Raw genomic sequence first — 56,663 nt, forward strand, 5'->3', positions numbered from 1 at the left:
CGGATTACCGAATTCAGTCAAACTCCGAATGCCAATGACTTATCCTTAGGAGTCAGACTGCGAGTGATAAGATCCGTAGTCAAAAGGGAAACAGCCCAGACCGCCAGCTAAGGTCCCAAAGTGTGTATTAAGTGGAAAAGGATGTGGAGTTGCTTAGACAACTAGGATGTTGGCTTAGAAGCAGCCACCATTTAAAGAGTGCGTAATAGCTCACTAGTCGAGTGACTCTGCGCCGAAAATGTACCGGGGCTAAATACACCACCGAAGCTGCGGATTGATACCAATGGTATCAGTGGTAGGGGAGCGTTCTAAGGACAGTGAAGTCAGACCGGAAGGACTGGTGGAGTGCTTAGAAGTGAGAATGCCGGTATGAGTAGCGAAAGACGGGTGAGAATCCCGTCCACCGAATGCCTAAGGTTTCCTGAGGAAGGCTCGTCCGCTCAGGGTTAGTCAGGACCTAAGCCGAGGCCGACAGGCGTAGGCGATGGACAACAGGTTGATATTCCTGTACCACCTCTTTATCGTTTGAGCAATGGAGGGACGCAGAAGGATAGAAGAAGCGTGCGATTGGTTGTGCACGTCCAAGCAGTTAGGCTGATAAGTAGGCAAATCCGCTTATCGTAAAGGCTGAGCTGTGATGGGGAAGCTCCTTATGGAGCGAAGTCTTTGATTCCCCGCTGCCAAGAAAAGCTTCTAGCGAGATAAAAGGTGCCTGTACCGCAAACCGACACAGGTAGGCGAGGAGAGAATCCTAAGGTGTGCGAGAGAACTCTGGTTAAGGAACTCGGCAAAATGACCCCGTAACTTCGGGAGAAGGGGTGCTTTCTTAACGGAAAGCCGCAGTGAATAGGCCCAAGCGACTGTTTAGCAAAAACACAGCTCTCTGCGAAGCCGTAAGGCGAAGTATAGGGGGTGACACCTGCCCGGTGCTGGAAGGTTAAGGAGAGGGGTTAGCGTAAGCGAAGCTCTGAACTGAAGCCCCAGTAAACGGCGGCCGTAACTATAACGGTCCTAAGGTAGCGAAATTCCTTGTCGGGTAAGTTCCGACCCGCACGAAAGGTGTAACGATTTGGGCACTGTCTCAACCAGAGACTCGGTGAAATTATAGTACCTGTGAAGATGCAGGTTACCCGCGACAGGACGGAAAGACCCCGTGGAGCTTTACTGTAGCCTGATATTGAATTTTGGTACAGTTTGTACAGGATAGGCGGGAGCCATTGAAACCGGAGCGCTAGCTTCGGTGGAGGCGCTGGTGGGATACCGCCCTGACTGTATTGAAATTCTAACCTACGGGTCTTATCGACCCGGGAGACAGTGTCAGGTGGGCAGTTTGACTGGGGCGGTCGCCTCCTAAAGTGTAACGGAGGCGCCCAAAGGTTCCCTCAGAATGGTTGGAAATCATTCGTAGAGTGCAAAGGCATAAGGGAGCTTGACTGCGAGACCTACAAGTCGAGCAGGGACGAAAGTCGGGCTTAGTGATCCGGTGGTTCCGCATGGAAGGGCCATCGCTCAACGGATAAAAGCTACCCCGGGGATAACAGGCTTATCTCCCCCAAGAGTCCACATCGACGGGGAGGTTTGGCACCTCGATGTCGGCTCATCGCATCCTGGGGCTGTAGTCGGTCCCAAGGGTTGGGCTGTTCGCCCATTAAAGCGGTACGCGAGCTGGGTTCAGAACGTCGTGAGACAGTTCGGTCCCTATCCGTCGTGGGCGTAGGAAATTTGAGAGGAGCTGTCCTTAGTACGAGAGGACCGGGATGGACGCACCGCTGGTGTACCAGTTGTTCTGCCAAGGGCATAGCTGGGTAGCTATGTGCGGAAGGGATAAGTGCTGAAAGCATCTAAGCATGAAGCCCCCCTCAAGATGAGATTTCCCATAGCGTAAGCTAGTAAGATCCCTGAAAGATGATCAGGTTGATAGGTTCGAGGTGGAAGCATGGTGACATGTGGAGCTGACGAATACTAATAGATCGAGGACTTAACCATATAATATGTAGCAAATGTTATCTAGTTTTGAAGGAATATGCCTTCATAGTTTGGTGATGATGGCAGAGAGGTCACACCCGTTCCCATACCGAACACGGAAGTTAAGCTCTCTAGCGCCGATGGTAGTTGGGACCTTGTCCCTGTGAGAGTAGGACGTCGCCAAGCAACTAAACACGAGTCAAATGACTCGTGTTTTTTCGTGTTTTCTTTTATAATCCATAGTAATTAAAAAAATATGCTTAAATAATTACTATTTTGATTAAATGCAGGGGAATGTGGCTAGGATAGTGAATAAGCAAAAGAGTTGCAAATTTTATTAATACGTATATAATTAAAGTCAAAGATAGTCAAAGTCAATAAAGGTGGCGGATAAATGAGAAATATATCTGATATCATTGAGCAATATCTAAAGCAAGTTATTGACTTAAGTAATAATAATGTGATTGAAATCAAAAGAAATGAGATTGCGGATCGATTCGAGTGCGTACCATCTCAAATCAATTATGTAATCAATACCCGTTTTACATTAGAAAGAGGATTTGTAGTAGAAAGTAAACGTGGTGGAGGAGGTTACATTCGCATTATAAAAGTCAAACTGCATGATGATATAGACATTATTGATCAAATGCTTCATATGATTGATCATAGCGTTGCACAAGGGAATGCAGAGAGTATGATTATACGTTTATTAGAAGAGGGAATCATAACAGGCCGTGAAGCAAAATTAATGTTAAGTGTACTAGATCGTTCTGTATTATCAATGGATATTCCTTCTCGAGATGAACTTAGGGCTCGAATATTATGCGCAATGTTAAGAACACTGAAATATAAATAAATACAGCTTTTGTAAAAGAATGATAATTAAGATAGGGCAGTTAAATATTGTAGAAGTTTTGAAAAAGAGCATGTACTTTTATCTGAGTGGATTAAGGAAAGAGGACAATCTAGTAATGTATGAAAAGTATCATGAGGTAGATCGTTCCTGTTGTAAAGGTGGGGATATTGATGACTTGTCAAAACTGTAATATAAGACCAGCAACTTTACATTATACAAAAGTAATCAACGAGAAGAAGGCGGAAGTTCATCTTTGTGAGCAATGTGCGGAGCAAAGTGGCTATACGTCTTTCTTTCAATCATCACAGTCTAACTTTTCATTTCATGATGTATTTGCTGGTTTATTACACGGTGAATCAACAATGTTTGGAGAAGGAAAAAACGGGTTTTCAAATACAAATACAGTAAGATGTCCAGATTGTAAGATGACATATGAACATTTTACAAAAGTGGGACGCTTTGGTTGTGCTTCTTGTTACGATACATTTAAAGGACACTTAAACCCATTGTTAAAGCGACTTCATGGTGGACATACAGAACATTGTGGAAAAATTCCGGAACGAATGGAAGGAAATATCCACTTAAAGAAAGAATTAGATGAACTAAAACTTATTCTGAAACAATATGTACAGAATGAGGAGTTTGAGAAAGCTGCTGAGGTAAGAGATGAGATTCGAGGGCTTGAAACTCAGCTTAGTGAGCATAGAGAGGGGGAGTAGTTCTATGTCACTGGACAAAATTATGAATGAAGCGATTAGTCCATGGATGAAGGGGGATGGCCCTGATTCTGATATTGTTTTAAGTAGTCGAATTCGTTTGGCTCGTAATTTTAAGCAATATCAATTTTCTACTATGCAAAACGAAGAGGAAGCTCAAAAGGTTCAAGAATTATTTAAAAAGAAATTTATAAATAAAGCGGTAGAGCCCTTTGGGAAGTTTGGACTATTAAAAATGAATGAACTAACTCCTCTTCAAAGGCGAGTTTTAGTCGAAAAGCATTTAATTAGTCCAAATCTAGCAGGGACCGAATATGGAGCATGTCTGTTATCAGAAAGCGAACACATTAGTGTGATGCTTAATGAGGAAGACCACATTAGGATTCAGTGCCTATTTCCAGGACTACAGTTATCAAAGGCGCTTCAAAGCGCCAATCAAATAGATAATTGGATTGAGAAAGAGGTTGAATATGCTTTTGATGAATCACTTGGATATATTACGAGTTGTCCTACTAACGTTGGTACAGGATTAAGAGCTTCTGTAATGATTCATTTACCAGGGCTGGTTTTAACAAAAAGAATTAGCCGTATTATACAAGTAATTCAAAAATTAGGTTTAGTAGTAAGAGGAATATACGGTGAAGGTAGCGAAGCGTTAGGTAATATATTTCAAGTATCAAATCAAATGACGTTAGGGAAATCCGAAGAAGATATTATTGCAGATTTAAAGAGTGTCATGCAGCAAATTATACAACAAGAAAAATTGGCCAGAGAATTAATTGTACAAAATTCGAGCATTGAGCTTGAAGATAAGGTTTATCGTTCTTACGGTATACTAGCAAACAGTCGTTTAATTCAATCTGCAGAAGCGGCAACTTGCTTATCGGATGTACGACTCGGTATTGATCTAGGATATATAAAAGGTATATCGAGAAATATTTTGACTGAGCTAATGGTTCTTACGCAACCTGGTATTTTACAACAATATGCAGGAGGACCTTTAGGACCAGAAGAAAGAGATTATCGAAGAGCAACCTTAATCCGTGAGCGATTACGTATTGAAAAAAACTAAGCGCAAGTAGGAGGCGATTTCTATGATGTTTGGAAGATTTACAGAAAGAGCACAGAAAGTATTAGCTTTATCTCAAGAGGAAGCAATTCGCATTGGGCATAATAACATTGGAACAGAACATATTTTACTTGGGCTTGTACGCGAAGGTGAAGGAATTGCAGCAAAAGCGTTAATTGCTCTTGGATTGAGCCCGGAGAAAGTGCAAAAAGAGGTAGAAGCGTTAATTGGACGTGGAACAGAAGCTTCTCAAACTGTACATTATACACCTCGTGCTAAAAAAGTTATTGAATTGTCTATGGATGAAGCGCGTAAGCTAGGACATTCTTATGTTGGAACAGAACATATTTTACTTGGCTTAATCCGTGAAGGTGAAGGTGTAGCGGCACGTGTATTAAATAATTTAGGTGTAAGCCTCAACAAAGCAAGACAACAAGTGTTACAACTTCTTGGAAGTAACGAAGCAAGTTCAGGTCACCAAGGTGGTTCATCGACAAATGCAAATACACCGACACTAGACAGTTTAGCGCGCGACTTAACAGTTGTTGCACGTGAGAATCGTTTGGATCCTGTTATTGGACGTAGTAAAGAAATTCAACGTGTAATTGAAGTGTTAAGCCGTAGAACAAAAAACAATCCAGTGTTAATTGGAGAGCCTGGTGTAGGTAAAACAGCAATTGCTGAAGGGTTAGCACAGCAAATCGTAAATAATGAAGTTCCTGAAACGTTAAGAGATAAGCGTGTTATGACACTAGATATGGGAACAGTGGTAGCTGGGACGAAATATCGTGGTGAGTTTGAAGATCGTTTAAAGAAAGTAATGGATGAAATACGTCAAGCAGGGAATATTATTCTATTTATTGATGAACTTCATACATTAATCGGTGCAGGTGGAGCAGAAGGTGCAATCGATGCATCGAATATTTTAAAACCATCTTTAGCACGCGGAGAATTACAATGTATTGGTGCGACAACTTTAGATGAGTATCGTAAATATATTGAAAAGGATGCAGCTTTAGAGAGACGTTTCCAGCCAATTCATGTTGATGAGCCGAGTCTAGAAGAATCAACTCAAATCTTGAAAGGATTACGCGATCGTTATGAGGCGCATCACCGTGTGTCTATTACAGATGATGCAATTGATGCAGCTGTAAAACTTTCAGATCGTTATATTACGGATCGTTTCTTACCAGATAAAGCAATTGATTTAATTGATGAAGCTGCTTCAAAAGTTCGCTTGCGTTCTTATACAACACCACCAAACTTAAAAGAGCTTGAAGTGAAGCTTGAGGAAATTCGAAAAGAAAAAGATGCGGCTGTACAAAGTCAAGAGTTTGAAAAGGCTGCTTCCTTACGTGATATGGAACAACGCTTACGTGAGAAATTGGAAGATACAAAACGTCAGTGGAAAGAACAACAAGGAAAAGAAAATTCAGAGGTTACGGTAGAAGATATTGCAAATGTCGTTTCTACATGGACACGTATCCCTGTTTCTAAACTTGCACAAACAGAGACTGATAAATTATTAAACTTAGAATCCATTCTTCATGATCGTGTCATCGGTCAGGATGAAGCTGTAGTGGCTGTAGCGAAAGCTGTTCGTCGTGCAAGAGCAGGATTGAAAGATCCGAAACGTCCAATTGGTTCATTTATTTTCTTAGGGCCAACAGGTGTAGGTAAAACAGAATTAGCAAGAGCATTGGCAGAATCTATGTTCGGTGATGAGGATGCAATGATTCGCATTGATATGTCTGAGTATATGGAGAAACATTCAACTTCTCGCTTAGTTGGTTCTCCTCCAGGATATGTTGGGTATGAAGAAGGCGGACAATTAACAGAGAAGGTTCGTCGTAAGCCTTATTCAGTTGTCCTATTAGATGAAGTAGAGAAGGCACATCCTGATGTATTTAATATTCTACTACAGGTATTGGAAGATGGTCGTTTAACTGATTCTAAAGGACGTACAGTTGATTTCCGTAATACGATTGTTATTATGACGTCTAACGTTGGTGCTGAGGCGTTAAAACGTAACAAACATCTTGGATTTAACGTACAAGATGAAAGCCGTGATTATTCGGATATGAAAGGTAAAGTAATGGATGAGCTGAAAAAGGCATTTCGTCCAGAATTCTTAAACCGTATTGATGAAATTATCGTATTCCATATGCTTGAGAAAAAACATATTCAAGAAATTGTGACTCTTATGGTAAATCAGTTAGTGAATCGCTTAAAAGAACAAGAAATTGAATTGCACTTAACAGAAGGAGCGATTGCAGCTATTGCTGATAAAGGGTTTGATCGTGAATATGGTGCTCGTCCACTACGTAGAGCAATTCAGAAGCATGTAGAAGATAGACTATCGGAAGAACTTTTAAAAGGTGCTATTGAGAAAGGTCAAAAAGTTATCTTTGATGTAGAAGGGGAAACATTTGTCATTCATAGTGCTGAAAAGGTAAAATAAGTATAGACAAACTAAGAGGGCTACGAGATAGCCCTCTTTCTTGTACGAGAAGGTCAAATGTTTATAGATGAAAGCGAAGTGAAATATAAAAAGATATGGCTAAAAAGAAAACAAAATTCACATGTCAAGAGTGTGGTTATCAATCACCAAAATATATGGGTAAATGTCCAGGGTGTGGTCAATGGAATTCGCTTGTTGAAGAGATGGAACCCGTTGTATCATCCAGACGCCTAAATTATGCAAATGCAATTCAAACAGAAGTAACAAAACCAAGACGTCTTACAGAAGTAGAAACAAAGTCTGAGGCACGTATTGAAACAAAATTTCAAGAGTTTAACCGTGTACTAGGTGGCGGAATTGTAGATGGATCTTTAGTACTTATTGGTGGGGACCCTGGGATTGGAAAATCAACGTTATTATTACAGATTTCCTCGCAATTAGCAGATGCTTCATATGATGTATTGTATATATCAGGTGAGGAGTCAGCAAAGCAGATTAAACTTCGTGCAGATCGTTTACATGTAAATGGTAGTAATCTATTTGTTGTATCAGAGACAGATTTACAGCGTATTGCAGCACATATTGAAGAGATGAATCCTGCTTTTGTTGTTATTGATTCTATTCAAACGATACATTTACCTGAGGTAACATCAGCTCCTGGTAGTGTGGCGCAAGTACGTGAATGTACAGCAGAATTAATGAAACTTGCAAAAACAAAGGGAATCCCAATTTTCATCGTAGGACATGTGACAAAAGAAGGTGCAATTGCGGGACCGCGTATGCTAGAACATATGGTTGATGCAGTTCTTTACTTTGAAGGAGATCGACACCATACATATCGTATTTTACGAGCTGTAAAGAATCGTTTTGGTTCTACGAATGAAATGGGTATCTTTGAAATGAAAGAACTTGGCCTTGCAGAAGTCTTAAATCCTTCTGAAATTTTCCTTGAGGAAAGACCAGTTGGAGTTGCAGGTTCAACAGTAGTTGCCTCAATGGAAGGAACAAGACCAGTTTTAGTAGAAATACAGGCATTAATTTCCCCTACTAGTTTTGGAAATCCTCGAAGAATGGCGACAGGAATTGATCATAATCGTGTCTCGCTTATTATGGCGGTACTAGAGAAAAGAACAGGTTTACTATTACAAAATCAAGATGCGTATTTAAAAGTAGCTGGTGGTTTGAAATTAGACGAACCGGCAATTGATTTAGCTGTCGCCTTAAGTATAGCTTCAAGTTTTAGAGATAAATCTACGGCACCAACTGATGCGGTAATAGGAGAAGTTGGATTAACTGGAGAAATAAGAAGAGTATCAAGAATTGAACAACGTGTACAAGAAGCAGCTAAATTAGGATTTCAACGTGCTATCATTCCTAGAAAAAATTTAGGGGGATGGACAATTCCAGAGGGGATTGAGGTTGTAGGTGTTTCTAATTTGGGAGAAGCGCTTCGTTTGACATTAGGAGGCTAGGCTATGGAAGAAAATAAGCAACGTGTCAAAAGTATGATTAACATTTTACAGCTCGTGGCCCCAGGAACACCACTGCGCGAAGGGATAGATAATGTACTTCGCGCACAAACGGGGGGACTAATTGTTCTTGGGTATAATGAGCAGATTAAAAGCATTGTTGATGGTGGTTTTCATATTAATTGCGCATTCTCTCCTGCTAGTTTATATGAATTAGCAAAAATGGATGGAGCACTTATTTTAAATGAAACTGGAAGTAAAATTTTAATTGCAAACGCACAGTTAGTTCCAGATTCATCTATTGATTCTATTGAAACAGGTATGCGTCACCGAACAGCAGAGCGTGTAGCAAAGCAGACGGGCAGCCTTGTTGTGGCCATTTCACAAAGACGTAATGTAATTACGCTATATCAAGGGAACTTACGTTATACATTAAAAGATATAGGTGTCATTTTAACGAAGGCAAATCAAGCAATTCAAACGCTAGAAAAATATAAGGCTGTATGGAATGACGGCATTACGAATTTGGGTATTCTAGAATTTGAAGAGGTCGTTACAATGTCCGAGGTGGTTCACGTTTTACATAGTGTTGAAATGGTGCTGCGTATTAAAAATGAAATATTGAGCTATATTCATGAGTTAGGAACAGAAGGTAGGTTAATTCGTTTACAGCTTACAGAATTACTAGCTGATTTAGAGGCAGAGGCAGCATTGTTAATTAAAGATTATCACCAGGAGAAAACACAAGACCATCATCAAATCTTGAAAAAGTTACAAGATCTTGCAAATACACAACTTTTAGAGGATAGTGATTTAGTTAAATTGCTTGGCTATCCAGGACAAACAAGTTTAGAAGAAAGTGTGACACCTAGAGGGTACCGAATCACAAGCAAGATTTCTCGTGTTCCGCCACTTATTATCGAGAATTTAATTAATCGATTTAAAACATTGCAAGGTGTTTGCCGAGCAACTATTAATGAATTGGATGATGTGGAAGGAATTGGAGAAGTGAGAGCGAAGAAAATACGAGAAGGTCTAAAAAGAATTCAAGAGCATCTCTATATGAGTAGACACAATTAAGAATATTACATTGATTCTATAATATAACGACACTAGAACATTTTTGGTATATGATATGATATATTGGTAAATAAAACTATTTACAAAAAAACACGTCCGCTTTTGCATTCGGCGTTTTGATTAGCGAAACAATGGTTAATAATGAGTAGGAGGTGGTTGGATGTTAAAACGGATTGTACAGCTCTTCTTTTTAGTGATCGGGGGAGCGTTAGGGATTTACTTAATCCCCAAAATTATTAATGTATTAGATATCGGTGCGGTTCCTTTGTTGGAAGGATCGTATGTTCGTGCAATTATTGGTGCAATTATTTTATTTTTAACAACATTTTGGCTTGTAGATTATATTGTTCAACTTATTAAGCATATTGAAGAGGCTCTTGTAAAGGCGCCTGTAGCAGATGTTTTATTTGGTACATTAGGATTAATCTCTGGTCTTATTGTTGCATATTTAATTTTGATACCAATTCGTGAATTTACAATTCCAGTTATTAGTACGGTGTTGCAAGTGTTCTTCACCCTTTTACTTGGATATTTAGGATTCCAAGTAGGATTTAAAAAAAGGAATGAATTGCTAGGATTATTTACATTACCCCAACGCGGAGGTAAGAAGAAAAACAATAGTGAGAATGAAGAGGTAGAGGTCGAAGCAGAAAAATCTACGACTCATTGGAAAATTCTCGATACGAGTGTAATTATTGACGGACGTATTGCAGATATTTGCCAAACAAAGTTTTTAGAAGGAACAATTGTCATTCCGCAATTCGTATTAGAAGAGCTTCAGCATATTGCCGATTCTTCAGATGCTTTAAAGCGTAATCGTGGCCGCAGAGGGCTAGACATTTTAAATCGTATTCAAAAGGAGATGCCAATTCCGGTAGAAATTTATGAAGGCGATTTCGATGATATCCAAGAAGTAGATAGCAAGCTTGTAAAGTTGGCAAAAATCACTGGTGGAACTGTAGTAACAAACGATTTCAATTTAAACAAAGTTTCTGAATTACAAGGGGTTACGGTGTTAAACATTAATGATTTAGCTAATGCGATTAAACCAGTCGTACTCCCTGGTGAAGAATTAAGTGTTTATGTTGTGAAAGATGGTAAAGAACAAAATCAAGGTGTTGCATACTTAGATGATGGTACGATGATTGTAGTAGAAGATGGTAGAGAGTATGTGGGTTCACAACTTGACGTACTTGTTACTAGCGTATTACAAACATCGGCTGGTCGTATGATTTTCGCAAAACGTAAATTGCTAGAAAAAGCATTATAAGTAGAGGATTATTAATATGTATACATTAATTATTCCGGCAGCAGGCCAAGGAAAACGAATGGGTGCTGGTAAAAATAAGTTATTTTTACTTATAGATGAAGTACCAATTATTGTGCACACATTGCGTGCTTTTGAAAAAGATAAAGCGTGCAAAAGTATTATTATGGCAATTAACGAAGAAGAACGCCCGTATTTTGAAGAGTTAATGCAGAAGTACCAGATTGAAAAGCACGTACAATTCATTCAGGGTGGAGCCGAAAGACAAGATAGCGTCTATAACGCACTTCAGTATGCGAGTGGTGTCGAATATGTTCTTGTGCATGACGGGGCGCGCCCGTTCGTAACGAATAAAGTGATTCGCGATGTATTAACTGCAGCAGAAAAATATGGAGCTTCCATTTGTGCAGTGCCAGTAAAAGATACTGTTAAGAAAGTAGAGCAGGGTGTTGTTGTAGAAACGGTAGAGCGATCTCAACTTAACGCTGTACAAACACCACAAGGATTCTCTGTTTCTCTTTTGTTAGAAGCTCATAGAAGCGCAAAGCAAAGTTGTTTTCTTGGCACAGATGATGCAAGTCTCGTAGAACGTGTTGGGAAGCAAGTAGGTGTAGTAGAGGGGAGTTACTATAATATTAAAGTGACGACTCCGGAAGATCTATTAATTGCTGAAAGTTTCCTACGTGTTCAAAAGAAATAACATTGATGACGTGTTAATAAAGAAAAGCTCGGCAACAGCCGGGCTTTTCTTTATAAGGATAGCGATATAATATAGAGTCATAAAGCTCAGTAGTTTAGCTTAAGGAGGAAGTAAGGATGTTTCGAATTGGACAAGGTTTTGATGTACATGAATTTGCGGAAGGGCGCCCGTTGATTATCGGTGGAATTACAATTCCACACGAGAAAGGATTAATCGGCCATTCAGATGCAGATGTATTGTTACATACGATTGCTGATGCATGTTTAGGTGCGATTGCAGCAGGAGATATCGGAAAGCATTTTCCTGATACAGACCCAGCTTTTAAAGATGCAGATTCAGCTGTATTGTTACAAAAAGTTTGGGAATTTGTGCGTGAACAAGGTTACGAGTTAGGAAATTTAGATTGTACAATTATTGCTCAAAAACCAAAAATGGCACCACATATTGAGAGTATGCGTAAGCGCATTAGTGAACTGTTAGAAACGTCTATCGATAACATTAATGTAAAGGCAACAACAACAGAAAAATTAGGATTTACAGGTAGAGAAGAAGGGATTGCTTCTCAAGCGGTTGTTTTATTACAGAAAAAATAATGGTTTTTAATTCGTAAGATGGATAATCACATTTTTTTGGTGTACAATTATAGAATGTGTTGACATTAAGAATGGAAGGTGTACCAATTATGGAAAAGCAAGTGAGAGTGCGCTACGCGCCAAGTCCAACAGGACACTTACATATCGGAAATGCGCGTACGGCATTATTTAATTATTTATTTGCTCGTCATTTAGATGGCAAATTTATTATTCGTATTGAAGATACTGATGTAAAACGTAACGTGGCTGGTGGAGAAGAAAGCCAATTAAAATACTTGAAATGGCTCGGTATAGACTGGGATGAAGGTGTTGATGTTGGTGGTGAATTTGGACCATATCGCCAAACAGAGCGTTTAGATATTTATAAAAAATTATATGAAGATTTATTAGAGCGTGGTCTAGCTTATAAATGTTATATGACAGAAGAAGAGCTAGAAGCAGAGCGTGAAGGACAAATCGCTCGCGGTGAAACACCTCGTTACGCAGGTAACCACCGTGAATTAACTGAAGAACAAGTGAAAGAATTTGAAGCTGAGGGACGTATTCCAAGTATTCGTTTCCGTGTACCAGCTGATCGTGACTACACATTCAAAGATATTGTAAAAGATGAAGTTGCGTTCCATTCAAATGATTTCGGTGATTTTGTTATTGTGAAAAAGGATGGAATTCCAACTTATAACTTTGCAGTAGCAGTAGATGATCATCTAATGGAAATTACACATGTACTTCGTGGTGATGATCATATTTCAAATACACCGAAACAAATGATGATTTATGAAGCTTTCGGCTGGGATATTCCACAATTCGGTCATATGACTCTAATTGTTAATGAAAGTCGTAAAAAGTTAAGTAAGCGTGATGAATCTATTATTCAATTTATTGAGCAATATAAAGAGCTTGGGTATCTTCCAGAAGCAATCTTTAACTTTATTGCACTACTAGGTTGGTCTCCGGTAGGAGAAGAAGAAATCTTCTCTAAAGATGAGTTTATCAAAATGTTCGATGCAGCTCGTTTATCAAAATCACCTGCATTATTTGATTCTCAAAAACTAAAATGGATGAACAACCAGTATATGAAAAAGCAAGATTTAGATACGGTTGTAGAGTTAAGCTTACCGCATTTAGTGAAAGCTGGACGTGTGGGAGAAACTTTAAGCGAACAAGACCAAGCTTGGATTCGTGATGTAATTGCTTTATACCATGAACAAATGAGTTTTGGAGCTGAAATTGTAGAGCTTTCTGAAATGTTCTTTAAAGATCATGTTGATTATGAAGAAGAAGGACAAGAAGTATTAAATGGTGAACAAGTACCTGAAGTACTTCGTGCATTTGCTGGTCAAATAGAAGCTCTAGAAGCAATGGAGCCAGCAGCAATTAAGGCAGCGATTAAAGCAGTTCAAAAGGAAACAGGACATAAAGGTAAAAATTTATTTATGCCAATCCGTGTTGCAACTACAGGACAAACGCATGGTCCAGAGCTTCCGAATGCTATTGCACTTCTTGGAAAAGAAAAAGTTTTAAATCGTCTTCAAAAAGTAATTGGTTAACATTTTCTAGGTTTAGAAATATAATAAGTATACCTAAAACCTAATAAGGAAAAGCGACGAGAAGGAGAAGTAGAAAATCAGGCTTTTTACAGAGAGAACCACCTTTAGGCTGGGAGTGGTTTATAAGCGGATTTTTGAAATGCCCCTTCGAGTCTTCTGCTGAACAGCGAATTGCTTCGTGGGATGTCTTAGGCCGCAAAGTAAGCAGAAGCGGTTTACACCGTTATCATGGATGAGTTTGAGGCTTTTTTAAGCCTAAACAGAGTGGAACCGCGCTTAAAAGGCGTCTCTGTCAATATGACAGAGACGCCTTTTTTTTATACCGTGTAAATAGGTATGAATATAGAATTTATCTCCTTATATAAAGAATTAGGGGAGAAGTGATGAGTTAGGGGAGTTAGTTCGCTCGACAAAAAAGCAGCCCATAAAGGGGAGGGAACACCGATGTTTAAGAGGCTTCGGGAAGATATTGAAGTCGTTTTTGAACAGGATCCAGCGGCAAGAGGTTATTTCGAAGTCATTTTAACTTACTCTGGATTACATGCAGTTTGGGCCCATCGAATTGCACATGCTTTTTATAAAAGAAATTTTTTCTTTCTTGCACGTTTTGTTTCACAAGTGAGCCGCTTTTTTACTGGCATTGAGATCCATCCAGGAGCAACAATTGGTCGACGTTTTTTCATAGATCATGGAATGGGAGTTGTAATCGGAGAAACTTGTGAAATTGGTGATAATGTAACGATTTATCAAGGGGTTACATTAGGTGGTACAGGAAAAGAAAAAGGAAAGAGGCATCCAACAATTCAGGATAATGTATTAATTGCGACGGGTGCTAAAGTTCTTGGTTCTATTACTGTGGGAGAGAATTCTAAAATCGGAGCAGGGTCTGTCGTATTAAAAGAAGTTCCTGCACATTCTACAGTTGTAGGTATACCTGGCCGTGTCGTTATTCAAAATGGAGTAAAGATTGGTCAAGAATTAAATCACTCTGACCTTCCGGATCCGATTTTTGATAAATTAAAGGCTATGGAAGTAGAACTTGATAAATTGAAGAAACAATTGGAATTAAAGGTAGAAAGGAAGGATAAAAATGACTATTCACATTTATAATACGTTAACACGTCAAAAAGAAGAGTTTGTTCCATTAGAAGAAAATAAGGTAAAGATGTATGTATGCGGACCTACAGTTTATAACTACATTCATATTGGGAATGCAAGGCCTCCTATGGTATTCGATACAGTGCGTCGTTATTTAGAATACAAAGGATACGATGTGCAATATGTATCTAACTTTACGGATGTAGATGATAAATTAATTAAAGCGGCAAATGAATTAGGTGAAGATGTACCGACAATTGCTGATCGTTTTGTTGAAGCGTACTTTGAAGATGTAACAGCACTAGGTTGCAAACACGCAACAGTTCATCCTCGTGTAACAGAAAATATGGATATCATTATTGAATTTATTCAAGAACTTGTGAATAAAGGGTATGCATATGAATCAGAGGGTGATGTGTACTTTAAGACGAAGGAATTCGAAGGTTACGGTAAATTATCACATCAACCAATCGCAGATTTACGTCACGGTGCTCGTATTGAGGTAGGGGAAAAGAAACAAGACCCTCTTGATTTTGCTTTATGGAAAGCTGCGAAAGAAGGAGAAATCTTCTGGGAAAGCCCTTGGGGGCAAGGACGTCCAGGATGGCATATTGAATGCTCAGCAATGGCGCGTAAGTACTTAGGGGATACAATTGACATTCATGCTGGTGGTCAAGACTTGGCTTTCCCACATCATGAAAATGAAATTGCGCAGTCAGAGGCATTGACTGGAAAAACGTTTGCACGTTACTGGATGCATAATGGATATATTAATATTAACAATGAGAAGATGTCTAAATCGCTTGGTAACTTTATTTTAGTTCACGATATTATTAAGCAATACGACCCGCAGTTAATTAGATTCTTTATGTTATCAGTACACTATCGTCACCCGATTAACTTTAGTGAAGAGTTATTACAAAGTACGAATAATGGACTGGAAAGAATTAAAACAGCTTATGGAAACTTAAAGCATCGTATGGAGAGTAGTACGGATTTAACGGACCATAATGAGAAATGGTTAGCTGAAATAGAGAAATTCCAGACTGCATTTGAAGAGGCAATGAATGATGACTTTAACACTGCAAATGCAATTACCGAATTATACAACGTAGCAAATCATGCAAATCAATATTTACTTGAAGAGCATACATCTAAAGTTGTGATTGAAGCATACGTAAAACAACTGGAAACGTTATTTGATATTTTGGGATTAGAATTATCAAAAGAAGAATTACTGGATGAAGAAATTGAAGAGCTTATCCAAAAGCGCATTGAAGCTCGTAAAAATCGTGATTTTGCATTGTCTGATCAAATTCGTGACGATTTAAAAGAACGTAATATTATTTTAGAAGATACTGCTCAAGGTACAAGATGGAAAAGAGGATAAGGATGATCGATGCAAAGCAATTAAACAGCTTGGCGTTAGCGTATATGGGTGATGCGGTATATGAACAATATATCCGCTATCACCTCCTTCAAAAAGGAAAAGTTCGCCCTAATCAATTACACCGCTTAGGGACGAGCTTTGTTTCAGCAAAAGCACAGGCGAAAGTTGTTTATCATTTATTAGAGACGGCATTTTTGACAGAGGAAGAAGAGGCGGTATTAAGAAGAGGGCGTAATGCAAATTCAGGTACAGTTCCGAAAAATACGGATGTACAAACATATCGACATAGTACAGCCTTTGAAGCGCTAATTGGTTATCATCATTTATTAAATAATCGTGAAAGATTAGACGAAATTGTATATAAGGCAATTGCAGTTTTAGAAGAAAAGGAAGGGGGCACATCATCATGACTAGTGAATATATTATCGGACGTAACCCTGTAATTGAAGCGTTAAGATCAGGGAGAGATATTAATAAAATTTGGATCGCAGAAGGTGCTGCCAAAGGACAAGTACAAATTGTACTAGCGTTAGCGAAAGAAAATAAGATTATTTTACAACATGCACCAAAGAAAAAGTTAGATCAATTAGTTGAGGGTAATCATCAAGGTGTAATTGCTCAAGTAGCTGCATATCAGTATGCAGAGTTAGAAGATTTATTCAAAGTGGCAGAAAAACGTAATGAAGATCCATTCTTCTTGATTTTAGATGAGATTGAAGATCCGCATAACCTAGGTTCTATTATGCGTACTGCTGATGCAACAGGAGCTCATGGAATTATTATTCCGAAGAGAAGAGCTGTGGGACTTACAGCATCAGTTGCGAAAGCATCAACAGGAGCGATTGAATACATTCCTGTTGCGCGCGTAACAAACTTATCTCGTACAATTGATGAATTAAAAGAGCGTGGACTTTGGATTGCTGGTACAGATGCCAAAGGGAAAACGGATTACCGTAATTTAGATGGTACAATGCCGATTGGGTTAGTAATTGGTAGTGAAGGAAAAGGTATGAGTCGTATTATTGGTGAAAAGTGTGATTTCTTAATCACTTTACCGATGGTTGGTAAAGTTACATCCTTAAATGCTTCAGTAGCCGCAAGTTTGTTAATGTATGAGGTATATCGTAAACGTCACGAAATTGGTAAATAAAAAATGAACGATATTTTAATCGTTGACGGTTACAACATTATCGGAGCTTGGGGAGATTTGAAGAAACTGCGGGATGTAGATTTACAATCATCAAGAGATGCGCTTATTGATAAGATGGCGGATTATCAAGGTTATACAGGTATAAAAGTGATGATAGTCTTTGATGCCTATACAGTCCATGGTATTGAAAAAAAGATGAAACAATCTCGTGTAGAAGTAATATTCACACGAAAGAATCAAACTGCAGACGAAAAGATAGAGCAACTTGCGATAGAGCTTAGAAATATAAATACACAAATATATGTTGCGACTTCTGATTATACAGAACAATGGGTTATATTTGGGCAAGGTGCCCTTCGAAAATCTGCGCGTGAATTAGAGTTGGAAGTACAAGCGATGGAACAACAAGTAAGAAGGCGCACAAAAGACACGAAAGAACAGCAGCCCGCCATGCGAAAGATATTTAGTAAAGATATTACAGAAAAATTAGAAAAATTAAGAAGAGGAGAGCGTTGAAGCATTGACGCTCTTTATCTTTTTACTGTATAATATTGCTAAATAAATAGCGGTCGGAGGGATCAAGGTGGAAGCAGGCTTCGTAAGTATAGGCGACGTTACATTTCGTGATTTAGAGGATGAGGCAATCGTTGAGTTAGTTCGAAAAGGTAATACTGACGCTCTAGAATATTTAATTCACAAGTATAAGAACTTTGTTCGTGCGAAATCAAGATCTTACTTTTTAGTGGGTGCCGATCGAGAAGACATTGTTCAAGAAGGTATGATAGGGTTGTTTAAAGCAATTCGTGATTATAAAGAGGACAAGCTGTCTTCATTCAAAGCATTTGCTGAACTATGTATCACTCGACAAATTATTACCGCTATTAAAACGGCAACAAGACAAAAACATATTCCTTTAAATTCGTATGTGTCTTTAGATAAGCCGATTTACGATGAGGAATCTGATCGAACGTTATTGGATGTTATTTCTGAAGCGAAGGTGACTGATCCTGAAGAGATGATCATTAGCCAGGAAGAATATACAGACATAGAATCAAAAATATCTGAATTATTAAGCGATTTAGAAAGGAAAGTGCTTTCTTTATATTTAGATGGTCGTTCTTATCAAGAGATTTCAGAACAGTTAAACAGGCATGTGAAATCTATTGATAACGCTTTACAAAGAGTAAAGAGAAAATTGGAACGATATATGGAAATGAGAGAAAGTACAACTTTAAATTCATAAGAAGTAACAAGTGCTACAGGTGTAAAATAAATCACCTGTTTTCTTTTGTAGAGAGTACAAAATGCATGTCATTGACATTGTCTTTTATTGTATGATACATTTTTAGGGACATAATGTTACAAGGTTGGTGTAACTAATGAGGAAAAAAGTTGTACTCTCATGTGAAGAGTGTAAAAATCGAAACTACTCTACTATGAAAGATACGAGCTCAATAGAGCGACTTGAAATAAAAAAGTTTTGTAAAACATGCAATCAGCATACAGTTCACAAGGAAACAAAATAAATAATTGAAATAATACACTGGAGGTCCCGCAGATGCGTTTAACGAACTTTTTCGGCGATGTAGGTCGCGAAATGAAAAAAGTAAGTTGGCCTAAAAAAGATGAATTACTCCGCTCAACAGCGACTGTTGTTGCTACAGTTGTGTTCTTTGCGATTTTCTTCGCAGTAGTTGATATGGGCATTTCTTCTTTAATTCGGTTAATTCTTGGTTAATTCTTGAATAAGAAGCACTTATCCATGATATAATGTTATTTATAAGAACTGTGTAAAAGCCCGGTGAACGGGTTTTTTCATTTGCGCAAAAAAATGTACGTCAGGGAGGGAAGGACGCTCGTCCTAAATGAATGGAAAAAAGTTGGTATGTTGTCCATACTTATTCTGGATATGAAAATAAAGTAAAAGCAAACCTAGAGAAACGTGTAGAATCAATGGGTATGCAAGATAAAATTTTCCGTGTTGTTGTCCCGGAAGAAGTAGAAGTAGAAATGAAAAACGGAAAAGAAAAATTAATGAAAAGAAAAGTGTTCCCAGGTTATGTATTAGTAGAATTAATCATGACTGATGACTCTTGGTATGTTGTACGTAACACGCCGGGTGTAACTGGGTTCGTTGGTTCTTCTGGTTCTGGATCTAAACCATCACCTCTATTAGAAGAGGAAGTTGTTACCATTATGAAACATATGGGAATGGACAACGAAGTGGTTGATTTCGACTTTGAACTTCATGAGACAGTACGTGTAAATGAGGGGCCATTCGCAGATTATACAGGTGCTATTGAAGAAATTGATGTGGAGAAGAAAAAGGTTAGCGTGCTTGTGGACATGTTTGGTCGCGAGACTCCAGTTGAACTTGACTTCCATCAAATTGAAAAATTATAAAATGAAACTTGAAATGAATTGTAAAAAGTGATAATATCTTTTAAGTCAGTACGTCTTCGTTATCGGAGACGTTTTTTGAAAGATTTTATCCTTACAGATAAAATATGACGTGGGAGGGCAAATCACTGTCCAATTGACCACATCACGGACTTAAGGAGGTGTGTCTCGTGGCTAAAAAGGTAATTAAAATGGTAAAGCTTCAAATTCCTGCAGGTAAAGCTAACCCAGCTCCACCAGTTGGTCCAGCATTAGGACAAGCAGGTGTTAACATCATGGGCTTCTGTAAAGAGTTTAACGCTCGTACAGCAGATCAAGCTGGTCTTATCATCCCTGTTGAAATTACGGTATTTGAGGACCGTTCATTCACTTTCATTACTAAAACTCCTCCTGCTGCTGTTCTTCTTAAGAAAGTAGCTGGTATTGAGTCTGGTTCTGGTGAACCAAACCGTAATAAAGTGGCAACTGTTAAGCGTGATAAAGTACGCGAAATCGCTGAAACTAAAATGCCTGACCTAAACGCTGCTAGCGTAGAAGCTGCAATGCGTATGGTTGAAGGTACTGCACGCAGTATGGGCATCGTTATCGAAGACTAATTCGATTTGTTTTAAAAAAGGTTGCGGGTCTGGAATTCCAATTCGCAACCTTTATTATCGTAAATGATTATCGTTTTTAAATAAATGGATGGCGCTCATCCTCAGGTTATACCTGAAAACAGGCGTAAACGTGGGAGGTTATTCCGCTAAAACCACATTCGAGGAGGAAATAAAAATGGCTAAAAGAGGTAAAAAGTACGTAGAAGCTGCAAAGCTTGTTGATCGTGCAGCTGCTTACTCTGCAACAGAAGCAGTAGAATTAGTAAAGAAAACAAACACAGCTAAATTTGATGCAACTGTAGAAGCTGCATTCCGTTTAGGTGTTGACCCTAAGAAAGCTGACCAACAAATCCGTGGCGCAGTTGTTCTTCCACACGGTACTGGTAAAGTACAACGTGTATTAGTATTTGCTAAAGGTGAAAAAGCTAAAGAAGCTGAAGCTGCTGGAGCTGACTTCGTAGGCGATACTGATTACATCGGTAAAATCCAACAAGGTTGGTTCGATTTCGATGTAGTAGTAGCAACTCCTGACATGATGGGTGAAGTTGGTAAACTTGGTCGCGTATTAGGACCTAAAGGTTTAATGCCAAACCCTAAAACTGGAACAGTTACTTTCGATGTAACTAAAGCTGTTAACGAAATCAAAGCTGGTAAAGTTGAATACCGCGTTGATAAAGCTGGTAACATCCACGTTCCAATCGGTAAAGTATCTTTCGAAGATGCTAAATTAGTAGAAAACTTCAAAACAATTGCTGACACTTTACAAAAAGTTAAGCCAGCTGCTGCAAAAGGTACTTACATGAAGAACGTAACAGTTGCTTCTACAATGGGACCTGGCGTACGTGTAGACGTTTCTACATTAGCGTAAATTTTGGAAGTTGACTTCATAAAGAAGTTTTAATATAATCATTTATGTTGTGAATTTAATTAGTGTACCGTAGACAGTAGGTGTCAATAGACTTAATTTCCTACCTAGGTGTTAATATACGAAGCGGAATCTTTTTTCTGTGACTATATGCCTCCATGTCTACAAGTTGGGCATGGAGGTTTTTAGTGCACTTTCGGTACATCTTCTATATAATCTACAGGAGGTGTAATAACATGAGCAAAGTAATCGAAACTAAACAACAAGTTGTAACTGAAATCGCGGACAAACTTCGCGCTAGTAAATCTACAATCGTTGTTGACTACCGTGGTTTAACAGTTTCTGAAGCAACAGAATTACGTAAGCAATTACGTGAAGCTGGCGTTGAGTTCAAAGTTTACAAAAACTCTCTAACTCGTCGTGCTGCAGAATCTGCTGAAATGGCTGAGTTAAATGAATTCTTAACAGGACCAAACGCAATCGCGTTCAGTAACGAGGATGTAGTTGCTCCTGCGAAAGTATTAAACGACTTCGCTAAAGATCATGAAGCTTTAGAAATTAAAGCGGGCGTAATCGAAGGTAAACTTGTAACACTTGATGAGGTTAAAGCAATCGCTACTCTTCCATCACGTGAAGGCTTACTTTCTATGCTTCTTAGCGTTCTTCAAGCTCCAATCCGTAACCTTGCACTTGCTACTAAAGCAGTTGCAGACCAAAAGGAAGAGCAAGGCGCTTAATTTTTTAAAAGATAATTACGTATTATCGATAAAACAATACAAACCTATTTAAGGGAGGATATTTACAATGACTAAAGAACAAATCATTGAAGCAGTTAAATCTATGACTGTATTAGAACTTAACGACTTAGTAAAAGCTATCGAGGAAGAATTCGGCGTAACTGCTGCTGCTCCTGTAGCTGTTGCTGGTGGCGCTGGAGAAGCTGCTGCTGAGAAAACTGAATTTGATGTGGAACTAACTAGCGCTGGTGCACAAAAAATCAAAGTTATCAAAGTTGTTCGTGAAATCACTGGTCTTGGCTTAAAAGAAGCTAAAGAATTAGTTGACAACACTCCAAAAGTAATCAAAGAAGCTGCTGCTAAAGAAGAAGCTGAAGAAATCAAAGCTAAACTTGAAGAAGTTGGCGCTGCTGTAGAAGTTAAGTAATTAACTTTTGATGCTTTAAAAAAAGCTCGCTCTCATGCGAGCTTTTTTTTTAACTGTAAAGAAAAGAGGTGGCCATATGGCAGACCATTATTTTTCTAACGACCCTTCTAGTAAAAGTGATCGTAAGCGATGGGAGTTTGACCTTCGTGGATCTCGATTTACTTTCTTATCTGACCATGGGGTGTTCTCGAAAAACGAAGTGGACTTTGGTTCCCGTCTTTTAATTGAAGCGTTTCAAATGCCAGATATTAAAGGTAATATATTAGACGTAGGTTGCGGATACGGTCCTATTGGTTTGTCGTTAGCGAAAGAGTTTCAAGGTCGTGAAGTTCACATGGTGGATGTGAATGAGAGGGCACTTGGGCTTGCGAAAGAAAACGCCGCTAATAACAAAATCGAGAATATACGTATTTTTCAAAGTAGCGTCTATGAAAATGTAGATGGTAAGTATGCTGCTATTCTATCTAACCCTCCAATTCGTGCGGGTAAAGATATCGTACATGAGATTTTAGAAAAAGCTGTGGAGTATTTAGTTCCAGGTGGAGAACTTTGGATTGTTATTCAAAAGAAACAAGGTGCACCGTCTGCGCTAAAAAAACTAGAAGAAGTATTTTCTGAGGTTGAGGTTGTAGAAAAGAAAAAAGGATATTATATCATAAAATCAAAAAAACGTTGACGGTTATTTTTGGCTATGTTAACATTATACAATGCCAATATATGATTTTCTGCGTTGAGAAAGATGTATATTTTTGTTTCTCTTGGAAAAGATAGTAAAATCAGCAGATTATGAAACAGAATGATGGTTTTCTTATAGAAGCCATTTTTCTTTTTTGAGCAGGTAGAAAGACTCAACGTATTTATCTTTAAGAGAAAGAGACTACGCTAATAGCAGTAGTTGTATTTATTTGTGATTTTGCACAAATTTTTTTGTGCATTTATAATACTCATGATTTGAGGGGTGAAGCAGTTGACAGGTCAACTAGTTCAATACGGACGCCACCGCCAACGAAGAAGTTATGCCCGTATTAGTGAAGTATTAGAGTTACCAAATCTTATCGAAATTCAAACCTCTTCTTATCAGTGGTTTCTTGATGAGGGTTTGCGAGAAATGTTCCAAGACATTTCTCCGATTGAAGACTTTACGGGAAATCTATCGCTTGAATTTATCGACTACAGCTTAGGTGAACCTAAATACTCTGTAGACGAATGCAAAGAGCGTGATGTGACGTATGCAGCACCACTTCGTGTAAAAGTGCGTCTAATCAACAAGGAAACTGGTGAAGTAAAAGAACAAGATGTGTTCATGGGAGATTTCCCACTCATGACAGAGACTGGAACATTCGTAATTAACGGTGCAGAACGTGTTATCGTTTCCCAGTTAGTTCGCTCTCCAAGCGTATACTATAGTGGCAAAGTGGATAAAAACGGAAAACGTGGTTTTACTGCTACTGTAATTCCAAACCGCGGAGCTTGGTTAGAGTATGAGACAGATGCTAAGGATGTTGTATATGTGCGTATTGACCGTACGCGTAAACTTCCTGTAACTGTTTTGTTACGCGCATTAGGGTTTGGCTCTGATCAAGAAATCACCGAGCTTTTAGGTGATAACGAATACTTAAGCAACACATTAGAAAAAGACAACACAGATAGCACAGAAAAAGCATTGCTTGAAATTTATGAGCGTCTACGTCCTGGTGAACCACCAACGGTAGAAAATGCTAAGAGCTTACTTGTGTCTCGTTTCTTTGATCCAAAGCGCTACGATTTAGCAAATGTAGGTCGCTATAAGATCAACAAGAAGTTACACATTAAAAACAGATTGTTTAATCAACGTTTAGCTGAAACATTAGTGGATCCAGAAACTGGTGAAATTTTAGCGGCAGAAGGAACAATCTTAGATCGTCGTACACTTGATCGCATTTTACCTTACTTAGAGAAAAACATTGGATTCAAAACAGCGAAACCAATGGGTGGAGTGGTAGAAGGCGATGTTGAGCTGCAATCTATTAAGATTTATGCTCCTGAGTCGGAAGGCGAACGCGTAATTAATGTAATTGGTAATGCAAACATTACTCGTGATGTGAAACACATTACACCAGGTGATATCCTTGCTTCTATCAGTTACTTCTTCAACCTACTATACAAAGTAGGGGATACAGATGATATTGACCATTTAGGAAACCGTCGTCTGCGTTCTGTTGGAGAACTGTTACAAAATCAATTCCGTATCGGTCTTTCTCGTATGGAACGTGTTGTTCGTGAGAGAATGTCGATCCAAGATACAAATGCAATTACACCACAGGCACTAATTAATATTCGTCCTGTTATTGCATCTATTAAAGAGTTCTTCGGAAGTTCTCAGTTATCTCAGTTTATGGACCAAACAAACCCATTAGCAGAGTTAACTCACAAACGAAGACTATCTGCATTAGGACCTGGTGGTTTAACGCGTGAGCGCGCAGGCTTTGAAGTGCGTGACGTTCATTACTCTCACTACGGTCGTATGTGTCCGATTGAAACACCAGAGGGACCAAACATCGGTTTGATTAACTCATTATCTTCGTTCGCGAAAGTAAATGAGTTTGGTTTCATTGAAACACCATACCGTCGTGTTGACCCAGAAACTGGTCTTGTAACAGGGCATGTTGATTACTTAACAGCAGATGAAGAAGATAACTATGTTGTAGCCCAAGCGAATATGAAATTATCTGACGAAGGTGAATTCCTAAGTGAAGATATCGTAGCTCGTTTCCGTGGTGAAAACATTGTCACAAATAGAGAACGCATCGACTACATGGATGTATCTCCAAAACAAGTAGTGTCGGCAGCGACAGCTTGTATTCCGTTCTTAGAAAACGATGACTCTAACCGCGCACTTATGGGAGCGAACATGCAACGTCAGGCGGTTCCGTTAATGAATCCGGAATCTCCGATTGTAGGTACAGGTATGGAGTACGTATCAGCAAAAGACTCAGGTGCTGCAGTAATCTGTAAACATCCTGGGGTTGTTGAGCGCGTAGAAGCACGTGAAGTTTGGGTACGTCGCTATGTAGAAGTTGACGGTCAAACAGTAAAAGGCGACTTAGATCGCTACAAAATGCAAAAATTCATTCGTTCTAACCAAGGAACTTGTTACAACCAACGTCCAATCGTAAGTGTTGGAAATGAAGTTGTAAAAGGTGAAATCCTTGCGGATGGTCCTTCTATGGAATTAGGTGAACTAGCACTTGGACGTAACGTGCTTGTTGGCTTCATGACTTGGGACGGTTATAACTACGAGGATGCGATCATCATGAGTGAGCGCCTTGTAAAAGATGATGTGTACACTTCTATTCATATTGAAGAATATGAATCAGAAGCTCGTGATACGAAGCTTGGACCAGAAGAAATTACACGTGACATTCCAAACGTTGGGGAAGACGCATTACGTAACCTTGACGAGCGCGGTATCATTCGCGTTGGTGCTGAAGTAAAAGATGGAGATTTACTTGTTGGTAAAGTAACACCTAAAGGTGTAACAGAATTAACAGCTGAAGAACGTCTATTACATGCTATCTTTGGAGAAAAAGCGCGTGAAGTACGTGATACATCACTACGTGTACCACACGGTGGTGGCGGTATTATCTTAGACGTAAAAGTATTCAACCGTGAAGATGGCGATGAATTGCCACCGGGCGTGAATCAACTTGTACGTGCATATATCGTTCAAAAACGTAAAATTTCTGAAGGTGACAAGATGGCCGGACGTCACGGTAACAAAGGTGTTATTTCTCGTATTTTACCAGAAGAAGATATGCCTTACCTACCAGACGGTACGCCAATCGATATCATGTTAAACCCATTAGGGGTACCATCTCGTATGAATATCGGTCAGGTATTAGAGCTTCATCTTGGTATGGCAGCAAGATACCTTGGCATTCACATTGCAACACCAGTATTCGATGGTGCTCGTGAGGAAGATGTTTGGGGCACAATTGAAGAAGCTGGTATGGCAAATGACGCGAAAACAATCCTGTATGACGGACGTACTGGTGAACCATTCGATAACCGCGTATCTGTTGGTGTCATGTATATGATCAAACTTGCGCACATGGTTGACGATAAACTTCATGCTCGTTCTACTGGACCATACTCACTTGTAACGCAGCAACCTCTTGGAGGTAAAGCTCAGTTCGGTGGACAGCGTTTCGGTGAGATGGAGGTTTGGGCACTTGAAGCTTACGGTGCTGCTTATACTCTTCAAGAAATCTTAACAGTGAAGTCTGATGATGTTGTTGGACGTGTTAAGACTTATGAAGCAATTGTTAAAGGCGAAAATGTTCCAGAACCAGGCGTTCCTGAATCATTCAAAGTATTGATTAAAGAGCTGCAAAGTTTAGGTATGGACGTTAAAATGATGTCTAGCGACGATACAGAAATTGAAATGCGTGATACAGAAGATGACGATGATCATCAATCAGCAGATAAATTGAATGTCGAAGTTGAGACAACTAAGGAATAATTGGGATAACCTGTAGACTAAAAGGGAGGTAGGCCCCTTGATAGATGTAAATAACTTTGAATATATGAAGATTGGACTTGCTTCACCTGACAAGATTCGTTCTTGGTCATACGGTGAAGTTAAGAAACCAGAAACTATTAACTATCGTACGTTAAAGCCTGAAAAAGATGGCTTATTCTGTGAGCGTATTTTCGGACCACAAAAGGACTGGGAATGTCATTGCGGAAAATACAAACGTGTACGTTATAAAGGTGTAGTTTGTGATCGATGTGGCGTTGAAGTAACGCGTGCAAAAGTACGTCGTGAACGTATGGGTCATATCGAATTAGCTGCTCCTGTATCTCATATTTGGTATTTCAAAGGTATCCCGAGCCGCATGGGACTTGTCTTAGACATGTCCCCTCGCGCGCTTGAAGAAGTAATTTATTTCGCTTCTTATGTTGTAACAGAAAGTGGAGATACACCACTTGATAAGAAGCAATTACTTTCTGAAAAAGAATACCGTGCATATCGTGATCGATATGGTAGCACATTCCAAGCTGCTATGGGTGCAGAAGCAATTAAAAAGCTACTACAAGACATCGATTTAGATAAAGAAGTAGACTTCTTAAAAGAAGAATTAAAAACAGCACAAGGACAACGCCGTACTCGTGCTATTAAACGTCTAGAAGTATTAGAAGCATTCCGTAACTCTGGAAATGAACCGTCTTGGATGATCTTAGATGTTCTACCAGTAATCCCACCAGAACTACGCCCAATGGTACAGTTAGACGGTGGACGTTTTGCTACTTCTGACTTAAACGACTTATACCGTCGTGTAATTAACCGTAACAACCGTTTAAAACGTCTATTGGACTTAGGTGCACCAAGCATCATTGTTCAAAACGAAAAACGTATGTTACAAGAAGCTGTAGACGCATTAATCGATAATGGTCGTCGTGGCCGTCCAGTTACTGGGCCAGGTAACCGTCCATTAAAATCACTATCTCACATGCTTAAAGGTAAACAAGGACGTTTCCGTCAAAATTTATTAGGTAAACGTGTTGACTACTCTGGTCGTTCTGTAATCGTTGTAGGACCGAACTTAAAGATGTATCAATGTGGATTGCCAAAAGAAATGGCGCTTGAACTGTTCAAACCTTTCGTAATGAAAGAGTTAGTTGAAAAAGGATTAGCACATAACATTAAGAGTGCGAAACGTAAAATCGAGCGTGTACAACCTGAAGTTTGGGACGTTTTAGAGTCTGTGATTAAAGAACATCCAGTACTTCTAAACCGCGCACCAACACTTCACCGTCTTGGTATCCAGGCGTTTGAACCTACATTAGTAGAAGGTCGCGCAATCCGTCTTCACCCACTTGTATGTACTGCATACAACGCGGACTTTGACGGTGACCAAATGGCCGTTCACGTACCTTTATCATCAGAAGCTCAAGCTGAAGCTCGTCTTCTTATGTTAGCGGCACAAAACATCTTGAACCCGAAAGACGGTAAACCAGTTGTTACTCCATCTCAGGATATGGTATTAGGTAACTATTACTTAACACTTGAGCGTGAAGGTGCAATCGGTGAAGGTATGGTCTTCAAAGATGCAAACGAAGCATTGCTTGCATATCAAAATGGATATGTTCATCTTCATACACGTGTTGCAGTAGCTGCAAGTGCAGTAAACAACGCAACATTTACTGAAGAGCAAAAGAGTATGCTTCTATTAACAACAGTTGGTAAATTAATATTTAACGAAATCTTACCAGAGTCGTTCCCTTATATTAATGAACCAACAAATTCAAACCTTGAAAAAGAAACACCAGCGAAATATTTCGTTGAAAAAGGTGCGAACATTAAAGAAATTATTGCTAGTCGCGAAGAAGTGGCGCCATTTAGCAAGAAGATCCTTGGTAACATCATTGCGGAAGTGTTCAAACGTTTCCAAATTACAGAAACGTCTCGCATGCTTGACCGTATGAAAAACTTAGGATTCAAGTACTCTACAAAAGCTGGTATTACAGTTGGGGTATCTGACATTCTTGTATTAGGCGAAAAAGATGAAATTCTCCACGAAGCACAAGCAAAAGTAGATAATGTAATTAAACAATTCCGTCGCGGTTTAATCACGGAAGAAGAACGTTACGATCGCGTTATTTCTATTTGGAGTAATGCAAAAGATGTTATCCAAGGAAAACTGATGAAATCCTTGAATAAACGCAACCCAATCTTCATGATGAGTGACTCAGGTGCCCGTGGTAACGCATCTAACTTTACTCAGCTTGCTGGTATGCGTGGTCTTATGGCCAATCCATCTGGTCGTATCATCGAACTTCCAATCAAATCGAGTTTCCGTGAAGGTTTAACAGTACTTGAGTACTTCATCTCTACGCATGGTGCGCGTAAAGGTCTTGCTGATACAGCACTTAAAACTGCCGATTCTGGTTACTTAACACGTCGTCTTGTTGACGTTGCACAAGATGTAATCGTTCGTGAAGATGATTGTGGAACAGATCGCGGTTTATTAATTGGTGCGATTAAAGAGGGTAATGAAGTTATCGAGTCATTATATGATCGTCTTGTTGGACGTTTTGCAAGAAAAACTGTAAAACATCCTGAAACAGGTGAAGTATTAGTTGCTGAAAATCAATTAATTACTGAAGATATCGCTCATATCGTTGAAAATTCGGGTGTTGAAACTGTAAACATTCGTTCAGCGTTTACGTGTAACACTCGCCACGGTGTATGTAAGAAGTGTTACGGTCGTAACTTAGCAACTGGAACAGACGTAGAAGTAGGAGAAGCGGTAGGTATTATCGCAGCTCAATCTATCGGTGAGCCAGGTACACAGTTAACGATGCGTACATTCCATACAGGTGGGGTTGCCGGAGATGATATTACTCAAGGTTTACCTCGTATCCAAGAGATCTTCGAAGCTCGTAATCCGAAAGGTCAGGCAGTTATCAGTGAAATCGACGGTGTTATCGCAGCGATCAACGACGTTAAAGATCGCCAAGAAGTAGTTGTACAGGGTGAAGTTGAAGCTCGTACGTATGCTATTCCTTACGGTGCTCGTCTGAAAGTAACTCCAGGACAGCCAATTAGCCACGGTAAAGAGTTAACAGAAGGTTCTATTGATCCGAAAGAATTACTAAAAGTAACGGACATTACGGCGGTTCAAGAATACTTATTACGTGAAGTTCAAAAAGTATACCGTATGCAAGGGGTAGAAATTGGTGACAAACACGTAGAGGTAATGGTACGTCAAATGTTACGTAAAGTTCGTGTAAGTGATGCAGGTGAAACAGATGTATTACCAGGAACATTACTAGATATCCATCAGTTTACTGATGCGAATGCTAAGGTCTTACTGCAAGGTAAGCAACCAGCAACAGCTAGACCTGTTCTACTTGGTATTACAAAAGCTTCACTTGAAACAGATTCATTCTTATCTGCAGCATCGTTCCAAGAAACAACTCGTGTCTTAACTGATGCAGCAATTAAGGGTAAACGCGATGAACTTCTAGGATTAAAAGAAAATGTTATTATCGGTAAACTTGTTCCTGCTGGAACAGGTATGAATCGTTATCGCAAAGTGGATCTTGTAAAAACAACACAAGATGACATGAACGTAGAAAACGATGAGGTTTATGTGGAACAGTAAAATTTTCCGTCATAAATTTTGTATAAAAACAATTAATCTTAGTTGACATTGTATGAGTCAAAATGTTACTATAATCAAGGTTGCTCCTGAACGATGCTTTGGAGGATATTTATATGTCTTATCAAAAAGTATCAACTGCTGAAAATGTAGTCGTTGGTCATAAACGCACATTGGAAGCAATCAAAAATGGTACAGTTAAAGAAGTTGTCATCGCAGAGGATGCTGACATGCGGTTAACCCATGCTATCATTCGTATTGCAATGCAATATAACGTGCCCATAACAAAAGTTGAATCAGTTCGTAAGCTTGGTAAAGCTTCGGGGATTCAAGTGGGAGCTTCAGCAATAGGAATAATAAGTTAAAACTGTTTTTGTGAGGAGAGAGCATTTGCTCTTCCTTGCAAAAACTTTGTTTTCAACTAATAATGAACCACCTGGATATGTGGTCATACAAACATGCGAAGGGAGGATAATCAAATGCCTACTATTAACCAATTAGTGAGAAATGGTCGTACTGATAAAGTATGGAAATCTAAATCACCTGCGTTAAACAAAGGTTTTAACTCTTTAAAGAAAAAATCAACTGATATCTCTGCACCTCAAAAACGTGGTGTATGTACTCGTGTTGGTACAATGACTCCAAAGAAACCTAACTCAGCGTTACGTAAATACGCTCGTGTACGTTTAACAAACGGTATCGAGGTTACAGCTTACATCCCAGGTATCGGTCATAACCTACAAGAGCATAGCGTAGTATTAATTCGCGGTGGTCGTGTAAAGGATTTACCGGGGGTACGTTACCACATCGTTCGTGGTGCGCTTGACACAGCTGGTGTTGACAAACGTATGCAAGGACGTTCTAAATATGGTACTAAGAGACCAAAACCTGCTAAAAAATAATAACTTTAAAATGAAAGGAGGAACTCAATATGCCTCGTAAAGGACCTGTTGCGAAACGTGACGTGTTACCAGATCCAATGTACAATTCGAAGCTAGTAACACGCCTTATCAACAAAATGATGGTTGACGGTAAAAAAGGTAAATCTCAAACAATTCTTTATAATGCGTTCGATATCGTAAACGAACGTACTGGTAAAGAGCCAATGGAAGTATTCGAGCAAGCTCTTAAGAACATCATGCCTGTTCTTGAAGTACGCGCTCGTCGTGTTGGTGGTGCTAACTACCAAGTTCCAGTTGAGGTTCGTCCAGAACGCCGTACAACTTTAGGTCTTCGTTGGTTAGTAAACTACGCTCGTCTTCGTGGTGAAAAAACTATGGAAGAGCGTCTTGCTAACGAAATCTTAGATGCAGCTAACAACGCTGGTGCATCTGTTAAGAAACGTGAAGACACTCATAAAATGGCAGAAGCTAACAAAGCATTTGCTCATTACCGTTGGTAGGATTCAACGTAAAATAAATGTAAGCATAAACCGCTTTATTTGTCGCTTATGGAAGTGTGGAGAGGGAGAATGCCTCTCCCTTTCATCGGGCGCTCGTTTTACATAATGAGAGTACTGGACATACTGACATGTGTAACAATATAAAGTGGCTTTTTTGCTACTTAAAATAAAAAAAATCCAATCCATATATGGAAGGAGCAAGACACCAAATGGCAAGAGAGTTCTCTTTAGAAAACACTCGTAATATTGGTATCATGGCTCACATCGATGCTGGTAAAACAACAGCAACTGAGCGTATTCTGTACTACACAGGACGTATTCATAAAATCGGTGAAACTCACGAAGGTGCATCTCAGATGGACTGGATGGAGCAAGAGCAAGAGCGTGGTATCACAATTACTTCTGCTGCAACTACAGCACAATGGAAAGGTCATCGTGTAAACATCATTGATACTCCAGGACACGTAGATTTCACAGTAGAAGTAGAACGTTCTTTACGCGTACTTGATGGCGCTGTAGCAGTACTTGATGCGCAATCTGGTGTAGAACCACAAACAGAAACTGTTTGGCGTCAGGCTACTACTTACGGCGTACCTCGTATCGTATTCGTTAACAAAATGGATAAGATCGGTGCAGATTTCTTATACTCTGTAGGAACAATCCACGATCGTTTACAAGCAAACGCACATCCAATTCAGTTACCAATCGGTGCTGAAGATGAGTTCAATGGTATCATTGACCTTGTTGAAGAGTGTGCTTACATGTACGGTAACGATTTAGGAACAGACATTCAACGTGTTGAAATTCCTGAAGAGCACAAAGAATTAGCTGAAGAATACCGTGGAAAACTTATTGAAGCGGTAGCTGAGCTTGATGAAGAAATGATGATGAAGTACCTAGAAGGTGAAGAAATCACTGTAGAAGAGCTTAAAGCTGGTATCCGTAAGGCTACAACTTCTGTAGAATTCTTCCCAGTAATCTGTGGTTCTGCATTCAAAAACAAAGGTGTTCAAATTCTGTTAGACGCAGTTATCGACTACCTTCCATCTCCACTAGATGTACCTGCTATTAAAGGTACTCTACCGGATACAGATGAAGAAGTAGAACGTAAGTCTAGCGATGAAGAACCATTCGCAGCTTTAGCATTCAAAATCATGACTGACCCTTATGTTGGTAAGTTAACGTTCTTCCGTGTGTACTCTGGTGTGTTAAACTCTGGATCATACGTGAAAAACTCAACTAAAGGTAAGCGTGAGCGTGTAGGTCGTATCCTACAAATGCACGCTAACAGCCGTGAAGAGATTTCAACAGTTTACGCTGGTGATATCGCTGCTGCTGTAGGTTTAAAAGATACTACTACTGGTGATACTCTTTGTGACGAGAAGAGCCTTGTTATCCTTGAGTCTATGGAATTCCCAGAGCCAGTTATCTCTGTAGCTATCGAACCAAAATCTAAAGCTGACCAAGATAAAATGGGTACAGCATTATCTAAGCTTTCTGAAGAAGATCCAACATTCCGTGCTCACACTGACCAAGAAACTGGCCAAACTATCATCGCTGGTATGGGTGAACTTCACCTTGATATCATCGTTGACCGTATGCGCCGTGAATTCAAAGTGGAAGCAAACGTTGGTGCTCCTCAGGTAGCATACCGTGAGACTTTCCGCGCTGCTGCGAAAGTTGAAGGTAAGTTCGCTCGTCAATCTGGTGGTCGTGGACAATTCGGTCACGTTTGGATTGAGTTTGAACCTAACGAAGAAGGTAAAGGATTCGAATTCGAAAACAAGATCGTCGGTGGTGTAGTTCCTCGTGAATACATCCCAGCTGTTGGAGCAGGTCTTGAAGATGCACTTAAAAATGGTGTACTAGCTGGTTATCCACTAGTTGACATTAAAGCTGCATTAGTTGACGGATCTTACCATGATGTCGATTCATCTGAGATGGCGTTCAAAATCGCTGCATCTATGGCACTTAAAGCTGCGGTTTCTAAATGTAGCCCAGTAATTCTTGAGCCAATGATGAAAGTTGAAGTTGTAATTCCTGAAGAGTACATGGGTGACATTATGGGTGACGTAACATCTCGTCGTGGACGTGTAGAAGGTATGGAAGCTCGCGGTAACGCACAAGTTGTTCGCGCTATGGTTCCACTTTCTGAAATGTTCGGTTATGCAACGTCATTACGTTCTAACACTCAAGGACGCGGAACATTCTCTATGGTGTTTGACCACTATGAAGAAGTACCAAAGTCTGTTTCTGAAGAAATTATCAAAAAAAATAAAGGTGAATAATTGATTTTTATCGATTGTTCAAGTATAACTACTTATGTAAGCTTAGAAAGTGGGACGTAAGTTTCACTTTCTAGTCTAAATATAAAATAACCTATATAAACTAAGGAGGAATTTAGAATGGCTAAAGCTAAATTCGAACGTTCTAAACCCCATGTTAACATCGGTACAATCGGCCACGTTGACCATGGTAAAACTACATTAACTGCTGCGATCACTACAGTTCTTGCAAAAGCTGGTGGTGCTGAAGCACGCGGATACGATCAAATCGATGCTGCTCCAGAAGAAAGAGAGCGCGGTATCACAATCTCAACTGCACACGTTGAGTACGAAACTGAAACTCGTCACTATGCACACGTTGACTGCCCAGGTCACGCTGACTATGTTAAAAACATGATCACTGGTGCTGCTCAAATGGACGGCGGTATCTTAGTAGTATCTGCTGCTGATGGCCCAATGCCTCAAACACGTGAGCACATCCTTCTTTCTCGTCAAGTAGGTGTTCCTTACATCGTTGTATTCTTAAACAAATGCGACATGGTAGATGACGAAGAATTATTAGAATTAGTAGAAATGGAAGTTCGCGACCTATTATCTGAATACGGATTCCCAGGCGACGACATTCCTGTAATCAAAGGTTCTGCTCTTAAAGCTCTTCAAGGAGAAGCTGATTGGGAAGCAAAAATCATTGAATTAATGGCTGAAGTTGATGCTTACATCCCAACTCCAGAACGTGAAACTGACAAACCATTCTTAATGCCTGTAGAGGACGTATTCTCTATCACAGGTCGTGGTACAGTTGCTACTGGTCGTGTTGAGCGCGGTATCGTTAAAGTTGGTGACGTAGTAGAAATCATCGGTCTTGCTGAAGAAAATGCTTCTACAACTGTAACTGGTGTAGAGATGTTCCGTAAACTTCTTGACCAAGCTCAAGCTGGAGACAACATCGGTGCTTTACTTCGTGGGGTTGCTCGTGAAGACATCCAACGTGGACAAGTACTTGCAAAAAGCGGTTCTGTAAAAGCTCACGCTAAATTCAAAGCTGAAGTTTTCGTATTATCTAAAGAAGAAGGTGGACGTCACACTCCATTCTTCGCTAACTACCGTCCTCAGTTCTACTTCCGTACAACTGACGTAACTGGTATCATCCAATTACCAGAAGGTACTGAAATGGTAATGCCTGGTGACAACATCGAAATGACTATCGAACTTATCGCTCCAATCGCTATCGAAGAGGGAACTAAATTCTCTATTCGTGAAGGTGGACGTACAGTAGGTTACGGTGTAGTTGCTACTATCGTTGAGTAATCTTAACTGATATAAAAAAACCTAAGGGATTTTCCCTTAGGTTTTTTGTTTGCGTTTATATAAGGAAGAAGAGGGTGTTTTTTGTTTTGACGAGTTTCTTCTATAGTATTATAAAAACGACAAAAGATAATCCAGAAACTGTAAAATGAATTCTGTTAGATGAAAACTTGAAATTCTTTAAAGTGCCATGTATAATAGCAAAAGTAGAGAAAAGCAGATGCAAACAAAAAGATGCTTGCATCTAGACGAATAACATTGTATAATAGACAATGTTGGTCTTTGACTGCGATGAAGTGGAAGGTTGCTGACACACCCGGCCGCTTTGCCATGGCATGGTGTGGGGAAATTTCCATGGAGAAGGTCTATTTTAGAAATAGGCGAACGAAGGAGGGAAAATAATGGCAAAAGAAAAAATTCGTATCCGTTTAAAAGCTTACGATCACCGTATTCTTGATCAGTCAGCTGAGAAAATTGTAGAAACAGCTAAGCGTTCTGGGGCAACAGTTTCTGGTCCGATCCCATTACCAACTGAAAAAACTGTTTACACAATTCTTCGTGCTGTTCATAAGTACAAAGATTCTCGTGAGCAATTCGAAATGCGCACGCACAAACGTCTAATCGACATCGTGAGTCCTACTCCACAAACAGTAGATTCATTAATGCGTTTAGACTTACCATCTGGTGTAGATATCGAAATCAAACTATAATTTATATAACTTAAAAATGTAGGAGGTGTAACTCATGACCAAAGGAATCTTAGGAAGAAAGATCGGTATGACTCAAGTATTTGCTGAGAACGGTGAGTTAATCCCAGTAACAGTTATCGCTGCTAATCCAAACGTTGTTCTTCAAAAGAAAACAACTGAAACTGATGGCTACAATGCAATCCAGTTAGGATTTGAAGATAAACGTGAAAAGTTAACTAACAAACCTGAACAAGGCCACACTGCTAAAGCATCTACAACTCCTAAGCGCTTCATTCGCGAAATCCGCGATGCAGACGTGGACGGATTAGAGGTTGGTCAAGAGGTAAAAGTTGACGTATTCGCTACAGGTGAAATCGTTGATGTAACAGGAATTTCTAAAGGTAAAGGTTTCCAAGGTGTTATCAAACGCCACGGACAATCTCGCGGACCTATGTCTCATGGTTCTCGCTATCACCGTCGTCCAGGTTCAATGGGCCCAGTTGCTCCGAACCGTGTATTCAAAGGCAAAAAACTTGCTGGACGTATGGGTGGAGACCAAGTTACTATCCAAAACTTAGAAATCGTTCAAGTTGACACTGAGCGCAACTTATTACTAGTAAAAGGTAACGTTCCAGGTGCTAAGAAATCTCTTGTAGTTGTTCAAGGCGCTGTGAAGGTTAGCAAATAATTCACAATAGGAAGGAGGAATTCCAATGCCAAAAGTTACTGTATATAACCAAACTGGTTCACAGGTTGGTGAAATCGAATTAGCTGAAGCTATTTTCGGTATCGAACCAAATGAAGCTGTACTTTTCGAAGCTGTAATGATGCAACGTGCATCTTTACGTCAAGGTACACACAAAGTAAAAACTCGCTCTGAAGTTCGCGGTGGTGGTCGTAAACCATGGCGTCAAAAAGGAACTGGACGTGCTCGTCAAGGGTCTATCCGCTCTCCTCAATGGCGTGGTGGTGGTACGGTATTCGGACCTACACCAAGAAGCTATGCGTACAAACTTCCTAAGAAAGTTCGTCGTTTAGCAATCAAATCTGCATTAGCTACTAAAGTAGTTGAGAACAACATTGTAGTTCTTGAAGACCTAGTGTTAAATGCACCAAAAACAAAAGACATGCTAGCAGTACTTAAAGGATTAACTGTTGAGAAGAAAGCTCTTATCGTAACTGCTGATGCAAACGAATCTGTAGAGTTATCTGCTCGCAATATCCCTGGAGTAACAGTAATCACTGCTGATGGCGTAAACGTTTTAGACGTGCTTCATCATGATAAGCTAATCATGACAAAAGCGGCAGTGGAAAAAGTAGAGGAGGTGCTTGCATAATGAGAGATCCTCGTGATATCATTAAGCGCCCAGTTATCACTGAACGTTCTATGGAAATGATGGCTGAAAAAAAATACACGTTCGATGTGGACGTTAAATCTAATAAAACAGAAGTTAAAGATGCTCTTGAAGCGATCTTTGGTGTTAAAGTAGAAAAAGTGAACATCATGAACTACAAGCCGAAAGCAAAACGCGTTGGTCGTCACGCTGGTTTTACTAGCCGTCGTCGTAAAGCAATCGTTAAGCTAACTGCTGACAGCAAAGAAATCGAAATCTTCCAAGGCGTTTAATTCTTACTAAAGAAGGAGGGAAATTGAGATGGGAATCAAAAAGTATAATCCAACTACTAACGGTCGTCGTAATATGACTACGAATGATTTCGCTGAAATCACGACTGATAGACCCGAAAAGTCATTACTTGCTCCTTTAAGCAAGAAGGCTGGTCGTAATAACCAAGGTAAAATCACTGTACGTCATCAAGGTGGCGGACATAAGCGTCAATACCGTATCATCGACTTTAAGCGTAACAAAGATGGAATTCCAGGACGCGTTGCTACGATCGAATACGATCCAAACCGCTCTGCGAATATCGCATTAATTAACTACGTTGACGGTGAAAAACGTTACATTCTTGCTCCTAAATCTTTAGAAGTAGGTATGGAAGTTATGTCTGGCCCAGAAGCTGACATTAAAATCGGTAACGCATTACCATTAATCAACATTCCAGTAGGTACTGTTGTTCATAACATCGAGCTTAAGCCTGGTCGTGGCGGACAATTAGTTCGTTCTGCTGGTACATCTGCTCAAGTACTTGGTAAAGAAGGTAAATACGTACTTGTACGTTTAACTTCTGGTGAAGTACGTCTTGTATTATCTGCTTGTCGCGCTTCAATCGGTCAAGTAGGTAACGAACAACACGAACTTATCAAAATCGGTAAAGCAGGTCGCTCTCGCTGGTTAGGTAAACGCCCAACAGTTCGTGGTTCTGTAATGAACCCTGTTGATCACCCGCACGGTGGTGGTGAAGGACGTTCTCCAATCGGACGTAAGTCTCCAATGTCTCCATGGGGTAAACCAACTCTTGGATTCAAGACTCGTAAGAAAAACAAAGCGTCTGACAAATTTATCGTTCGTCGTCGTAAAAAATAATGGGATTGTAGTACGGTTCATTTCTAGAACCGTACGCCAATCACGAAGGGAGGCACCAAAATGGCTCGTAGCTTAAAAAAAGGACCATTTGTCGATGATCACTTAATGAGCAAAATGGAAAAATTAGTTGCATCTGAGCAAAAACAAGTTGTTAAAACTTGGTCTCGCCGTTCAACAATCTTCCCTCAGTTCATCGGACACACAATCGCTGTATATGATGGTCGTAAACACGTACCTGTGTACATCACTGAGGATATGGTTGGCCATAAGTTAGGTGAATTCGCACCAACTCGTACGTACAAAGGTCACCTTGCTGACGATAAGAAAACTAGAAGATAATGAGAGGAGGCACTTCAATGCAAGCTAAAGCAGTAGCGAGAACAGTTCGTATTGCTCCTCGTAAAGTTCGTTTAGTAGTAGACTTAATCCGAGGTAAGCAAGTGGGTGAAGCGATTGCTATCCTTAACCACACACCAAAAACTGCTTCTCCAGTTGTAGAAAAAGTTTTAAAATCTGCAATCGCAAATGCAGAGCACAATTATGAGATGGACATTAACAACCTAGTTGTAGAAAAAGTTTTCGTTGACGAAGGTCCAACGTTAAAACGTTTCCGTCCACGTGCAATGGGTCGTGCAAGCCAAATTAACAAACGCACAAGCCACATCACAGTTGTGGTATCAGAAAAGAAGGAGGGATAATCGATGGGTCAAAAGGTTAATCCAATTGGTCTTCGTGTCGGCGTTATCCGTGACTGGGAATCTCGTTGGTTCGCTGAGAAAGATTACGCTACATTATTACATGAAGACATCAAAATCCGTGAGTACATTAATGTACGCTTAAAAGATTCTGCTGTTGCTAAAGTAGAAATCGAACGTGCAGCAAATCGTGTAAATGTTACAATTCACACTGCAAAACCTGGTATGGTAATTGGTAAAGGTGGTACTGAAGTTGAAGCACTTCGTAAAGCTCTTAACCAATTAACAGGCAAGCGTGTACACATCAACATTTTAGAAGTTAAGAGAGCTGATCTTAACGCTAAATTAGTAGGCGAAAACATCGCTCGTCAATTAGAAAACCGTGTATCATTCCGTCGTGCACAAAAGCAAGTTATTCAACGTGCTATGCGTGCAGGTGCTAAAGGTATTAAAACACAGGTTTCTGGTCGTCTTGGCGGAGCTGATATCGCTCGTGCAGAATCTTACAGTGAAGGAACTGTTCCACTTCATACACTTCGCGCTGATATTGACTATGCAGCAGTTGAAGCTGATACAACATACGGTAAATTAGGCGTAAAAGTATGGATCTACCGTGGAGAAGTCCTTCCTACAAAAAAGAAAGCTTCTGAGGAAGGAGGAAAATAATATGTTAATGCCAAAACGCGTAAAATATCGTAGAGAGCATCGTGGTAAAATGCGTGGTCGTGCTAAAGGTGGAACTGAAATTGCTTTCGGTGAATTCGGTTTACAAGCACAAGCTGCTTCATGGATTACAAACCGTCAAATCGAAGCTGCTCGTCGTGCAATGACTCGTTACATGAAACGTGGCGGTAAAGTATGGATTAAAATTTTCCCTTCTAAACCTTACACTGCAAAACCTCTAGAAGTACGTATGGGTTCCGGTAAAGGGGCACCAGAAGGCTGGGTAGCAGTAGTAAAACCTGGGAAAATTATGTTCGAAATCGCGGGTGTATCTGAAGAGGTAGCACGCGAAGCATTACGTCTTGCAGCTCACAAGTTACCTGTGAAATGTAAATTCGTAAAACGTGAAGAAAATGGTGGTGAATCTAATGAAAACTAATGATATTCGTGAATTAACCACTGCCGAAATCGAAACAAAAGTTAAAGCTTTAAAGGAAGAGTTGTTTAATCTTCGCTTCCAACTTGCTACAGGACAATTAGAGAATCCAACTCGCATTCGTGAAGTGCGTAAAGCAATTGCTCGTATGAAAACTGTAGTTCGTGAAAGAGAGATCGGAATTAATCGATAAATTGAGGGGAGGTTTGCATAGTGAGCGAACGTAACCAACGCAAAGTTTATACTGGTCGTGTAGTGTCTGACAAAATGGACAAAACGATTACAGTTTTAGTTGAAACTTACAAAACTCATTCCTTGTACGGAAAACGTGTTAAGTATTCTAAGAAGTACAAAGCCCATGATGAGCAAAACCAAGCGAAACTTGGCGATATCGTTAAAATCATGGAAACTCGCCCGCTTTCTGCTACTAAGCGTTTCCGTTTAGTTGAAATCGTTGAAGAAGCGGTTATTATCTAAATAGACGAATCGGAATTTTTAGTCCGAAGGGAGGTTTCATAACATGATCCAACAAGAATCTCGTTTGAAAGTTGCTGACAACTCTGGTGCACGTGAACTTTTAACAATTAAAGTATTAGGCGGCTCTGGTCGTAAATATGCTAACATTGGTGACATTATCGTTGCTACGGTAAAACAAGCAACACCAGGTGGCGTTGTTAAAAAAGGTGACGTTGTTAAAGCAGTAGTAGTACGTACGAAGAGCGGAGCTCGTCGTCCGGACGGTTCTTACATCAAATTTGATGAAAACGCAGCGGTTATCATTAAAGACGATAAGAGCCCACGTGGTACTCGTATCTTCGGACCAGTAGCTCGTGAATTACGTGATAGCAACTTCATGAAGATCGTTTCTTTAGCTCCAGAAGTTCTATAATTTAAGGTATTGCCTTGCTAAGGAGGTGCAGAATTAAGATGCATGTAAAAAAAGGTGATAAAGTACAGGTAATCACTGGTAAAGACAAAGGAAAACAAGGCGTTATCCTTGTGGCTTTCCCAAAGCAAAACCGTGTTATCGTTGAGGGTGTCAATATCGTTAAGAAGCACTCTAAGCCATCTCAATTAAATCCACAAGGTGGAATTATTACTAAAGAAGCACCTATTCACGTTTCTAACGTTATGATTTTAGATCCGAAAACAGGTGAACCTACTCGCGTAGGCTTCAAAGTAGAAGATGGTAAAAAAGTTCGTATTGCAAAAAAATCTGGTGAATTATTAGATAAATAATTTTCTTAAGAAAGGAGGTCACTTCATTGAATCGCCTTAAAGAGAAGTTCCAAAAGGAAATTACTCCTGCTCTAGTGAGCAAGTTTAACTATAAATCTGTAATGCAGGTACCAAAAATCGAAAAGATCGTAATCAACACTGGTGTTGGTGACGCGGTATCTAACTCAAAAGCGTTAGACAACGCAGTAGAAGAATTAACACAAATCACAGGTCAAAAACCTGTTGTAACTCGTGCTAAAAAATCAATCGCTGGTTTCCGTCTTCGTGAAGGTATGCCAATCGGTGCGAAAGTAACTTTACGCGGCGAGCAAATGTATGAGTTCTTCGACAAATTAGTATCAGTTTCTTTACCACGTGTACGTGATTTCCGTGGTGTTTCTAAGAAATCATTCGATGGTCGTGGAAACTATACATTAGGTGTTAAAGAGCAACTTATTTTCCCTGAGATTGATTATGATAAAGTAAGCAAAGTCCGCGGTATGGACATCGTAATCGTTACTACAGCGAAAACTGATGAAGAAGCTCGTGAACTTTTAACACAATTCGGTATGCCATTCCAAAAATAATGGAAGCCAACGCTAAGTAGAGGAGGCGAAAACGTGGCTAAAAAATCTATGATAGCGAAACAAAAGCGTACTCCTAAGTTTAAAGTACAAGAGTATACACGTTGCGAACGCTGCGGTCGTCCGCATTCTGTATACCGCAAATTTAAACTTTGCCGTATTTGTTTCCGTGAACTTGCATATAAAGGTCAAATTCCTGGTGTTAAAAAAGCTAGTTGGTAAAACCCACAAATGGGAAGGAGGTAAAACACATGGTGATGACAGATCCAATTGCAGACATGCTTACTCGCATCCGTAATGCGAACATGGTACGTCATGAGAAATTAGAGGTTCCTGCTTCTAAAATCAAAAAAGAGATCGCTGAACTTTTAAAACGTGAAGGTTTCATTCGTGATGTAGAATACATCGAGGATAACAAACAAGGTATCCTTCGTATTTTCCTGAAATATGGTGCAAACAATGAACGTGTAATCACTGGATTAAAACGTATCAGTAAACCTGGCTTACGCGTTTACGCTAAAGCTGACGAAGTACCACGTGTACTTAACGGATTAGGTATCGCTCTTGTTTCTACATCTAAGGGAGTAATGACAGACAAAGACGCTCGTCAATTACAAACTGGTGGAGAAGTAGTAGCATACGTTTGGTAATATATATTTAAAACGAACGGAGGTGTGACCACATGTCTCGTATTGGTAAAAAGATTCTTGAAATCCCTGCAGGTGTTACTATTACAGTTGCAGAAGACAATACTGTAACAGTAAAAGGCCCTAAAGGTGAATTAACTCGTACTTTCAATGCTGATATGCTTATCAAAATTGAAGAGAATACATTAACAGTTGAGCGTCCATCTGAACAGAAGGAACACCGTGCATTACACGGTACAACTCGTGCTTTAATCGGAAACATGGTTGAAGGTGTAACTGAAGGTTTCGCACGCGGACTTGAATTAGTCGGTGTTGGTTACCGTGCTCAAAAACAAGGTGATAAACTTGTATTAAGCGTAGGTTATTCTCATCCAGTAGAAATGACTCCGGAAGCAGGTCTTGAAGTTGAAGTACCTGCACCAACTAAGATCGTAATTAAAGGTATCGACAAGCAACGTGTTGGCGAATTCGCTGCTAACATCCGTGCTGTACGTGCTCCTGAGCCTTACAAAGGTAAAGGTATTCGTTACGAAGGCGAAGTTGTTCGTCGTAAAGAAGGTAAAACTGCTAAGTAAACCCGTTAGGTGAGAGAAAGGAGTGACAAGAATGATCACTAAAGCTGATAAAAATGCGACTCGTAAGAAAAGACATGCACGTGTACGTGCTAAACTTACTGGTACTGCAGAGCGTCCACGTTTAAACGTGTTCCGTTCTAACCAACATATTTACGCTCAAGTTATTGATGATGTGAATGGTGTAACGTTAGTAAGTGCATCTACTCTTGATAAAGACCTTGCTCTTAACGGTACTAGCAATATTGAAGCTGCTACGAAAGTTGGAGAATCAGTTGCTAAGCGTGCTGTAGAGAAAGGCGTTAAAGAAGTAGTATTTGATCGCGGTGGTTACTTATACCATGGCCGTGTTAAAGCTCTAGCTGAAGCTGCTCGTGAGGCTGGATTACAATTTTAATGGTCAAAGGAGGGAAAATTGATGCATCGCATTGACCCAAGTAAATTAGAACTTGAAGAACGTGTAGTTACGATAAATCGTGTCGCGAAAGTTGTTAAGGGTGGTCGTCGTTTCCGCTTTGCTGCACTAGTTGTAGTTGGCGATAAAAACGGTCATGTTGGATTCGGTACTGGTAAAGCACAAGAGGTACCAGACGCAATCCGTAAAGCTATCGAAGACGCTAAGAAAAACTTAATCGCTGTACCATTAGTTGGTACAACAATTCCACACACAATCAACGGTCATTTTGGCGCTGGTGAAGTATTCTTAAAACCTGCTGCTGAGGGTACTGGTGTTATTGCTGGTGGACCTGTTCGTGCGGTCCTTGAATTAGCTGGTGTACAAGATATTCTTTCGAAATCTCTTGGTTCTAACACACCAATCAACATGATTCGCGCTACTGTGAACGGATTAAGCGAACTTAAGCGCGCTGAAGATGTTGCAAAATTACGCGGTAAATCTGTAGAAGAGCTACTAGGTTAAGGAGGGAAAACAAATGGCGAAAAAGTTAGAAATTACCCTCACTCGTAGTGTAATTGGTCGTCCACAAGATCAACGTGCGACGGTAGAAGCTTTAGGTCTTAAAAAGTTGAATTCAACTGTAGTTAAGGAAGAAACTCCTGCTATTCTTGGTATGATCAACAAAGTTTCTCACCTTGTAACTGTAAAAGAAGCTTAAGGATAACTCATTAATATAAGGAGGTGCCTGGGAATGAAACTTCATGAATTAAAACCTGCAGAAGGTTCTCGTAAAGTACGTAACCGTGTCGGTCGTGGTATCGGTTCTGGTAACGGTAAAACTGCTGGTAAAGGTCATAAAGGACAAAACGCACGTTCTGGCGGCGGTGTTCGTCTTGGCTTCGAAGGTGGTCAAACTCCATTATTCCGTCGTTTACCAAAACGCGGCTTCACAAACATTAACCGTAAAGAGTTTGCTATTGTAAACTTATCAACGTTAAATCGTTTTGAAGATGGTACAGAAGTAACACCTGAATTATTGCTGGAAACTGGCGTTATCAGCAAGTTAAACGACGGTGTTAAAGTTCTTGCAAGCGGAGCAGTAGAGAAAAAACTAACTGTTAAAGCGCACAAGTTCTCTTCAAGTGCTAAAGAAGCAATTGAAGCAGCTGGCGGATCAGTTGAGGTGATCTAATGTTTCGTACAATCTCCAACTTTATGCGCGTTGCTGAGATAAGACGTAAAATATTATTCACTTTAGCGATGTTAATCGTATTCAGGATTGGCACGTTTATCCCCGTGCCATTTACAAATGGAGACGTACTGAAGGCACAAGATCAATTAAATGCTTTAGGTATTCTAAATACATTTGGCGGTGGAGCCTTGAAAAACTTCTCCATCTTTGCGATGGGAATCATGCCGTATATTACAGCATCCATCATCGTGCAATTATTGCAGATGGATGTTGTTCCTAAATTTTCGGAATGGTCGAAGCAAGGTGAAATGGGCCGTCGTAAATTAACGCAATTCACGCGTTACTTTACAATTGTTCTTGCGTTTATTCAGGGGTTTGGTATGTCAATCGGTTTTAACGGTATGGTAGGTGGACAATTAATTTTGAATCCAGGTTGGAGCACTTATTTATACATTGCTACGGTACTGACTGCTGGTACTGCATTTTTAATGTGGTTAGGTGAACAGATTACAGCTAAAGGTGTAGGTAATGGTATTTCCATCCTTATCTTTGGCGGTATTGCCGCAGCGATCCCAAGTGTTATATCTCAAGTGTATCAGCAACAGTTTCAAAATATCGGAGATCAATTGTTCATGAGTATCGTTAAAGTTGCATTGATTTTACTAGCTGTGCTAGCAGTTATTGTGGGTGTTATTTTCATTCAACAGGCTGTTAGAAAGATCCCAATTCAATATGCGAAGCGTGTAACAGGAGGAAATGGTGGTTATGCTGGAGCACAAAACACACATTTACCGCTTAAGGTAAATAGTGCTGGTGTTATTCCAGTAATTTTTGCTGTTTCATTCTTAATTACGCCTCCGACTATTGCACAGTTCTTCCCGAAACATGATGTATCGCAGTGGATTATTGCAAACTTTAACTATTCTCACCCAGTGGGAATGATCATATATGTTGCGCTCATTGTAGCCTTCACATATTTCTATGCATTTGTTCAGGTTAATCCAGAGCAAATGTCAGAGAATCTAAACAAGCAAGGTGGATATGTTCCAGGTATTCGTCCGGGTAAGAATACGGAACAATATCTAACAAAAATCTTGTATCGTTTGACCTTTGTAGGATCAATTTTCCTAGCAGCGATTGCAATCTTACCAGTTATCTTTACGAAATTGGGAAATCTTCCTCCATCTGCACAGATCGGTGGAACGAGTATGTTAATCGTTGTCGGCGTTGCTTTAGAAACAATGAAGCAGCTAGAAAGCCAACTGGTAAAACGCCATTACAAAGGGTTTATCAAGCAGTGAGTAAGTGGGAAGAATTGTCTTCCCTACATGCTCATGTACTCTGAGGGGGAACAAGGATGAACTTAATTTTAATGGGGCTTCCTGGTGCTGGTAAAGGTACACAAGCCGAACAGATTGTTGCCAAGTATAACATCCCTCACATTTCAACAGGAGACATGTTCCGTGCAGCTATGAAGGCTGAAACTGAAATGGGTCTACAAGCAAAATCTTTTATTGATAAAGGTGCACTTGTTCCAGATGAAGTTACAATCGGAATCGTTCGTGAACGTTTAAGTCAAGACGACTGCGTAAGAGGTTTCTTACTAGACGGTTTCCCACGAACTGTTGCACAAGCATCAGCTCTTGAAGAAATTATGAAAGATCTTGGCAAAAAAATCGACTATGTTTTAAACATTAATGTGGATTCAGGGTTGTTATTAAAACGCCTTACAGGCCGTCGCATTTGTAAAGAGTGCGGTGCGACTTACCACTTAGAATTCAATCCACCAGCAAAAGCTGATGTGTGCGATAAATGTGGTGGCGAATTATATCAACGCTCTGATGACAATGAAGAAACTGTAGCAAATCGTTTAGATGTAAATATTAAGCAAACAAAACCTTTGCTTGATTTCTACGAAGAGCTTGGTTACTTACAAAGCATTAATGGTGAGCAAGATATCAATAAAGTATTTGCTGATATCGATGTTCTCATCGGAGGCTTAGCGTAATGATAATCTGCAAAACTCCTCGCGAGATAGAAATCATGCGAGAAGCTGGCAGGATCGTTGCTTTGACTCATCAAGAGTTGAAACAGCACATTACTCCAGGAATTACAACGAAAGAGCTCGATCAAATAGCGGAAAAGACGATTCAAAAATATGGTGCTACGCCATCTTTTAAAGGATACAACGGATTTCCGGGGAGCATATGTGCTTCTGTAAATGAAGAGCTTGTACACGGAATTCCAGGGAAGCGCAAGCTCAAAGAGGGCGATATCATCAGTATCGATATTGGTGCGAAATACAATGGGTACCATGGAGATTCTGCATGGACGTATCCAGTTGGAAACATTTCTGAATCTGTTCAAAAGCTACTTGATGTCACAGAAAAATCGTTGTATCTTGGTCTAGAACAAGTAAAACCAGGCGAGAGATTATCAAATATCTCACATGCGGTTCAAACCCATGCTGAAGAGAATGGATTCTCGATCGTTAGGGAGTATGTTGGTCACGGAATCGGGCAAGACTTACATGAGGACCCTCAAATCCCGCACTATGGTCCACCAAATAGAGGCCCTAGATTAAAGCCGGGAATGGTCATCTGTGTTGAGCCGATGGTGAATCAAGGAAGACGATATGTAAAAACACTATCTGATGACTGGACAGTGGTAACGGTAGATGGTAAATGGTGTGCCCATTTTGAGCACACGATTGCTCTTACAGAAGCAGGATACGAAATCCTTACCACTTTATAAGTAGCTGGCTCTCCGGGATTTCAGAGCAGTGTAAAATGTTACTGATTTGAAGAAGGGAGAACTATTGAATGGCTAAAGATGATGTAATTGAAGTCGAAGGTACCGTTCTTGAAACGTTGCCAAATGCTATGTTCAAAGTAGAATTAGAGAATGGGCATGTCGTATTGGCTCACGTTTCTGGTAAAATCCGTATGAACTTCATTCGTATTTTACCAGGAGACAAAGTTACGGTAGAATTATCTCCGTACGATTTAAATCGTGGTCGTATTACGTACCGTTTTAAATAATATAGCACTCCGTAATCTTTAAGGAGGTTCGAGACATGAAAGTAAGACCGTCAGTTAAACCAATCTGCGAAAAATGTAAAGTTATTCGTAGACGTGGAAAAGTAATGGTTATTTGTGAAAACCCTAAACATAAACAAAAACAAGGTTAATCAGAAGGAGGTGCATTCGTAATGGCACGTATCGCAGGTGTAGATATTCCTCGAGACAAACGCGTTGTTATTTCTTTAACTTACGTATTCGGCATTGGTCGCACAACTGCTGAAAAAATTCTTGCTGAAGCAGGTATTTCTGAAGAAACACGAGTTCGTGATTTAACGGAAGACGAATTAGGACGTATCCGTGATATCATCGATCGTATTAAAGTTGAGGGAGACCTTCGTCGTGAAGTATCTCTTAACATCAAACGTCTAATGGAGATCGGTTCTTACCGTGGTCTTCGTCACCGTCGTGGTTTACCAGTTCGTGGTCAAAACTCTAAAAACAATGCTCGTACACGTAAAGGTCCACGTCGTACAGTAGCAAATAAAAAGAAATAATAAGTAAAGGAGGTTGAACTAACAATGGCACGTAAAACAAACACTCGTAAAAAACGTGTGAAAAAGAATATTGAAGCTGGTATAGCTCATATTCGTTCTACTTTCAACAACACAATCGTAACACTTACAGATACTCACGGTAACGCACTTTCTTGGTCTAGTGCTGGTGCACTTGGTTTCCGTGGATCTCGTAAATCTACTCCATTCGCTGCGCAAATGGCTGCTGAAACTGCTGCTAAAGCTGCAATGGAACACGGTTTAAAAACTTTAGAGGTTACTGTTAAAGGTCCTGGTGCTGGTCGTGAAGCTGCAATTCGTGCTCTTCAAGCTGCAGGTCTAGAAGTAACAGCAATTAGAGATGTTACTCCAGTTCCTCATAATGGATGTCGTCCACCAAAACGTCGTCGTGTGTAATTTTTCTGTATAGAATTTTCCCTTTTGTCTATAATGGATATGATGCATTATCGAGAAATTTCGTACAGAAACATCGCTTGTTGTGCACAATCGGGAACTGCCTAAGGGGGACTTTCGGTTAGACAGGGGTTATACCTTTGTTTAACCGGGGTTTCGACGTTTTGAAGGAGGGTTTAGTTAATGATTGAAATCGAAAAGCCGAAAATCGAAACGGTTGAACTTAACGAAGATGCTAAATATGGTAAATTCGTAATTGAACCGCTTGAGCGTGGATATGGTACTACTTTGGGTAACTCCTTACGTCGTATTCTTTTATCCTCACTCCCTGGTGCCGCTGTTACTGCTATCCAAATCGATGGCGTATTACATGAATTTTCAACAGTTGAGGGCGTAGTAGAAGACGTTACGACGATCATCTTAAACTTGAAAAAGTTAGCTCTTAAAATCTACTCTGAAGAAGAGAAGACGTTGGAAATTGATGTACAGGGCGAAGGTATTGTCACAGCTGCTGATATTACTCACGATAGTGATGTAGAAATCTTAAATCCAGATTTACACATTGCAACGTTAGCAAAAGATGCGCATTTCCGCGTGCGTTTAACTGCAAAGCGTGGCCGTGGGTATACGCCAGCTGATGCAAATAAAAGCGAAGATCAACCAATAGGAGTAATTCCTATTGATTCTATTTATACTCCAGTATCACGTGTGACTTACCAAGTGGAAAAGACACGTGTCGGACAAGTGGCTAATTATGATAAGCTTACGCTTGATGTATGGACGGATGGAAGCATCGGGCCAAAAGAAGCTATCTCTTTAGGTGCCAAAATCTTAACTGAGCATTTAAATATCTTTGTTGGTTTAACTGATGAAGCACAAAATGCTGAGATTATGGTCGAGAAGGAAGAAGATCAAAAAGAGAAAGTTCTTGAGATGACTATCGAAGAACTAGACCTTTCTGTTCGTTCTTATAATTGCCTAAAACGTGCAGGAATTAATACTGTACAAGAGCTTGCGAACAAAACAGAAGAAGATATGATGAAAGTTCGTAACTTAGGACGTAAATCCTTAGAAGAAGTTAAACATAAACTTGAGGAATTAGGTTTAGGTTTACGTAAAGACGACTGAGGATTTAAACCCATCAACAAAGGAGGGAACTACGAATGGCATACAGAAAATTAGGCCGTACAAGTGCGCAACGTAAAGCTATGTTACGTGATTTAGCTACTGATTTAATTATCAACGAGCGCATCCAAACGACAGAAACTCGTGCAAAAGAACTTCGTTCTGTAGTGGAAAAAATGATCACTTTAGGTAAACGCGGAGATCTTCATGCTCGTCGTCAAGCAGCAGCTTTCATTCGCAATGAAGTAGCTAACGCTGAGACTGGTCAAGATGCACTTCAAAAACTATTCGCTGATGTAGCTCCACGCTATGCTGAGCGCCAAGGCGGATACACTCGTATTGCAAAAATTGGTCCACGTCGCGGAGACGCAGCACCAATGGTAATTATCGAGTTAGTATAATGATAATTAAAAGGGCAGGACAGTTCTTTTCAAGAAACTGGTCATGGCCCTTTTTTTTAAATATAAAAATAGGCTAACTTGGCGAAGGAAAGGGTGCCTTCTATTGAAAAAAGAGAAACTTCGGATAGAAAATATATCATTTCAATATCCTGGGGCAGCCACTTATGCATTAAAAGATGTTTCATTTTCCTTATATGAGGGAGAATGGGTATCTATTATTGGACAAAACGGTTCAGGAAAGTCTACACTTGCAAAATTATTGAATGGTTTGTTTTTGCCAGAAGCAGGGACTATTACAGTAAATGATACAATGGTTTTATCAGAGGAAACGGTATGGGATGTTCGAAAACAAATTGGAATGGTATTTCAAAATCCAGATAATCAATTTGTTGGAACGACAGTGCAAGATGATGTTGTATTTGGCTTGGAGAATATCGGAATGCCAAGAGAACAAATGATTGAAAGATTAGAACAGGCCTTGCAACTTGTCCGTATGGAAGATTTTCTTAATGATGAGCCTCATTCCTTATCTGGTGGGCAAAAGCAGCGAGTGGCAATAGCTGGCGTTTTAGCACTTCAACCATCTATTTTAATATTAGATGAAGCAACGTCAATGTTAGACCCTCAAGGGAGACGTGAAGTAGTAGAAACGGTTAGACAACTTGTTACTCAAAAAGGTATTACCGTGTTATCAATTACGCACGATTTAGAAGAAGCGGCACAGTCAGATCGTGTCATTATTTTAAATAAGGGAGAAATATTAGAGGAAGGGACTCCAGAAAAAATTTTCAAATCCTCTCATATGCTCCAAGAAATTGGCTTAGATGTACCGTTTTCGGTGAAAATAGCAGAATTATTAAAAAGAAATGAAATTCTCTTGCAAAATACGCATCTTACAATGGAAAGCTTGGTGAACGAACTTTGGAGATTACATTCCAAAAAGTAGAACATCGTTATCAATATAAAACTCCATTTGAAAGACGCGCACTTTATGATGTAGACGTGTCGTTTCCAAGTGGGGGCTATTATGCCATTATCGGTCATACTGGTTCAGGAAAGTCGACGATGATTCAACATTTAAATGGTTTATTGCAGCCGACAAATGGTACAGTTCAAATTGGTGAACATTTGATTTCGGCAGGAAAGAAAGAAAAAAAGCTAAAGCCACTACGTAAAAAAGTAGGGGTTGTCTTTCAATTTCCAGAACATCAGTTGTTTGAAGAGACTGTGGAGAAAGATATTTGTTTCGGCCCTACTAATTTTGGAGTATCTGTAGACGAAGCAAGGCAAAAGGCTAGAAAGGCAATTGAACTTGTAGGGCTAGAACCAGAACTGTTAACACGTTCTCCGTTCGAATTAAGTGGTGGACAAATGAGACGTGTTGCTATAGCGGGTGTACTGGCAATGGAACCTGAAGTGCTTGTATTAGATGAACCTACAGCAGGACTAGATCCAAAAGGGCAGAACGAACTTATGGAGATGTTTTATAAGCTGCACAAGGAGAAGGGTCTTACAGTCATCCTTGTAACGCATAATATGGAGGATGCTGCTCAGTATGCGGAGCAGATTGTAGTTATGCATAAAGGAACGGTCTTTTTGCAAGGAAGTGCAGAGGAAGTATTTTCACATGCTGATGAACTAGAGAAAATTGGTGTGGATCTTCCTATGTCATTAAAGTATAAACGTGCAATTGAAGAGAAGTTTGGTATTTCAATTCCAAAGGCTACCTTATCTTTAGAGGATCTTACTCATGAAGTTGTGCAGGTGTTACGAAAAGGTGGTCATGAATCATGCAGCAGTTGATTATTGGGAGATATATCCCGGGGAATTCACTTATTCATCAACTTGATCCACGTACGAAGCTGCTGATTGTCTTTTTATATGTATTTGTTGTTTTCTTAGCAAATAATGCGATTTCATATGGATTTTTATTTTTATATGCACTCATTGCTTTATTTTTTGCAAAAGTGCCGATTCGTTATGTACTTTCGGGCTTAAAACCAATTTTATGGATTTTTCTTTTTACATTTTTCCTGCATATTTTTACAAATAAAGAGGGGGATGTACTATTCCAGCTTGGTTGGTTTTCGATATATGAAAAAGGATTAGAGCAAGGGATATACATTTCTGTACGATTCTTCGTTATTATTTTAATGACGACATTATTAACGTTAACGACGACACCTATTGAAATTACAGATGGTTTGGAGACGTTATTAAAGCCGTTGAAGCGTATAAAGGTTCCTGTTCATGAAATCGCATTAATGATGTCAATTTCTCTTCGTTTTATCCCGACATTAATGGATGAAACGAGTAAAATAATGAAAGCACAAGCGTCACGTGGTATTGATTTTGCCGGGGGACCGATAAAAGATAGAATGAAAGCTATTATTTCACTGCTCGTTCCTCTGTTTATCAGTGCTTTTAAGCGTGCAGAGGACTTAGCCATTGCGATGGAAGCTCGTGGATATCAAAGTGGTGAAGGACGTACTAAATTTAGGCAACTACGCTGGAAAACAAGCGATACAGTAACGATTGTCAGCTTATTTTGTTTAGCTTGTATTTTGGCATGGGTGCGATCGTAATGGAGAATAGAGAAATGGATAGAATAAAATGTACGGTTGCATATGATGGCATGCATTTTTGTGGTTATCAAATTCAGCCGAACCATCGTACTGTTCAACAGGAGATAGAAAAAGCATTGCAGAAATTGCATAAGGGAGAACTTGTTCGTGTTCAGGCATCTGGTAGAACAGATTCTACAGTTCATGCAAAAGGACAAGTAATACACTTTGATACTCCTTTGTCTCTTGAAGAGTGGCAATGGAGTAATGCTTTAAACACAATGTTGCCAGATGATATTGTTATTAGGCAAGTAGAGAAAAAAACAGAAGAATTTCATGCACGTTACGGTGTTGAGAAAAAAGAATATCGTTATCGTGTATTATTATCAAAGACTGCGGATGTATTCCGTAGAAATTACGTATATCAATATCCATACCCGCTCGAAATCAACTCTATAAGAAAAGCAATTCCTTATTTTATTGGAACGCATGATTTTACTTCTTTTTGTTCGGCAAAAACTGACAAAAAAGATAAAGTGCGAACAATTTATGAAATCGAGTTAATTGAACAAGATGATGAAATAATTTTTCGTTTTGTAGGTAATGGATTTTTATATAATATGGTCAGAATTATTGTTGGTACGTTACTTAGCGTAGGGCAAGGAAAGCTTGATTCTGATAGCATTCCAGAGATTTTAGCGAAACAAAATCGTCAGTTTGCTGGAAAGATGGCTCCAGGTCATGGGCTTTACTTGTGGGAGGTAAACTATAACAACTAATCCTGGTGTAACATTTGCTTGACATTAGAAACTCAAAAGTATATCATAACATATGGTATTGTTTCTAAAACCACGATTAGCCCCGGAAGGAAATCGTGTTTAAGATAAACAATAGATTTTTTCTATGGAAAAGATAACGAGGAGGGAAACACATGCGTACGACTTTTATGGCAAAAGCTAACGAAGTTGAGCGTAAATGGTATGTGGTTGATGCTGAAGGTCAAACTTTAGGTCGCCTTGCTAGTGAAGTAGCATCCATTTTACGTGGTAAAAACAAACCTACATTTACACCACACGTTGACACGGGTGATCATGTAATTATTATTAACGCTGAGAAAATTCATTTAACAGGTAATAAATTAAACGATAAAATTTACTACCGTCACACTAACCACCCAGGTGGACTTAAGCAAAGAACAGCTCTTGAAATGCGTACAAACTACCCTGTACAAATGTTAGAGCTTGCAATTAAAGGCATGCTTCCAAAAGGACGCTTAGGCCGTCAAGTTTCTAAGAAACTTAACGTGTATGCTGGAGCAGAGCATCCACACCAAGCACAAAAACCAGAAGTTTACGAACTTCGCGGATAATTAATTAAAGGAGGGCTTACTTTGGCACAGGTTCAATACTATGGCACTGGACGTCGTAAGAGTTCAGTAGCGCGCGTACGCCTAGTTCCAGGCGAAGGACGCGTTATCATTAACGGTCGTGATTTTGAAAACTATATCCCATTTGCTGCATTACGTGAAGTAGTGAAACAACCTCTAGTTGCAACAGAAACTTTAGGTAACTACGATGTACTTGTAAACGTAAATGGTGGTGGATACACTGGTCAAGCTGGTGCTATTCGTCACGGTATTTCTCGCGCTTTATTAAAAGCTGATCCAGAATACCGTCTAACACTAAAACGTGCAGGTCTATTAACTCGTGACGCACGTATGAAAGAGCGTAAAAAATACGGTCTTAAAGGCGCACGTCGTGCACCTCAGTTCTCAAAACGTTAATTTTTGCGAACTACAAACCCCAACCATTTTGGTTGGGGTTTTTTATGTTTCATTCCTCTTTTGCAATTTTTATAGCTTGGAATATTTTAGTGCTACCGCCGCGCGTATGCTTCTTCTTTAGAAGTTTAGACTAATATGTATTAGGGAGGTTTATATGTACTATGAATGTCATTGTCAGCTTACAAGAAAAACAAAAAGAAAAGCAGTTAAAATACGAGCGGAAGATGTTGCGGGAATTATCATTAAAAACATTGCGTTCAAATATTCGTGATGCCTTTCAAATGCAAGAGCTTCATCGTCAGTATGAAGATTACTGTATTGAATTAGGGATAGAATCTTATTTATTAGGAGCGAGATACAGTAAATTTGGTTATTATGGTGAATCGTTTTTTGATGTGAAATATAGAGCTTTAGAAGAAGAACAACAATTAACTGAAACGCTATTTCAATTTTTAACGAGTATGACTATGCGAGAAATAAAGTTGAAAGATGAGGAGTTACTTTTTGAATCTTGTCAGCAGTTTATAGGATTGTGGTGGCAAGAAGGGTATGAAAAAGGTGAAAGAAGATATCGATTAAAGCTTCATTAAGACAAGCATAAACTTTCCTCTTGTCCCATATAAGTAATTAGAGGGACTAGCTGGAGGAGGAAAGGTATGAAGAGAATTCGAATTATCTCTTTTGCACTCGCTGCGGTTGTATTGTTTTTTTTAGTCAAGCAAGAATTTCAAATTACAAAATCGTGGCGAGCTTGGAATTTACCCTTATCAGGGAAAGTAATTGTATTAGATGCTGGGCATGGTGGACCAGATGGAGGGGCTGTTGGTGGAAAGGATATTATAGAAAAGGATATTACGCTTGAAATTACAAAAAAGGTACAAGACTATTTACAAGAACAAGGTGCACTAGTTATTTTAACGCGTGAGGGAGATTATGATTTAGCTAACAAAGATACAAAGTCATATAGTAGACGTAAAGCAGAGGATTTAAAAAAACGTGTAGAAATCATCAATAAACCTGATGTAGATTTTTTTGCAAGTATTCATTTAAATGCTTTAACTAGTAGTGGATCGAAAGGCGCACAAACGTTCTATTACCGCTCTTCGATTGAAAATGAACGTGCTGCAAAATTTATACAGGCTGAATTGAGAACAAGTTTAGAGAACACGAATCGTTCTGCTAAGACAATTTCGCATGTATATTTATTAAAGTATTCTAAAACACCAGGTGCTTTAATTGAAGCTGGCTTTTTATCGAATGTGAACGAAAGGTATATGTTAAATTCGGAGAAATATCAGCAAAAGGTAGCAGCTGCAATATACCGTGGTATATTACGTTATTTCACGGAAAAAGGAAATCCTCCAGAATAAGGAGGATTTTTTTGAGCTTCTCTCGTTAACGAAGTTTTCGGAAAATATGTTATACTGGAAATGTAAACGCATTTATTTCAAGAATACGCAGAGATAAATTCAATTAACATTACGTTATTTTTCATACAGGGGGCTGGGCTAATTATGGTAACGAAAGAGCAAGTGGTTGAAGCGTTAGAAGGGATTGTAGATCCGTTTTTACATAAAACATTAAAAGAAACAAGTGCAATTAAAGAGGTAACAGTCAAGCCAGAGAAGGAACATGTGAGTGTTAAAATTGCAATCGTAAAAACCGGTACAGCGGAACAAATGCAGTTGCAGTCTGGAA

General features: G+C 39.5%; 70 protein-coding genes, 2 rRNA genes and 2 other annotated features (2 of these 74 only partly in view). All 72 genes read left to right on the forward strand.

Going from position 1 to position 56,663, the window contains the following annotated elements; all coding sequences use genetic code 11:
* Positions 1–1,986 (forward strand): 23S ribosomal RNA (locus M1D73_RS00500) (it extends 936 nt beyond the left edge of the window).
* Positions 1,987–2,035: 49 nt separating this feature from the next.
* Positions 2,036–2,151: ribosomal RNA gene (gene rrf, locus M1D73_RS00505) — 5S ribosomal RNA — on the forward strand.
* A gap of 208 nt (positions 2,152–2,359) precedes the next feature.
* Positions 2,360–2,821, forward strand: a complete 462-nt coding sequence (ctsR, locus tag M1D73_RS00510; RefSeq protein WP_001244565.1) for a transcriptional regulator CtsR — start codon at positions 2,360–2,362, stop codon at positions 2,819–2,821.
* A 170-nt stretch (positions 2,822–2,991) separates the two neighbouring features.
* Positions 2,992–3,540 (forward strand): protein-arginine kinase activator protein McsA, encoded by a 549-nt coding sequence (mcsA, locus tag M1D73_RS00515; protein ID WP_000128399.1) that lies wholly within the window; start codon positions 2,992–2,994, stop codon positions 3,538–3,540.
* Positions 3,541–3,544: 4 nt separating this feature from the next.
* Positions 3,545–4,609 (forward strand): protein-arginine kinase McsB, encoded by a 1,065-nt coding sequence (mcsB, locus tag M1D73_RS00520; RefSeq protein ID WP_000050842.1) that lies wholly within the window; start codon positions 3,545–3,547, stop codon positions 4,607–4,609.
* A 22-nt stretch (positions 4,610–4,631) separates the two neighbouring features.
* Complete coding sequence (gene clpC, locus M1D73_RS00525) at positions 4,632–7,067, forward strand: ATP-dependent protease ATP-binding subunit ClpC (protein ID WP_000971183.1); 2,436 nt, start codon at positions 4,632–4,634, stop codon at positions 7,065–7,067.
* A 95-nt stretch (positions 7,068–7,162) separates the two neighbouring features.
* Positions 7,163–8,539, forward strand: a complete 1,377-nt coding sequence (gene radA / locus M1D73_RS00530; RefSeq protein WP_001085202.1) for a DNA repair protein RadA — start codon at positions 7,163–7,165, stop codon at positions 8,537–8,539.
* 3 nt (positions 8,540–8,542) lie between these two features.
* Positions 8,543–9,616: a DNA integrity scanning diadenylate cyclase DisA gene (gene disA, locus M1D73_RS00535; RefSeq protein WP_000392163.1), complete on the forward strand. Its 1,074-nt coding sequence runs from the start codon at positions 8,543–8,545 to the stop codon at positions 9,614–9,616.
* Positions 9,617–9,776: 160 nt separating this feature from the next.
* On the forward strand, positions 9,777–10,886 hold the full coding sequence (locus M1D73_RS00540; RefSeq protein WP_000919677.1) for a PIN/TRAM domain-containing protein: 1,110 nt from the start codon (positions 9,777–9,779) through the stop codon (positions 10,884–10,886).
* A 16-nt stretch (positions 10,887–10,902) separates the two neighbouring features.
* The gene (ispD, locus tag M1D73_RS00545) at positions 10,903–11,583 is read left to right on the forward strand and encodes a 2-C-methyl-D-erythritol 4-phosphate cytidylyltransferase (protein ID WP_000288284.1); all 681 of its coding nucleotides are present in this window, start codon (positions 10,903–10,905) and stop codon (positions 11,581–11,583) included.
* 116 nt (positions 11,584–11,699) lie between these two features.
* The gene (gene ispF, locus M1D73_RS00550; RefSeq protein WP_000488386.1) at positions 11,700–12,176 is read left to right on the forward strand and encodes a 2-C-methyl-D-erythritol 2,4-cyclodiphosphate synthase; all 477 of its coding nucleotides are present in this window, start codon (positions 11,700–11,702) and stop codon (positions 12,174–12,176) included.
* Between the two features lie 89 nt (positions 12,177–12,265).
* Positions 12,266–13,723: a glutamate--tRNA ligase gene (gene gltX / locus M1D73_RS00555; RefSeq protein WP_121868694.1), complete on the forward strand. Its 1,458-nt coding sequence runs from the start codon at positions 12,266–12,268 to the stop codon at positions 13,721–13,723.
* Between the two features lie 47 nt (positions 13,724–13,770).
* Positions 13,771–14,017, forward strand: a binding site (T-box leader).
* Between the two features lie 150 nt (positions 14,018–14,167).
* Positions 14,168–14,833, forward strand: coding sequence for a serine O-acetyltransferase (gene cysE, locus M1D73_RS00560; RefSeq protein ID WP_000476497.1), 666 nt, complete (start codon positions 14,168–14,170; stop codon positions 14,831–14,833).
* Complete coding sequence (gene cysS, locus M1D73_RS00565) at positions 14,814–16,211, forward strand: cysteine--tRNA ligase (RefSeq protein ID WP_000152276.1); 1,398 nt, start codon at positions 14,814–14,816, stop codon at positions 16,209–16,211. Before cysE ends, cysS begins: the two co-directional genes overlap by 20 nt.
* 2 nt (positions 16,212–16,213) lie before the next feature.
* On the forward strand, positions 16,214–16,621 hold the full coding sequence (locus tag M1D73_RS00570; protein WP_000564261.1) for a Mini-ribonuclease 3: 408 nt from the start codon (positions 16,214–16,216) through the stop codon (positions 16,619–16,621).
* Positions 16,618–17,361, forward strand: coding sequence for a 23S rRNA (guanosine(2251)-2'-O)-methyltransferase RlmB (gene rlmB / locus M1D73_RS00575; protein WP_000200237.1), 744 nt, complete (start codon positions 16,618–16,620; stop codon positions 17,359–17,361). The genes M1D73_RS00570 and rlmB overlap by 4 nt, the downstream gene beginning before the upstream one ends.
* A gap of 3 nt (positions 17,362–17,364) precedes the next feature.
* Complete coding sequence (locus M1D73_RS00580) at positions 17,365–17,877, forward strand: NYN domain-containing protein (protein ID WP_000997876.1); 513 nt, start codon at positions 17,365–17,367, stop codon at positions 17,875–17,877.
* 67 nt (positions 17,878–17,944) lie between these two features.
* Positions 17,945–18,604: an RNA polymerase factor sigma-70 gene (locus M1D73_RS00585; protein WP_000387193.1), complete on the forward strand. Its 660-nt coding sequence runs from the start codon at positions 17,945–17,947 to the stop codon at positions 18,602–18,604.
* A 136-nt stretch (positions 18,605–18,740) separates the two neighbouring features.
* On the forward strand, positions 18,741–18,887 hold the full coding sequence (gene rpmG / locus M1D73_RS00590; protein WP_014481927.1) for a 50S ribosomal protein L33: 147 nt from the start codon (positions 18,741–18,743) through the stop codon (positions 18,885–18,887).
* A gap of 32 nt (positions 18,888–18,919) precedes the next feature.
* Complete coding sequence (gene secE, locus M1D73_RS00595) at positions 18,920–19,099, forward strand: preprotein translocase subunit SecE (protein WP_001241323.1); 180 nt, start codon at positions 18,920–18,922, stop codon at positions 19,097–19,099.
* A gap of 131 nt (positions 19,100–19,230) precedes the next feature.
* Positions 19,231–19,764, forward strand: coding sequence for a transcription termination/antitermination protein NusG (gene nusG / locus M1D73_RS00600; RefSeq protein ID WP_000415794.1), 534 nt, complete (start codon positions 19,231–19,233; stop codon positions 19,762–19,764).
* A 167-nt stretch (positions 19,765–19,931) separates the two neighbouring features.
* Positions 19,932–20,357: a 50S ribosomal protein L11 gene (gene rplK / locus M1D73_RS00605; protein WP_001085872.1), complete on the forward strand. Its 426-nt coding sequence runs from the start codon at positions 19,932–19,934 to the stop codon at positions 20,355–20,357.
* Between the two features lie 175 nt (positions 20,358–20,532).
* Complete coding sequence (gene rplA, locus M1D73_RS00610) at positions 20,533–21,225, forward strand: 50S ribosomal protein L1 (RefSeq protein ID WP_001987630.1); 693 nt, start codon at positions 20,533–20,535, stop codon at positions 21,223–21,225.
* Positions 21,226–21,274: 49 nt separating this feature from the next.
* Positions 21,275–21,419 (forward strand) — a sequence feature (ribosomal protein L10 leader region).
* Between the two features lie 39 nt (positions 21,420–21,458).
* Positions 21,459–21,959: a 50S ribosomal protein L10 gene (gene rplJ / locus M1D73_RS00615; RefSeq protein ID WP_000048716.1), complete on the forward strand. Its 501-nt coding sequence runs from the start codon at positions 21,459–21,461 to the stop codon at positions 21,957–21,959.
* A 67-nt stretch (positions 21,960–22,026) separates the two neighbouring features.
* Positions 22,027–22,386 carry a 50S ribosomal protein L7/L12 gene (gene rplL / locus M1D73_RS00620; protein ID WP_000159736.1) on the forward strand — a complete coding sequence of 120 codons (360 nt, stop codon included), beginning with the start codon at positions 22,027–22,029 and terminating at the stop codon, positions 22,384–22,386.
* Positions 22,387–22,462: 76 nt separating this feature from the next.
* A complete protein-coding gene (locus M1D73_RS00625; protein ID WP_000763268.1) occupies positions 22,463–23,062 on the forward strand; it encodes a class I SAM-dependent methyltransferase in 600 nt (199 codons plus the stop codon).
* Between the two features lie 291 nt (positions 23,063–23,353).
* Positions 23,354–26,887 (forward strand): DNA-directed RNA polymerase subunit beta, encoded by a 3,534-nt coding sequence (gene rpoB, locus M1D73_RS00630; RefSeq protein ID WP_000147553.1) that lies wholly within the window; start codon positions 23,354–23,356, stop codon positions 26,885–26,887.
* A 37-nt stretch (positions 26,888–26,924) separates the two neighbouring features.
* Complete coding sequence (rpoC, locus tag M1D73_RS00635; RefSeq protein WP_000567939.1) at positions 26,925–30,536, forward strand: DNA-directed RNA polymerase subunit beta'; 3,612 nt, start codon at positions 26,925–26,927, stop codon at positions 30,534–30,536.
* Between the two features lie 113 nt (positions 30,537–30,649).
* Positions 30,650–30,898 (forward strand): 50S ribosomal protein L7ae-like protein, encoded by a 249-nt coding sequence (locus M1D73_RS00640; protein ID WP_000121836.1) that lies wholly within the window; start codon positions 30,650–30,652, stop codon positions 30,896–30,898.
* Between the two features lie 114 nt (positions 30,899–31,012).
* Complete coding sequence (rpsL, locus tag M1D73_RS00645) at positions 31,013–31,435, forward strand: 30S ribosomal protein S12 (RefSeq protein WP_001142341.1); 423 nt, start codon at positions 31,013–31,015, stop codon at positions 31,433–31,435.
* A gap of 29 nt (positions 31,436–31,464) precedes the next feature.
* Complete coding sequence (rpsG, locus tag M1D73_RS00650; protein WP_001137491.1) at positions 31,465–31,935, forward strand: 30S ribosomal protein S7; 471 nt, start codon at positions 31,465–31,467, stop codon at positions 31,933–31,935.
* Positions 31,936–32,144: 209 nt separating this feature from the next.
* The gene (fusA, locus tag M1D73_RS00655; RefSeq protein ID WP_000090370.1) at positions 32,145–34,223 is read left to right on the forward strand and encodes an elongation factor G; all 2,079 of its coding nucleotides are present in this window, start codon (positions 32,145–32,147) and stop codon (positions 34,221–34,223) included.
* 117 nt (positions 34,224–34,340) lie between these two features.
* The gene (gene tuf, locus M1D73_RS00660) at positions 34,341–35,528 is read left to right on the forward strand and encodes an elongation factor Tu (protein WP_001029614.1); all 1,188 of its coding nucleotides are present in this window, start codon (positions 34,341–34,343) and stop codon (positions 35,526–35,528) included.
* A gap of 398 nt (positions 35,529–35,926) precedes the next feature.
* Entirely contained in the window at positions 35,927–36,235 is a 309-nt protein-coding gene (rpsJ, locus tag M1D73_RS00665) for a 30S ribosomal protein S10 (RefSeq protein ID WP_001040596.1), read from the forward strand.
* Positions 36,236–36,269: 34 nt separating this feature from the next.
* Entirely contained in the window at positions 36,270–36,902 is a 633-nt protein-coding gene (gene rplC, locus M1D73_RS00670) for a 50S ribosomal protein L3 (RefSeq protein ID WP_000160207.1), read from the forward strand.
* A 25-nt stretch (positions 36,903–36,927) separates the two neighbouring features.
* Positions 36,928–37,551, forward strand: a complete 624-nt coding sequence (gene rplD, locus M1D73_RS00675) for a 50S ribosomal protein L4 (RefSeq protein WP_001127258.1) — start codon at positions 36,928–36,930, stop codon at positions 37,549–37,551.
* A complete protein-coding gene (gene rplW, locus M1D73_RS00680) occupies positions 37,551–37,841 on the forward strand; it encodes a 50S ribosomal protein L23 (RefSeq protein WP_001205558.1) in 291 nt (96 codons plus the stop codon). Before rplD ends, rplW begins: the two co-directional genes overlap by 1 nt.
* A gap of 28 nt (positions 37,842–37,869) precedes the next feature.
* Complete coding sequence (rplB, locus tag M1D73_RS00685; RefSeq protein WP_000511583.1) at positions 37,870–38,700, forward strand: 50S ribosomal protein L2; 831 nt, start codon at positions 37,870–37,872, stop codon at positions 38,698–38,700.
* 60 nt (positions 38,701–38,760) lie between these two features.
* Positions 38,761–39,039: a 30S ribosomal protein S19 gene (gene rpsS / locus M1D73_RS00690; protein WP_000124454.1), complete on the forward strand. Its 279-nt coding sequence runs from the start codon at positions 38,761–38,763 to the stop codon at positions 39,037–39,039.
* A gap of 17 nt (positions 39,040–39,056) precedes the next feature.
* On the forward strand, positions 39,057–39,398 hold the full coding sequence (rplV, locus tag M1D73_RS00695) for a 50S ribosomal protein L22 (RefSeq protein ID WP_001148024.1): 342 nt from the start codon (positions 39,057–39,059) through the stop codon (positions 39,396–39,398).
* Positions 39,399–39,401: 3 nt separating this feature from the next.
* The gene (rpsC, locus tag M1D73_RS00700; RefSeq protein ID WP_000529956.1) at positions 39,402–40,061 is read left to right on the forward strand and encodes a 30S ribosomal protein S3; all 660 of its coding nucleotides are present in this window, start codon (positions 39,402–39,404) and stop codon (positions 40,059–40,061) included.
* A 1-nt stretch (position 40,062) separates the two neighbouring features.
* Positions 40,063–40,497, forward strand: a complete 435-nt coding sequence (gene rplP / locus M1D73_RS00705) for a 50S ribosomal protein L16 (protein WP_000928969.1) — start codon at positions 40,063–40,065, stop codon at positions 40,495–40,497.
* Positions 40,487–40,687: a 50S ribosomal protein L29 gene (rpmC, locus tag M1D73_RS00710; RefSeq protein WP_000855718.1), complete on the forward strand. Its 201-nt coding sequence runs from the start codon at positions 40,487–40,489 to the stop codon at positions 40,685–40,687. The genes rplP and rpmC overlap by 11 nt, the downstream gene beginning before the upstream one ends.
* A 20-nt stretch (positions 40,688–40,707) precedes the next feature.
* Complete coding sequence (rpsQ, locus tag M1D73_RS00715) at positions 40,708–40,971, forward strand: 30S ribosomal protein S17 (protein ID WP_000004106.1); 264 nt, start codon at positions 40,708–40,710, stop codon at positions 40,969–40,971.
* A gap of 43 nt (positions 40,972–41,014) precedes the next feature.
* A complete protein-coding gene (gene rplN / locus M1D73_RS00720; protein ID WP_000615912.1) occupies positions 41,015–41,383 on the forward strand; it encodes a 50S ribosomal protein L14 in 369 nt (122 codons plus the stop codon).
* 38 nt (positions 41,384–41,421) lie between these two features.
* Positions 41,422–41,733: a 50S ribosomal protein L24 gene (rplX, locus tag M1D73_RS00725; protein WP_000558200.1), complete on the forward strand. Its 312-nt coding sequence runs from the start codon at positions 41,422–41,424 to the stop codon at positions 41,731–41,733.
* 26 nt (positions 41,734–41,759) lie between these two features.
* Positions 41,760–42,299, forward strand: a complete 540-nt coding sequence (gene rplE, locus M1D73_RS00730; RefSeq protein WP_001080831.1) for a 50S ribosomal protein L5 — start codon at positions 41,760–41,762, stop codon at positions 42,297–42,299.
* Between the two features lie 33 nt (positions 42,300–42,332).
* The gene (rpsN, locus tag M1D73_RS00735; protein ID WP_001085700.1) at positions 42,333–42,518 is read left to right on the forward strand and encodes a 30S ribosomal protein S14; all 186 of its coding nucleotides are present in this window, start codon (positions 42,333–42,335) and stop codon (positions 42,516–42,518) included.
* A 29-nt stretch (positions 42,519–42,547) separates the two neighbouring features.
* Positions 42,548–42,946, forward strand: coding sequence for a 30S ribosomal protein S8 (gene rpsH / locus M1D73_RS00740; protein ID WP_000245511.1), 399 nt, complete (start codon positions 42,548–42,550; stop codon positions 42,944–42,946).
* A gap of 32 nt (positions 42,947–42,978) precedes the next feature.
* On the forward strand, positions 42,979–43,518 hold the full coding sequence (gene rplF, locus M1D73_RS00745) for a 50S ribosomal protein L6 (RefSeq protein WP_000086558.1): 540 nt from the start codon (positions 42,979–42,981) through the stop codon (positions 43,516–43,518).
* 31 nt (positions 43,519–43,549) lie between these two features.
* Positions 43,550–43,912: a 50S ribosomal protein L18 gene (rplR, locus tag M1D73_RS00750; protein ID WP_000628816.1), complete on the forward strand. Its 363-nt coding sequence runs from the start codon at positions 43,550–43,552 to the stop codon at positions 43,910–43,912.
* Between the two features lie 21 nt (positions 43,913–43,933).
* Entirely contained in the window at positions 43,934–44,434 is a 501-nt protein-coding gene (rpsE, locus tag M1D73_RS00755; protein WP_000554646.1) for a 30S ribosomal protein S5, read from the forward strand.
* A gap of 13 nt (positions 44,435–44,447) precedes the next feature.
* Positions 44,448–44,630 (forward strand): 50S ribosomal protein L30, encoded by a 183-nt coding sequence (rpmD, locus tag M1D73_RS00760; protein ID WP_001085234.1) that lies wholly within the window; start codon positions 44,448–44,450, stop codon positions 44,628–44,630.
* A 33-nt stretch (positions 44,631–44,663) separates the two neighbouring features.
* Positions 44,664–45,104, forward strand: coding sequence for a 50S ribosomal protein L15 (gene rplO / locus M1D73_RS00765; protein ID WP_000766081.1), 441 nt, complete (start codon positions 44,664–44,666; stop codon positions 45,102–45,104).
* The gene (gene secY / locus M1D73_RS00770) at positions 45,104–46,405 is read left to right on the forward strand and encodes a preprotein translocase subunit SecY (protein WP_000490117.1); all 1,302 of its coding nucleotides are present in this window, start codon (positions 45,104–45,106) and stop codon (positions 46,403–46,405) included. Before rplO ends, secY begins: the two co-directional genes overlap by 1 nt.
* A gap of 56 nt (positions 46,406–46,461) precedes the next feature.
* Positions 46,462–47,112, forward strand: a complete 651-nt coding sequence (locus M1D73_RS00775) for an adenylate kinase (protein WP_001048989.1) — start codon at positions 46,462–46,464, stop codon at positions 47,110–47,112.
* On the forward strand, positions 47,112–47,858 hold the full coding sequence (gene map / locus M1D73_RS00780; protein WP_000582539.1) for a type I methionyl aminopeptidase: 747 nt from the start codon (positions 47,112–47,114) through the stop codon (positions 47,856–47,858). The genes M1D73_RS00775 and map overlap by 1 nt, the downstream gene beginning before the upstream one ends.
* A 68-nt stretch (positions 47,859–47,926) precedes the next feature.
* The gene (gene infA / locus M1D73_RS00785) at positions 47,927–48,145 is read left to right on the forward strand and encodes a translation initiation factor IF-1 (protein ID WP_001029884.1); all 219 of its coding nucleotides are present in this window, start codon (positions 47,927–47,929) and stop codon (positions 48,143–48,145) included.
* Between the two features lie 35 nt (positions 48,146–48,180).
* Entirely contained in the window at positions 48,181–48,294 is a 114-nt protein-coding gene (gene rpmJ / locus M1D73_RS00790) for a 50S ribosomal protein L36 (protein WP_000868344.1), read from the forward strand.
* A 21-nt stretch (positions 48,295–48,315) separates the two neighbouring features.
* Positions 48,316–48,681 (forward strand): 30S ribosomal protein S13, encoded by a 366-nt coding sequence (gene rpsM, locus M1D73_RS00795; RefSeq protein WP_000090788.1) that lies wholly within the window; start codon positions 48,316–48,318, stop codon positions 48,679–48,681.
* Between the two features lie 24 nt (positions 48,682–48,705).
* Positions 48,706–49,095, forward strand: a complete 390-nt coding sequence (rpsK, locus tag M1D73_RS00800) for a 30S ribosomal protein S11 (RefSeq protein WP_000101798.1) — start codon at positions 48,706–48,708, stop codon at positions 49,093–49,095.
* A gap of 180 nt (positions 49,096–49,275) precedes the next feature.
* A complete protein-coding gene (locus tag M1D73_RS00805) occupies positions 49,276–50,220 on the forward strand; it encodes a DNA-directed RNA polymerase subunit alpha (protein WP_000569643.1) in 945 nt (314 codons plus the stop codon).
* A 35-nt stretch (positions 50,221–50,255) separates the two neighbouring features.
* Complete coding sequence (gene rplQ / locus M1D73_RS00810) at positions 50,256–50,618, forward strand: 50S ribosomal protein L17 (RefSeq protein WP_000331490.1); 363 nt, start codon at positions 50,256–50,258, stop codon at positions 50,616–50,618.
* A 103-nt stretch (positions 50,619–50,721) separates the two neighbouring features.
* Positions 50,722–51,564, forward strand: coding sequence for an energy-coupling factor ABC transporter ATP-binding protein (locus M1D73_RS00815; protein ID WP_000711757.1), 843 nt, complete (start codon positions 50,722–50,724; stop codon positions 51,562–51,564).
* The gene (locus tag M1D73_RS00820) at positions 51,540–52,421 is read left to right on the forward strand and encodes an energy-coupling factor ABC transporter ATP-binding protein (RefSeq protein ID WP_000406535.1); all 882 of its coding nucleotides are present in this window, start codon (positions 51,540–51,542) and stop codon (positions 52,419–52,421) included. The genes M1D73_RS00815 and M1D73_RS00820 overlap by 25 nt, the downstream gene beginning before the upstream one ends.
* Complete coding sequence (locus tag M1D73_RS00825; RefSeq protein ID WP_001186526.1) at positions 52,409–53,203, forward strand: energy-coupling factor transporter transmembrane component T family protein; 795 nt, start codon at positions 52,409–52,411, stop codon at positions 53,201–53,203. The genes M1D73_RS00820 and M1D73_RS00825 overlap by 13 nt, the downstream gene beginning before the upstream one ends.
* Positions 53,204–53,217: 14 nt before the next feature.
* Complete coding sequence (gene truA, locus M1D73_RS00830; protein ID WP_033666535.1) at positions 53,218–53,961, forward strand: tRNA pseudouridine(38-40) synthase TruA; 744 nt, start codon at positions 53,218–53,220, stop codon at positions 53,959–53,961.
* Positions 53,962–54,113: 152 nt separating this feature from the next.
* Positions 54,114–54,551: a 50S ribosomal protein L13 gene (rplM, locus tag M1D73_RS00835; protein ID WP_001260793.1), complete on the forward strand. Its 438-nt coding sequence runs from the start codon at positions 54,114–54,116 to the stop codon at positions 54,549–54,551.
* 21 nt (positions 54,552–54,572) lie between these two features.
* The gene (rpsI, locus tag M1D73_RS00840; RefSeq protein WP_000079986.1) at positions 54,573–54,965 is read left to right on the forward strand and encodes a 30S ribosomal protein S9; all 393 of its coding nucleotides are present in this window, start codon (positions 54,573–54,575) and stop codon (positions 54,963–54,965) included.
* A gap of 161 nt (positions 54,966–55,126) precedes the next feature.
* Positions 55,127–55,555: a DUF2521 family protein gene (locus tag M1D73_RS00845; RefSeq protein ID WP_001101005.1), complete on the forward strand. Its 429-nt coding sequence runs from the start codon at positions 55,127–55,129 to the stop codon at positions 55,553–55,555.
* A 66-nt stretch (positions 55,556–55,621) separates the two neighbouring features.
* A complete protein-coding gene (cwlD, locus tag M1D73_RS00850; RefSeq protein WP_000822439.1) occupies positions 55,622–56,335 on the forward strand; it encodes an N-acetylmuramoyl-L-alanine amidase CwlD in 714 nt (237 codons plus the stop codon).
* Between the two features lie 144 nt (positions 56,336–56,479).
* Positions 56,480–56,663, forward strand: the beginning of a protein-coding gene (locus M1D73_RS00855) for an Mrp/NBP35 family ATP-binding protein (protein ID WP_000256628.1). The gene runs 884 nt beyond the window's last position; the window shows 184 of its 1,068 coding nt (coding positions 1–184); its start codon is at positions 56,480–56,482; its stop codon lies off the right edge, out of view.

The sequence above is a fragment of the Bacillus sp. PK3-067 genome (assembly GCF_056738645.1).

Excerpts from the sequence above, each read along its gene's own strand:
- M1D73_RS00625 (WP_000763268.1), top strand. The coding sequence starts at position 22,463 with ATGGCAGACCATTATTTTTCTAACGACCCTTCTAGTAAAAGTGATCGT.
- rplP (WP_000928969.1), top strand. The coding sequence starts at position 40,063 with ATGTTAATGCCAAAACGCGTAAAATATCGTAGAGAGCATCGTGGTAAA.
- rpmC (WP_000855718.1), top strand. The coding sequence starts at position 40,487 with ATGAAAACTAATGATATTCGTGAATTAACCACTGCCGAAATCGAAACA.
- ctsR (WP_001244565.1), top strand. The coding sequence starts at position 2,360 with ATGAGAAATATATCTGATATCATTGAGCAATATCTAAAGCAAGTTATT.
- M1D73_RS00570 (WP_000564261.1), top strand. The coding sequence starts at position 16,214 with ATGATCGATGCAAAGCAATTAAACAGCTTGGCGTTAGCGTATATGGGT.
- mcsB (WP_000050842.1), top strand. The coding sequence starts at position 3,545 with ATGTCACTGGACAAAATTATGAATGAAGCGATTAGTCCATGGATGAAG.
- mcsA (WP_000128399.1), top strand. The coding sequence starts at position 2,992 with ATGACTTGTCAAAACTGTAATATAAGACCAGCAACTTTACATTATACA.
- rplC (WP_000160207.1), top strand. The coding sequence starts at position 36,270 with ATGACCAAAGGAATCTTAGGAAGAAAGATCGGTATGACTCAAGTATTT.
- fusA (WP_000090370.1), top strand. The coding sequence starts at position 32,145 with ATGGCAAGAGAGTTCTCTTTAGAAAACACTCGTAATATTGGTATCATG.
- rplB (WP_000511583.1), top strand. The coding sequence starts at position 37,870 with ATGGGAATCAAAAAGTATAATCCAACTACTAACGGTCGTCGTAATATG.
- rplW (WP_001205558.1), top strand. The coding sequence starts at position 37,551 with ATGAGAGATCCTCGTGATATCATTAAGCGCCCAGTTATCACTGAACGT.
- rplF (WP_000086558.1), top strand. The coding sequence starts at position 42,979 with ATGTCTCGTATTGGTAAAAAGATTCTTGAAATCCCTGCAGGTGTTACT.
- rpsL (WP_001142341.1), top strand. The coding sequence starts at position 31,013 with ATGCCTACTATTAACCAATTAGTGAGAAATGGTCGTACTGATAAAGTA.
- rplO (WP_000766081.1), top strand. The coding sequence starts at position 44,664 with ATGAAACTTCATGAATTAAAACCTGCAGAAGGTTCTCGTAAAGTACGT.
- M1D73_RS00805 (WP_000569643.1), top strand. The coding sequence starts at position 49,276 with ATGATTGAAATCGAAAAGCCGAAAATCGAAACGGTTGAACTTAACGAA.
- rplM (WP_001260793.1), top strand. The coding sequence starts at position 54,114 with ATGCGTACGACTTTTATGGCAAAAGCTAACGAAGTTGAGCGTAAATGG.
- rplN (WP_000615912.1), top strand. The coding sequence starts at position 41,015 with ATGATCCAACAAGAATCTCGTTTGAAAGTTGCTGACAACTCTGGTGCA.
- map (WP_000582539.1), top strand. The coding sequence starts at position 47,112 with ATGATAATCTGCAAAACTCCTCGCGAGATAGAAATCATGCGAGAAGCT.
- nusG (WP_000415794.1), top strand. The coding sequence starts at position 19,231 with ATGGAAAAAAGTTGGTATGTTGTCCATACTTATTCTGGATATGAAAAT.
- rplX (WP_000558200.1), top strand. The coding sequence starts at position 41,422 with ATGCATGTAAAAAAAGGTGATAAAGTACAGGTAATCACTGGTAAAGAC.
- cysE (WP_000476497.1), top strand. The coding sequence starts at position 14,168 with ATGTTTAAGAGGCTTCGGGAAGATATTGAAGTCGTTTTTGAACAGGAT.
- rplR (WP_000628816.1), top strand. The coding sequence starts at position 43,550 with ATGATCACTAAAGCTGATAAAAATGCGACTCGTAAGAAAAGACATGCA.
- rpsM (WP_000090788.1), top strand. The coding sequence starts at position 48,316 with ATGGCACGTATCGCAGGTGTAGATATTCCTCGAGACAAACGCGTTGTT.
- rpsE (WP_000554646.1), top strand. The coding sequence starts at position 43,934 with ATGCATCGCATTGACCCAAGTAAATTAGAACTTGAAGAACGTGTAGTT.
- M1D73_RS00640 (WP_000121836.1), top strand. The coding sequence starts at position 30,650 with ATGTCTTATCAAAAAGTATCAACTGCTGAAAATGTAGTCGTTGGTCAT.
- radA (WP_001085202.1), top strand. The coding sequence starts at position 7,163 with ATGGCTAAAAAGAAAACAAAATTCACATGTCAAGAGTGTGGTTATCAA.
- ispF (WP_000488386.1), top strand. The coding sequence starts at position 11,700 with ATGTTTCGAATTGGACAAGGTTTTGATGTACATGAATTTGCGGAAGGG.
- rpsK (WP_000101798.1), top strand. The coding sequence starts at position 48,706 with ATGGCACGTAAAACAAACACTCGTAAAAAACGTGTGAAAAAGAATATT.
- rpsS (WP_000124454.1), top strand. The coding sequence starts at position 38,761 with ATGGCTCGTAGCTTAAAAAAAGGACCATTTGTCGATGATCACTTAATG.
- rpmD (WP_001085234.1), top strand. The coding sequence starts at position 44,448 with ATGGCGAAAAAGTTAGAAATTACCCTCACTCGTAGTGTAATTGGTCGT.
- M1D73_RS00825 (WP_001186526.1), top strand. The coding sequence starts at position 52,409 with ATGCAGCAGTTGATTATTGGGAGATATATCCCGGGGAATTCACTTATT.
- clpC (WP_000971183.1), top strand. The coding sequence starts at position 4,632 with ATGATGTTTGGAAGATTTACAGAAAGAGCACAGAAAGTATTAGCTTTA.
- cwlD (WP_000822439.1), top strand. The coding sequence starts at position 55,622 with ATGAAGAGAATTCGAATTATCTCTTTTGCACTCGCTGCGGTTGTATTG.
- rplA (WP_001987630.1), top strand. The coding sequence starts at position 20,533 with ATGGCTAAAAGAGGTAAAAAGTACGTAGAAGCTGCAAAGCTTGTTGAT.
- rpsG (WP_001137491.1), top strand. The coding sequence starts at position 31,465 with ATGCCTCGTAAAGGACCTGTTGCGAAACGTGACGTGTTACCAGATCCA.
- rplL (WP_000159736.1), top strand. The coding sequence starts at position 22,027 with ATGACTAAAGAACAAATCATTGAAGCAGTTAAATCTATGACTGTATTA.
- M1D73_RS00775 (WP_001048989.1), top strand. The coding sequence starts at position 46,462 with ATGAACTTAATTTTAATGGGGCTTCCTGGTGCTGGTAAAGGTACACAA.
- rpmG (WP_014481927.1), top strand. The coding sequence starts at position 18,741 with ATGAGGAAAAAAGTTGTACTCTCATGTGAAGAGTGTAAAAATCGAAAC.
- rpsH (WP_000245511.1), top strand. The coding sequence starts at position 42,548 with ATGGTGATGACAGATCCAATTGCAGACATGCTTACTCGCATCCGTAAT.
- rplD (WP_001127258.1), top strand. The coding sequence starts at position 36,928 with ATGCCAAAAGTTACTGTATATAACCAAACTGGTTCACAGGTTGGTGAA.
- rpsJ (WP_001040596.1), top strand. The coding sequence starts at position 35,927 with ATGGCAAAAGAAAAAATTCGTATCCGTTTAAAAGCTTACGATCACCGT.
- rplV (WP_001148024.1), top strand. The coding sequence starts at position 39,057 with ATGCAAGCTAAAGCAGTAGCGAGAACAGTTCGTATTGCTCCTCGTAAA.
- M1D73_RS00580 (WP_000997876.1), top strand. The coding sequence starts at position 17,365 with ATGAACGATATTTTAATCGTTGACGGTTACAACATTATCGGAGCTTGG.
- rplJ (WP_000048716.1), top strand. The coding sequence starts at position 21,459 with ATGAGCAAAGTAATCGAAACTAAACAACAAGTTGTAACTGAAATCGCG.
- M1D73_RS00540 (WP_000919677.1), top strand. The coding sequence starts at position 9,777 with ATGTTAAAACGGATTGTACAGCTCTTCTTTTTAGTGATCGGGGGAGCG.
- ispD (WP_000288284.1), top strand. The coding sequence starts at position 10,903 with ATGTATACATTAATTATTCCGGCAGCAGGCCAAGGAAAACGAATGGGT.
- secE (WP_001241323.1), top strand. The coding sequence starts at position 18,920 with ATGCGTTTAACGAACTTTTTCGGCGATGTAGGTCGCGAAATGAAAAAA.
- infA (WP_001029884.1), top strand. The coding sequence starts at position 47,927 with ATGGCTAAAGATGATGTAATTGAAGTCGAAGGTACCGTTCTTGAAACG.
- rlmB (WP_000200237.1), top strand. The coding sequence starts at position 16,618 with ATGACTAGTGAATATATTATCGGACGTAACCCTGTAATTGAAGCGTTA.
- secY (WP_000490117.1), top strand. The coding sequence starts at position 45,104 with ATGTTTCGTACAATCTCCAACTTTATGCGCGTTGCTGAGATAAGACGT.
- M1D73_RS00845 (WP_001101005.1), top strand. The coding sequence starts at position 55,127 with ATGAATGTCATTGTCAGCTTACAAGAAAAACAAAAAGAAAAGCAGTTA.
- cysS (WP_000152276.1), top strand. The coding sequence starts at position 14,814 with ATGACTATTCACATTTATAATACGTTAACACGTCAAAAAGAAGAGTTT.
- disA (WP_000392163.1), top strand. The coding sequence starts at position 8,543 with ATGGAAGAAAATAAGCAACGTGTCAAAAGTATGATTAACATTTTACAG.
- rplQ (WP_000331490.1), top strand. The coding sequence starts at position 50,256 with ATGGCATACAGAAAATTAGGCCGTACAAGTGCGCAACGTAAAGCTATG.
- gltX (WP_121868694.1), top strand. The coding sequence starts at position 12,266 with ATGGAAAAGCAAGTGAGAGTGCGCTACGCGCCAAGTCCAACAGGACAC.
- rpsC (WP_000529956.1), top strand. The coding sequence starts at position 39,402 with ATGGGTCAAAAGGTTAATCCAATTGGTCTTCGTGTCGGCGTTATCCGT.
- truA (WP_033666535.1), top strand. The coding sequence starts at position 53,218 with ATGGATAGAATAAAATGTACGGTTGCATATGATGGCATGCATTTTTGT.
- tuf (WP_001029614.1), top strand. The coding sequence starts at position 34,341 with ATGGCTAAAGCTAAATTCGAACGTTCTAAACCCCATGTTAACATCGGT.
- rpmJ (WP_000868344.1), top strand. The coding sequence starts at position 48,181 with ATGAAAGTAAGACCGTCAGTTAAACCAATCTGCGAAAAATGTAAAGTT.